General features: G+C 68.6%; 49 protein-coding genes and 2 tRNA genes (1 of these 51 only partly in view). 20 read left to right on the top strand and 31 right to left on the bottom strand.

What is annotated here, in order from left to right; all coding sequences use genetic code 11:
• Positions 1–694: 694 nt before the first annotated feature.
• Both cydC and cydD read right to left on the bottom strand, forming a co-directional pair.
• Positions 695–2,365 carry a thiol reductant ABC exporter subunit CydC gene (cydC, locus tag ACPEH8_RS05925; protein ID WP_287251261.1) on the bottom strand — a complete coding sequence of 557 codons (1,671 nt, stop codon included), beginning with the start codon at positions 2,363–2,365 and terminating at the stop codon, positions 695–697.
• Positions 2,362–4,089, bottom strand: a complete 1,728-nt coding sequence (gene cydD / locus ACPEH8_RS05920) for a thiol reductant ABC exporter subunit CydD (RefSeq protein ID WP_423666251.1) — start codon at positions 4,087–4,089, stop codon at positions 2,362–2,364. Before cydD ends, cydC begins: the two co-directional genes overlap by 4 nt.
• Positions 4,090–4,319: 230 nt before the next feature.
• On the opposite strand from cydD, the gene ACPEH8_RS05915 reads away from it, so the two are divergent.
• The 6 genes from ACPEH8_RS05915 (at position 4,320) to ACPEH8_RS05890 (ending at position 9,059) form a co-directional block, all read left to right on the top strand.
• Positions 4,320–5,909: a cytochrome ubiquinol oxidase subunit I gene (locus ACPEH8_RS05915; protein ID WP_017357476.1), complete on the top strand. Its 1,590-nt coding sequence runs from the start codon at positions 4,320–4,322 to the stop codon at positions 5,907–5,909.
• 15 nt (positions 5,910–5,924) lie between these two features.
• Positions 5,925–7,079 (top strand): cytochrome d ubiquinol oxidase subunit II, encoded by a 1,155-nt coding sequence (gene cydB, locus ACPEH8_RS05910; protein ID WP_017357475.1) that lies wholly within the window; start codon positions 5,925–5,927, stop codon positions 7,077–7,079.
• 31 nt (positions 7,080–7,110) lie between these two features.
• Positions 7,111–7,224: a cytochrome bd-I oxidase subunit CydX gene (cydX, locus tag ACPEH8_RS05905; protein WP_017357474.1), complete on the top strand. Its 114-nt coding sequence runs from the start codon at positions 7,111–7,113 to the stop codon at positions 7,222–7,224.
• 48 nt (positions 7,225–7,272) lie between these two features.
• Positions 7,273–7,349 (top strand) — tRNA-Pro (locus ACPEH8_RS05900).
• Between the two features lie 136 nt (positions 7,350–7,485).
• Positions 7,486–7,562, top strand: a tRNA-Pro gene (locus ACPEH8_RS05895).
• A gap of 285 nt (positions 7,563–7,847) precedes the next feature.
• Positions 7,848–9,059 carry a CynX/NimT family MFS transporter gene (locus ACPEH8_RS05890; RefSeq protein ID WP_017357473.1) on the top strand — a complete coding sequence of 404 codons (1,212 nt, stop codon included), beginning with the start codon at positions 7,848–7,850 and terminating at the stop codon, positions 9,057–9,059.
• 24 nt (positions 9,060–9,083) lie between these two features.
• Here ACPEH8_RS05890 and ACPEH8_RS05885 read toward each other — a convergent pair whose 3' ends face one another.
• The 11 genes from ACPEH8_RS05885 to ACPEH8_RS05835 all read right to left on the bottom strand — a co-directional run bounded on the left by ACPEH8_RS05885 (position 9,084) and on the right by ACPEH8_RS05835 (position 20,421).
• Entirely contained in the window at positions 9,084–10,331 is a 1,248-nt protein-coding gene (locus ACPEH8_RS05885) for a glutamate-5-semialdehyde dehydrogenase (protein WP_136003262.1), read from the bottom strand.
• A gap of 23 nt (positions 10,332–10,354) precedes the next feature.
• On the bottom strand, positions 10,355–11,506 hold the full coding sequence (proB, locus tag ACPEH8_RS05880; RefSeq protein WP_136003261.1) for a glutamate 5-kinase: 1,152 nt from the start codon (positions 11,504–11,506) through the stop codon (positions 10,355–10,357).
• Between the two features lie 13 nt (positions 11,507–11,519).
• Positions 11,520–11,780 carry a YciI family protein gene (locus ACPEH8_RS05875; RefSeq protein WP_423666249.1) on the bottom strand — a complete coding sequence of 87 codons (261 nt, stop codon included), beginning with the start codon at positions 11,778–11,780 and terminating at the stop codon, positions 11,520–11,522.
• A gap of 45 nt (positions 11,781–11,825) precedes the next feature.
• Entirely contained in the window at positions 11,826–13,121 is a 1,296-nt protein-coding gene (gene argH / locus ACPEH8_RS05870; protein WP_153165156.1) for an argininosuccinate lyase, read from the bottom strand.
• A gap of 12 nt (positions 13,122–13,133) precedes the next feature.
• Positions 13,134–14,090, bottom strand: a complete 957-nt coding sequence (gene argC / locus ACPEH8_RS05865) for an N-acetyl-gamma-glutamyl-phosphate reductase (protein ID WP_166473233.1) — start codon at positions 14,088–14,090, stop codon at positions 13,134–13,136.
• The gene (locus tag ACPEH8_RS05860; protein ID WP_017356623.1) at positions 14,087–14,686 is read right to left on the bottom strand and encodes a GNAT family N-acetyltransferase; all 600 of its coding nucleotides are present in this window, start codon (positions 14,684–14,686) and stop codon (positions 14,087–14,089) included. The genes argC and ACPEH8_RS05860 overlap by 4 nt, the downstream gene beginning before the upstream one ends.
• 4 nt (positions 14,687–14,690) lie before the next feature.
• Positions 14,691–16,019 (bottom strand): acetylglutamate kinase, encoded by a 1,329-nt coding sequence (locus tag ACPEH8_RS05855; RefSeq protein ID WP_017356624.1) that lies wholly within the window; start codon positions 16,017–16,019, stop codon positions 14,691–14,693.
• Positions 16,020–16,092: 73 nt separating this feature from the next.
• Positions 16,093–17,181, bottom strand: coding sequence for an acetylornithine deacetylase (locus ACPEH8_RS05850; protein WP_017356625.1), 1,089 nt, complete (start codon positions 17,179–17,181; stop codon positions 16,093–16,095).
• 94 nt (positions 17,182–17,275) lie between these two features.
• Positions 17,276–18,469, bottom strand: a complete 1,194-nt coding sequence (locus tag ACPEH8_RS05845) for an argininosuccinate synthase (RefSeq protein WP_423666247.1) — start codon at positions 18,467–18,469, stop codon at positions 17,276–17,278.
• Between the two features lie 64 nt (positions 18,470–18,533).
• Positions 18,534–19,544: an N-acetylornithine carbamoyltransferase gene (locus ACPEH8_RS05840; protein WP_017356627.1), complete on the bottom strand. Its 1,011-nt coding sequence runs from the start codon at positions 19,542–19,544 to the stop codon at positions 18,534–18,536.
• A 319-nt stretch (positions 19,545–19,863) separates the two neighbouring features.
• Positions 19,864–20,421, bottom strand: a complete 558-nt coding sequence (locus ACPEH8_RS05835) for a hypothetical protein (RefSeq protein ID WP_017356628.1) — start codon at positions 20,419–20,421, stop codon at positions 19,864–19,866.
• A gap of 222 nt (positions 20,422–20,643) precedes the next feature.
• Here ACPEH8_RS05835 and cysS point away from each other — a divergent pair, with 222 nt between their 5' ends.
• The 3 genes from cysS to ACPEH8_RS05820 all read left to right on the top strand — a co-directional run bounded on the left by cysS (position 20,644) and on the right by ACPEH8_RS05820 (position 23,891).
• On the top strand, positions 20,644–22,056 hold the full coding sequence (gene cysS, locus ACPEH8_RS05830; RefSeq protein WP_017356629.1) for a cysteine--tRNA ligase: 1,413 nt from the start codon (positions 20,644–20,646) through the stop codon (positions 22,054–22,056).
• 135 nt (positions 22,057–22,191) lie between these two features.
• Positions 22,192–22,641: a SufE family protein gene (locus ACPEH8_RS05825; RefSeq protein WP_017356630.1), complete on the top strand. Its 450-nt coding sequence runs from the start codon at positions 22,192–22,194 to the stop codon at positions 22,639–22,641.
• Positions 22,638–23,891, top strand: a complete 1,254-nt coding sequence (locus tag ACPEH8_RS05820; protein ID WP_136003256.1) for an MFS transporter — start codon at positions 22,638–22,640, stop codon at positions 23,889–23,891. The genes ACPEH8_RS05825 and ACPEH8_RS05820 overlap by 4 nt, the downstream gene beginning before the upstream one ends.
• A 150-nt stretch (positions 23,892–24,041) precedes the next feature.
• On the opposite strand, the gene dksA is transcribed toward ACPEH8_RS05820, so the two are convergent.
• Entirely contained in the window at positions 24,042–25,292 is a 1,251-nt protein-coding gene (dksA, locus tag ACPEH8_RS05815; protein ID WP_136003255.1) for an RNA polymerase-binding protein DksA, read from the bottom strand.
• A gap of 273 nt (positions 25,293–25,565) precedes the next feature.
• Here dksA and yidD point away from each other — a divergent pair, with 273 nt between their 5' ends.
• The 3 genes from yidD to ACPEH8_RS05800 are packed head-to-tail and all read left to right on the top strand — an operon-like array spanning position 25,566 to position 28,013.
• A complete protein-coding gene (gene yidD, locus ACPEH8_RS05810; RefSeq protein WP_136003254.1) occupies positions 25,566–25,820 on the top strand; it encodes a membrane protein insertion efficiency factor YidD in 255 nt (84 codons plus the stop codon).
• Position 25,821: 1 nt separating this feature from the next.
• Positions 25,822–27,168: a dihydroorotase gene (locus ACPEH8_RS05805; protein WP_313160926.1), complete on the top strand. Its 1,347-nt coding sequence runs from the start codon at positions 25,822–25,824 to the stop codon at positions 27,166–27,168.
• Entirely contained in the window at positions 27,168–28,013 is an 846-nt protein-coding gene (locus tag ACPEH8_RS05800) for a M23 family metallopeptidase (protein ID WP_136003252.1), read from the top strand. The genes ACPEH8_RS05805 and ACPEH8_RS05800 overlap by 1 nt, the downstream gene beginning before the upstream one ends.
• A gap of 45 nt (positions 28,014–28,058) precedes the next feature.
• Here the strand turns inward: ACPEH8_RS05800 and ACPEH8_RS05795 are convergent, their stop codons facing one another.
• The 5 genes from ACPEH8_RS05795 to efp all read right to left on the bottom strand — a co-directional run bounded on the left by ACPEH8_RS05795 (position 28,059) and on the right by efp (position 32,454).
• Positions 28,059–28,766 carry a squalene/phytoene synthase family protein gene (locus ACPEH8_RS05795; protein ID WP_136003251.1) on the bottom strand — a complete coding sequence of 236 codons (708 nt, stop codon included), beginning with the start codon at positions 28,764–28,766 and terminating at the stop codon, positions 28,059–28,061.
• A gap of 108 nt (positions 28,767–28,874) precedes the next feature.
• Positions 28,875–29,543 (bottom strand): phosphoglycolate phosphatase, encoded by a 669-nt coding sequence (locus tag ACPEH8_RS05790; protein ID WP_153165230.1) that lies wholly within the window; start codon positions 29,541–29,543, stop codon positions 28,875–28,877.
• Positions 29,544–29,562: 19 nt separating this feature from the next.
• Positions 29,563–30,294: a bifunctional 2-polyprenyl-6-hydroxyphenol methylase/3-demethylubiquinol 3-O-methyltransferase UbiG gene (ubiG, locus tag ACPEH8_RS05785; RefSeq protein WP_017354965.1), complete on the bottom strand. Its 732-nt coding sequence runs from the start codon at positions 30,292–30,294 to the stop codon at positions 29,563–29,565.
• A 16-nt stretch (positions 30,295–30,310) separates the two neighbouring features.
• Positions 30,311–31,654 carry a TRZ/ATZ family hydrolase gene (locus ACPEH8_RS05780; RefSeq protein WP_017354966.1) on the bottom strand — a complete coding sequence of 448 codons (1,344 nt, stop codon included), beginning with the start codon at positions 31,652–31,654 and terminating at the stop codon, positions 30,311–30,313.
• 230 nt (positions 31,655–31,884) lie between these two features.
• A complete protein-coding gene (gene efp / locus ACPEH8_RS05775; RefSeq protein WP_017354967.1) occupies positions 31,885–32,454 on the bottom strand; it encodes an elongation factor P in 570 nt (189 codons plus the stop codon).
• Positions 32,455–32,578: 124 nt separating this feature from the next.
• Here efp and epmB point away from each other — a divergent pair, with 124 nt between their 5' ends.
• Positions 32,579–33,583 (top strand): EF-P beta-lysylation protein EpmB, encoded by a 1,005-nt coding sequence (gene epmB, locus ACPEH8_RS05770; RefSeq protein WP_136003250.1) that lies wholly within the window; start codon positions 32,579–32,581, stop codon positions 33,581–33,583.
• Between the two features lie 66 nt (positions 33,584–33,649).
• Here the strand turns inward: epmB and ACPEH8_RS05765 are convergent, their stop codons facing one another.
• The 3 genes from ACPEH8_RS05765 to ACPEH8_RS05755 all read right to left on the bottom strand — a co-directional run bounded on the left by ACPEH8_RS05765 (position 33,650) and on the right by ACPEH8_RS05755 (position 37,525).
• Complete coding sequence (locus ACPEH8_RS05765; protein ID WP_136003249.1) at positions 33,650–35,776, bottom strand: putative bifunctional diguanylate cyclase/phosphodiesterase; 2,127 nt, start codon at positions 35,774–35,776, stop codon at positions 33,650–33,652.
• Entirely contained in the window at positions 35,773–36,696 is a 924-nt protein-coding gene (locus tag ACPEH8_RS05760; RefSeq protein ID WP_017354970.1) for a phosphate/phosphite/phosphonate ABC transporter substrate-binding protein, read from the bottom strand. The genes ACPEH8_RS05765 and ACPEH8_RS05760 overlap by 4 nt, the downstream gene beginning before the upstream one ends.
• A gap of 61 nt (positions 36,697–36,757) precedes the next feature.
• Complete coding sequence (locus ACPEH8_RS05755; protein ID WP_017354971.1) at positions 36,758–37,525, bottom strand: RNA methyltransferase; 768 nt, start codon at positions 37,523–37,525, stop codon at positions 36,758–36,760.
• 119 nt (positions 37,526–37,644) lie between these two features.
• Between ACPEH8_RS05755 and ACPEH8_RS05750 the strand changes: the two genes are divergently transcribed.
• Positions 37,645–38,472: an inositol monophosphatase family protein gene (locus ACPEH8_RS05750; RefSeq protein ID WP_017354972.1), complete on the top strand. Its 828-nt coding sequence runs from the start codon at positions 37,645–37,647 to the stop codon at positions 38,470–38,472.
• Positions 38,473–38,712: 240 nt separating this feature from the next.
• Here the strand turns inward: ACPEH8_RS05750 and htpX are convergent, their stop codons facing one another.
• A complete protein-coding gene (htpX, locus tag ACPEH8_RS05745) occupies positions 38,713–39,585 on the bottom strand; it encodes a protease HtpX (protein ID WP_017354973.1) in 873 nt (290 codons plus the stop codon).
• 93 nt (positions 39,586–39,678) lie between these two features.
• Between htpX and gluQRS the strand changes: the two genes are divergently transcribed.
• From gluQRS to phaR, 3 genes are all read left to right on the top strand, one after another.
• Entirely contained in the window at positions 39,679–40,563 is an 885-nt protein-coding gene (gene gluQRS, locus ACPEH8_RS05740) for a tRNA glutamyl-Q(34) synthetase GluQRS (protein ID WP_153165163.1), read from the top strand.
• Between the two features lie 76 nt (positions 40,564–40,639).
• The gene (gene phbB, locus ACPEH8_RS05735; protein WP_017354975.1) at positions 40,640–41,380 is read left to right on the top strand and encodes an acetoacetyl-CoA reductase; all 741 of its coding nucleotides are present in this window, start codon (positions 40,640–40,642) and stop codon (positions 41,378–41,380) included.
• A gap of 168 nt (positions 41,381–41,548) precedes the next feature.
• Complete coding sequence (phaR, locus tag ACPEH8_RS05730) at positions 41,549–42,100, top strand: polyhydroxyalkanoate synthesis repressor PhaR (protein WP_136003247.1); 552 nt, start codon at positions 41,549–41,551, stop codon at positions 42,098–42,100.
• A 79-nt stretch (positions 42,101–42,179) separates the two neighbouring features.
• Here the strand turns inward: phaR and ACPEH8_RS05725 are convergent, their stop codons facing one another.
• The 6 genes from ACPEH8_RS05725 to ACPEH8_RS05700 all read right to left on the bottom strand — a co-directional run bounded on the left by ACPEH8_RS05725 (position 42,180) and on the right by ACPEH8_RS05700 (position 49,758).
• Complete coding sequence (locus ACPEH8_RS05725) at positions 42,180–43,133, bottom strand: TraB/GumN family protein (RefSeq protein ID WP_051008666.1); 954 nt, start codon at positions 43,131–43,133, stop codon at positions 42,180–42,182.
• A gap of 10 nt (positions 43,134–43,143) precedes the next feature.
• Complete coding sequence (locus ACPEH8_RS05720; RefSeq protein WP_017357616.1) at positions 43,144–44,046, bottom strand: DUF1684 domain-containing protein; 903 nt, start codon at positions 44,044–44,046, stop codon at positions 43,144–43,146.
• A gap of 47 nt (positions 44,047–44,093) precedes the next feature.
• Positions 44,094–45,974, bottom strand: a complete 1,881-nt coding sequence (gene mutL, locus ACPEH8_RS05715; protein ID WP_017357615.1) for a DNA mismatch repair endonuclease MutL — start codon at positions 45,972–45,974, stop codon at positions 44,094–44,096.
• 136 nt (positions 45,975–46,110) lie between these two features.
• Positions 46,111–47,712, bottom strand: coding sequence for an N-acetylmuramoyl-L-alanine amidase (locus tag ACPEH8_RS05710; RefSeq protein WP_423666245.1), 1,602 nt, complete (start codon positions 47,710–47,712; stop codon positions 46,111–46,113).
• Positions 47,713–47,794: 82 nt separating this feature from the next.
• A complete protein-coding gene (gene tsaE / locus ACPEH8_RS05705; RefSeq protein WP_136003244.1) occupies positions 47,795–48,277 on the bottom strand; it encodes a tRNA (adenosine(37)-N6)-threonylcarbamoyltransferase complex ATPase subunit type 1 TsaE in 483 nt (160 codons plus the stop codon).
• Complete coding sequence (locus tag ACPEH8_RS05700; protein ID WP_423666243.1) at positions 48,274–49,758, bottom strand: NAD(P)H-hydrate dehydratase; 1,485 nt, start codon at positions 49,756–49,758, stop codon at positions 48,274–48,276. The genes tsaE and ACPEH8_RS05700 overlap by 4 nt, the downstream gene beginning before the upstream one ends.
• 25 nt (positions 49,759–49,783) lie before the next feature.
• Between ACPEH8_RS05700 and queG the strand changes: the two genes are divergently transcribed.
• Both queG and xseA read left to right on the top strand, forming a co-directional pair.
• Positions 49,784–50,872: a tRNA epoxyqueuosine(34) reductase QueG gene (gene queG / locus ACPEH8_RS05695; RefSeq protein ID WP_136003242.1), complete on the top strand. Its 1,089-nt coding sequence runs from the start codon at positions 49,784–49,786 to the stop codon at positions 50,870–50,872.
• Positions 50,873–50,927: 55 nt separating this feature from the next.
• The gene (gene xseA, locus ACPEH8_RS05690) at positions 50,928–52,268 is read left to right on the top strand and encodes an exodeoxyribonuclease VII large subunit (RefSeq protein ID WP_423666241.1); all 1,341 of its coding nucleotides are present in this window, start codon (positions 50,928–50,930) and stop codon (positions 52,266–52,268) included.
• 37 nt (positions 52,269–52,305) lie between these two features.
• Here xseA and ACPEH8_RS05685 read toward each other — a convergent pair whose 3' ends face one another.
• A complete protein-coding gene (locus ACPEH8_RS05685) occupies positions 52,306–53,202 on the bottom strand; it encodes a M48 family metallopeptidase (protein WP_153165166.1) in 897 nt (298 codons plus the stop codon).
• 59 nt (positions 53,203–53,261) lie between these two features.
• Positions 53,262–55,085, bottom strand: a complete 1,824-nt coding sequence (locus ACPEH8_RS05680; protein ID WP_153165231.1) for a formylglycine-generating enzyme family protein — start codon at positions 55,083–55,085, stop codon at positions 53,262–53,264.
• A 164-nt stretch (positions 55,086–55,249) separates the two neighbouring features.
• Between ACPEH8_RS05680 and rnd the strand changes: the two genes are divergently transcribed.
• Positions 55,250–55,848: the 5' portion of a ribonuclease D gene (rnd, locus tag ACPEH8_RS05675; RefSeq protein WP_153165167.1), read on the top strand. 481 nt of this gene lie beyond the right edge of the window; only the first 599 of its 1,080 coding nucleotides appear in the window; it begins with the start codon at positions 55,250–55,252; its stop codon lies off the right edge, out of view.

Below are 55,848 nucleotides of genomic sequence, written 5' to 3'. Positions count from 1 at the left end.
TAGCCCGGATAAAATCCGGAGAGAGCGACGATTCATGCGACTCCTCGATTTGGAGCGCGCCCATCTCATGACCTGACTCGGTCATTGTCGGCCTACTTCGAACCGTCCAAACAGTACCGCCTTCCCAAATAATTTCCAATTGCCAAGTGCATTCGGAAGCCTGCCTTTCGGGCCAACTGACGCACTTAAGCGTCTTGCCGATGGTGCCTCCCAAGCCAGCACGATCGAAATTTACAAGATCGATTGAAAGATGTGTGTTCATTTCTCACGCGGATAGTGAAGAGTCTCATGCGGCTTGTCGCGGTTAGCGGGGATATCGATGCTATGTCCCCCAGAAGAGTTTTCGCGACCAAACACCCCGTTCTCGCCGATTTGCGAACCTGCTGGTGCTGGATCACCAGGCCCCGCTGGACGAGTCTCGCCAGCTAGCGTCCCCAAGTCAGAACCATACTCACCAGTGCCACCGAACTCGGGCTTCAACGTCCCGGAAGTAACACTGTTCCCAGATCCCCGCGGTTCGCGCGGAGGTGGCTGGCGGTACGCTTACAGTGGAAGTAGAACGACGCCCTCTGATTTCCGTTGCAAATTTTGACCAGCAGGTCGCAGGCTGGCCTCCCCAATGGGAGTGAACACTTGATCTCTGGGCCTTTCAGCACGCCCCGCAGCCCATCGCCTGGTCAGCAAACCTTCCGCCCTACCCCAACCCACCCTCACGCAACCGATAACTCCGGTGCACGATGCCCTCCGGCAGTTCGTCGTGGGTGATCATCAACAGGCTGCGCTGCCCCAGCGCGGCCACCATGTCGTGCAGCAGTGCCTGCGCGGTATCCACGTCCAGGCCTTCGGTGGGCTCGTCCAGCAGCAGGATCGGTGCCTCGCGCAGCAGCGCGCGGGCCAGCGCCAGACGGCGTGCCTGGCCGGCCGACATCGTGGCCCCGTTCTCGCCGACCCAGGCGGACAATCCCCCCAGTTGTTCGGCCCATGTCTGCAGGCGCACGTCTGCCAGCACCTGCCACAGCCGCGCGTCGCTGGCCTCGGGGTCGCCCAGACGCAGATTGTCGGCGACGGTGCCGGCGAACACCGGTGCGTTCTGCGGCAGCCAGGCGATCTGGCGGTGCCATTGATCCTGCGCGACGTGGCGGATGTCGATGCCGCCATAGCGCACGTAGCCGCCATCGGGGTCCCACAGCCGCAGCAGCAGTGACGACAGGGTGGTCTTGCCGCTGCCGCTGTCGCCGCGGATGGCGATGCGCTCGCCGGGGCGAAGCTGCAGCTGTACTTCGTCGAGCAGTGCGCGCGACTGGCCCGGCCAACGGAAGCTGACGCGCTCGAATGCCAGGGTGGCCGGCTCAAGCGGAATCGCGACCGGGTCGGCCGGCTCGTCCACGCCCGGCGGCTGGTCGACGATGGTATCCAGGCGCACCGCTGCCACGCGGCCGGACAGCCAGGACTGCCAGGCCAGGCCGATGCCGGCCCAGAGTTCGAGCAGCGCCACCGTGAGAAACACCAGCGCGGCTGCGAGTGCGGCGTCGATGGCGCCGGTCTCGAAGCCGTGCAAGGCCAGCCACAGCATGGCCACCAGGCCGCCGGCCGCGCACAGGCCGTGCAGCGCAGTGCCACTGAGCAGGCGCCAGCGGCGGCGGCGGTCGCGGGAGCGCAGCTGCTTGGCGGCGACCAGCACGCGCAGGTTCCAGTGCTCGCGTGCCTGCAGGGCGGTCAGGTCGGCCGCGCCTTCCAGGCCTTCAAACGCCTGGGTGCGCAGCTGGGCCCGGTGCAGCGCACGATCGCGCTCCTGCCCGGCGGCGCCACGCACGGTCAGCCACGGCACGCCGATGCCGACCAGCAGCGTCAGCACCGCGAGCAGCGCGGCCGCCGGCGGGTAGATGATGCCGGCCGAGAGCACGCCCACCAGCGAGATGCCGCCGAGTGCGAGCAGCGGCCCGATCGCGCGCACCAGCAGGCCGTCGACTTCGCCGATGTCCGACATCAGTCGCGCCAGCAGCTCACCGGTGCGGATGCCGGCCAGACGCGCCGGCGCCAGCGGCAGCGCGCGGCGGAAGAACCACACGCGCAGGTCGCGTGCGATGCGCAGGGTGACGTCGTGGCCGACCAGCTTTTCAAAGTAGCGCGAGACGATGCGCGCCATCGTCAGGCCGCGGATGCCGGCCGAAGGCGAGAAGAAATTGAAGCCGCTGCCCAGCCCGGCGGCACCGGCGAGCGCGGCGGCGGTGAGGAAACCACCGGACAGCCCCAGCAGTGCCGTGCCGGCCAGCATCGTGGTCCACAGCAGCAGGACGGTGAGCAGCAGGCGGGCACGATGGCGGGCGAACACGCCGCGCAGGGTGTCGATGCGGGGCGCGCTCATGCCGGCAGCTCCGAGGCGTGCCGGGCGCCACCGGCGGTCAGGGTCAGCCGCGTGTCGGCCCAGCGCATGGCGGCCTCGCTGTGGGTGGCGATGACCACGCTGCGGCCGCGCGCGAACGCGGCCAGGGTGCGCAGCAGGTCGGCCTCTGTCTCCGGATCGAGGAAGGCGGTGGGCTCATCGAGCAGCAGCAGCTGCGGGTCGCGCAGCAGCAGGCGGGCCAGGCCGATACGCCGTGCCTCGCCACCGGACAGGCCAAAGCCACGCTCGCCGATCACGGTGTCCAGGCCCTGCGGCAGGGCGGCGGCGAAGCGCATCACCTGCGCCGCCTCGGCGACCGCACGCAGGTGCGCATCGGTGGCGCCGGGGTCGGCCAGGCGCAGGTTGTCGGCGATGCTGCCGTGGAACAGGTACGGGCGCTGGCCGGCGTAGCCGATCTCCAGGCCCGGCCGCAGCACGATGCTGCCCGACTGCGGCGGCAGCCAGCCGGCCAGCGCTTCGAGCAGGGTGCTCTTGCCACTGCCACTGGGCCCGACCAGCGCCACGCGCTGGCCCGCCTCGATGTGGAACGACAGGTGCTGCACCACGTCGTGCTGGGCGCCCAGCGGGCGCAGGCTGAGATCGCGCACCACCACCGGCGGCGCCTGCGCTTCCAGCAGCTCCGGCGTGCGCGCGGTGGCGGCCGGCGCGTCGGCCGTGACGTCTTCCGGCAGCTCGCCGAGCAGGCGCTCCACCTCGGCGGCCGCGGCCAGTGCGTTGGCGCGGTCGTGGTAGTGCGCGGCCAGCCGCCGCAGCGGCGCGTAGAACTCCGGCGCCAGCAGCAGGCAGAACACGCCGATGCCCAACGTGGGCACCTGCGCATGCAGCGACATCAGGCCCAGATAACTCAGACCGAGATACAGCGCGACCATCGCCACGCTGACCGACGCGAAGAACTCCAGCACGGTGGAGGACAGGAAGGCGATGCGCAGGACCTTCATGGTGCGTTCGCGCACGCCTTCGGCGGCCGCCTCGACCCCGGCAAGCTCGGCCTCGCCGCGGCCATACAGGCGCAGCAGGCCCAGGCCCTTGATGCGGTCGGCGAAGTGGCCACTCATGCGCGCCAGCTCGCCCAGCTGCGCGCGACCGGCGGCTTCGGCGCCCCACCCCACCAGCATCATGAAGAACGGCACCAGGGGCGCGGTGAACACCAGGATCAGCGCCACCACCCAGTCGGCGCAGGCCACGGCCAGGGCGATCAGCAGCGGTACCACCACCACTTCGATGCGGACCGGCTGATAGCCGGCGTAGTAACTCTCGATGGCATCGGCATGGGCCAGCATCAGCTCGCCCATCTCGCCGGTGCGCTGCTGCCGCAGCCACAACGGGCCGCGCCCGAGCAGCCGCCGGTAGACCCGCTCGCGCAGCGCCAGGCGCGCGGCGTCGGCCACATCGCCGGCGGCCGCCTGGGTGGCGGTGCCGAGCGCGGCCCGTACCGCCAGCAGCCCCAGCAGCCCCAGCAGGACCGGGGTGGCCTCGGCCAGCGGCCGGTGGTCGACCAGTACGGCCTGGATCAGCCAGGCGATGGCGGCGGCCTGGCCGATCAGCAGCGCCCCGGACAGGCAGATGCACAGGGCGGCCAGCCGCTGCTGGCGGCGGGCGGCCCCGCCCAGCCCGCCCAGCCAGCGCAGGCGCTGCCGGCGCAGGGCGGCGGTCTCAACAACGGTGGCGTCAGGGGGTATGCTCAAAACGGTTCACTGGCGGCCACAAGGAGGTTCCGTCGATTGTAGAGGGTGCTGGCACGTCGCTCGTGCGGCAAGCGGTCGCAGGCTCGGCCAGGGTGCATACCATTCCTTCGCGAGATCGTTTGTACATTGATCTAAATCAAGGCTAATTGAAGTTGTCGGTCACAGAATTCACCCCGTAGACCCCCCTTCCCGCCACCTGTAACGGCAAAACCCAACGAGGTAGCCAGGCCATGATTGATCAGACAGTCGTAGAACTGTCGCGGCTGCAATTCGCTCTGACCGCGATGTACCACTTCCTTTTCGTACCGCTCACGCTTGGCCTGTCCTTCATGGTGGCCATCATGGAAAGCGTGTACGTCATGACCCGCAAGCAGGTCTGGCGCCAGATGACCCTGTTCTGGGGCACGCTGTTCGGCATCAACTTCGCCATCGGCGTTGCCACCGGCATCGTGATGGAATTCCAGTTCGGCATGAACTGGTCGTACTACAGCCACTACGTCGGCGATATCTTCGGCGCCCCGCTGGCGATCGAAGGCCTGATGGCGTTCTTCCTGGAAGCGACCTTCATCGGTCTGTTCTTCTTCGGCTGGAAGCGCCTGACCCCGGTCAAGCACCTCACCGTGACCTGGCTGATGGCCCTGGGCACCAACCTGTCGGCGGTGTGGATTCTGATCGCCAACGGCTGGATGCAGAACCCGACGGGCGCGATCTTCAATCCGGAAACCATGCGCATGGAGGTGGTGGATTTCGCCGCCGTGCTGTTCAACCCGGTGGCGCAGGCCAAGTTCGTGCATACGGTCAGCGCCGGCTACGTGACCGGTGCGGTGTTCGTGATGTCGATCAGCGCGCTGTACCTGCTGCGCAACAAGCACAGGGACATGGCGCGCCGCTCCTTCGCAGTGGCCGCGGCCTTCGGCCTGCTGTCCTCGCTGTCGGTGGTGGTGCTGGGTGACGAGAGCGGTTACGCCGCCAGCGAGCACCAGAAGATGAAGCTGGCGGCCATTGAAGCGATGTGGGAAACCGAGCGTGCGCCGGCCGACTTCACTGCCTTCGGCATTCCCAACCAGCAGACCCAGCAGAACGATTACGCGGTGAAGATCCCGTACCTGATGGGCCTGATCGCCACGCGTTCGTTCAACCAGCCGATTCCGGGCATCCTGGAGCTGGTCGAGCGTGCGGAACACCGCGTCCGCGGTGGCCAGCTGGCCTACGGTGCGCTGGAGCGCGTGCGCAAGGACAAGAACGACGTCGAAGCGCGCGAAATGTTCGATCGCCACTGGCAGGATCTTGGCCACGGCCTGCTGCTCAAGCGCTATCGCGAGGACATCCTCAACGCCACCCCCGAGGAAATTTCGAAGGCGGCGATGGACACCGTGCCGCGGGTCGCCCCGCTGTTCTGGACCTTCCGCATCATGGCCGGGCTGGGCTTCTACCTGATCGCGTTCTTCGCGGTGGCCTTCTACTTCTCCTGCCGCCACAACTTCCAGGACAAGCGCTGGTTCCTCAAGCTCGCCCTGTGGACGCTGCCGGCGCCGTGGATTGCAATCGAATGCGGTTGGTTCGTGGCCGAGTACGGCCGCCAGCCGTGGGCGGTGGACGGCGTGCTGCCGACCTTCTATGCCGCCTCGGGCCTGGCCCTGCATGAAATCCTGACCACGCTGGCGGTGTTTACCGCGCTGTACACGGTGCTGCTGGTGATCGAAGTGAAGCTGATGCTGAAGGCGATCCGCAAGGGCCCGGACGACATCCTGCCGTCGCTGCAGGCTGCAGCCACGTCCCTTTCCCCCAATGCCGCTGCGCCGACCCACGGTCAGGCGTAAGGCAGGAGAACCCAGATGGAATTCATTGGACTCGATTACACCACGCTCCGCGTGATCTGGTGGCTGCTGCTCGGCATTCTGCTGATCGCCTGGGCGGTGATGGACGGTTTCGACCTCGGCGTTGGCACCCTGCTCCCGTTCGTGGCCAGGACCGACGACGAACGCCGGCTGGTGATCAACACCGTCGGCCCGGTGTGGGAAGGCAACCAGGTGTGGCTGGTGCTCGGTGGCGGTGCGATCTTCGCCGCGTGGCCGCCGCTGTACGCGGTCAGCTTCTCCGGCTTCTACCTGGCGGTGTTCCTGATGCTGTTCGGGCTGATCCTGCGCCCGGTCGCCTTCAAGTACCGCAGCAAGATGCCCAGCAAGCGCTGGCGTGGGAACTGGGACCGTGCGCTGTTCGTCGGCGGCCTGCTGCCGGCATTGATCGCCGGCGTGGCGGTGGGCAATGTGCTGGTTGGCGTGCCGTTCCACTTCGATGACAGCATGCGCATCTTCTACACCGGCACCCTGATCGGCCTGCTCAACCCGTTCGCGCTGCTGGCCGGTCTGGTGAGCGTGGCGATGGTGGTCGCGCACGGTGCCGCAATGCTGGTGCTCAAGACCGACGGCCCGGTGGCCGAGCGCTCTGCCCGCTACGGCAGCGTCGCGGCGGTGCTGACGTTCGTGCTGTTTGCACTGGCCGGTGTGTGGGTGGCCTTCGGCCTGCCGGGCTACCAGATCACCTCCCAGGTGGTCACCGATGGCCCGACCAACCCGCTGCTCAAGACCGCTGAACTGGGCAGCCTGGCCGGTGGCTGGATGCGCAACTACAGCAGCATGCCCGCCACCGTGCTGTTCCCGATCCTCGGCCTGATCGGTGCACTGGCCAGCGCGGTCCTGCTGCGGGCCCGTCGCGGCGGCCTGGCGTTCATCGCGTCGGGCGCCTCGATCGCCGGCATCATCCTGACCGTGGGCTTTGCGATCTTCCCGTTCCTGCTGCCCTCCTCCAGCCAGCCGGGCTCCAGCCTGACCGTCTGGGACAGCTCCTCCAGCCACCTGACCCTGGGGATCATGCTGATCGCCACGGCCATCTTCCTGCCGATCATCATCGCCTACACCTCCTGGGTCTACCGCGTGATGAAGGGCAAGACCACGACTGAAGAAATGGGCGACAACCCCAACGCTTACTGACGCGCCCCGGTGGCGCTCTAGGAGATCTACAATGTGGTACTTCGCTTGGATTCTTGGTGCAGGGCTGGCTTCGGTCGTGGCCATCCTCAACGGCATGTGGTTCGAAGCCCGCGAGCAGAGCCGTACGGATAACGAAGAAGGCTAAAAAAAGGTTGCCGGCGCGGTCTTCACACCGTATCCTTGTCGGCTCCTTCGGGGTGTAGCTCAGTCTGGTAGAGCGCTACGTTCGGGACGTAGAGGTCGCAGGTTCGAATCCTGTCTCCCCGACCACTCCGGTGGTCGCATTGAAGCCTGGAAGCGTCAATTCCAGGCTTTTCTGTAAGAGCCGTGGCAACACGGCACCGAAGGCGTTTCACGGTCCCCCTTGCCGCCGAAGGGTGGGATCGATACAATAGGCGGCTCCTTACGGGGTGTAGCTCAGTCTGGTAGAGCGCTACGTTCGGGACGTAGAGGTCGCAGGTTCGAATCCTGTCTCCCCGACCAGTTGATGGTCACATTGAAGCCTGGAAGACATCCGTCCTCCGGGCTTTTTTGTGTCCCTCTGTCTGGGGTTGCCGCCCAGCGGCCGCCCCCTCCTTGGCGGCGGTCGGCCCACCGGGTGGGCACGACCGGTTCATGGGTGGCGGGTACAATGCCCGCCACCGGGATGCGCGCACTCTGCCGCATCCCTGCCATCGCACTCCCGCAGTCTCCGGCACTCTGCCGGTGTCTGCGCTTCCGCACATCCGGCCCCCACCGTGATCGCGCCACCTGCAAGAGATCCACGCCATGCCCCATACCCCTTCCCATGACACGTCCCTGCTGCGGGGGCGCGTGCTCGCCTTCACCGCGATCCTGCTGGCCGCGCTGAACCTGCGCACCGCCGTCACCTCGGTCACGCCGCTGCTGGATGTGCTCGGCCAGACCTTTGGCTTCGGCACCACCATGACCGGCGTGCTCGGCATGCTGCCGACCGCCTCGTTCGCGCTGTTCGGCGTCACCACGCCGATGCTGGCACGCCGCATCGGCCTGGAGCGCACCGCGCTGCTGGCGATGGCCCTGGCCGCCGTGGGCCTCCTGCTGCGCTCGCTGGCCGGTGGCGTGGGCAGCCTGCTGTTCGGGTCGGTGGTCGCCCTGGCCGGCATGGGCATCGGCAATGTGGTGGTGCCGCCGCTGGTGAAGCGCTACTTCGCCAACCGCGTCGGCACTGTCAGCACGCTCTACATCACCGTGCTGCAGATCGGCACCATGATGCCGGCGCTGCTCGCCGTGCCCCTGGCCGAACAGGCCGGCTGGCGCGTGTCGCTGGGCATCTGGGCGCTGCTGGCCGTGGCCGCCGCCCTGCCCTGGCTGCTGCTGGCGCGCAGCCGCCCGCACCCGGATCCGCTGGCCCCGACCAGCGAACCCGGTGCCCAGCCGCACGGCAAGGTCTGGAAGACACCGCTGGGCTGGGGCATGACGCTGATGTTCGGCATGACCTCGCTGATGACCTACTCGATGTTCACCTGGCTGCCGCGCATCGTGGTGGAAGCCGGCGCCACGCCGCGTTTCGGCGGCATCATGGTGGCCATCTTCGCCGCACTCGGCCTGCTGCCCTCGCTGACCATGCCGGCGCTGGCCGTGCGCCTGCGCAACCCCTTCCCGCTGGTCCTGATCGGCTTCACCGCCTTCCTGATCGCCTTCGCCGGGCTGCTGTTCGCGCCGATGAAGGCGCCGTGGCTGTGGGCGGTGCTGCTGGGTATTGGTCCGTCCACCTTCCCGCTGGCGCTGACCCTGATCAACCTGCGCACCCGCACGCCGGCCGGCTCGGCCGCGCTGTCCGGGTTCATGCAGGGCGTCGGCTACGCGTTCAGCTGCCTCGGCCCGTTCCTGTTCGGCTGGCTGCATGCGGTCAGCGGTGGCTGGCACCTGCCCTTCGGCTTCCTGGCGCTGTGCGCGCTGGTGCTGCTCACGGCGTCGTGGATTGCCTGCAAGCCGCAGAAGCTGGAAGACCAGTGGTGAGACACCGGGCGCGGTAACCGCGCCCTACGCCCGCGTCTGGCCGTCGCCACGCACCACGAAACGCTCCACTGTCAGCGCCTCCAGCCCCATCGGGCCGTAGGCGTGCAGGCGCGTGGTGGAGATGCCGATCTCCGCGCCGAGGCCGAGTTCGCCGCCATCGGAGAACCGCGACGAAGCGTTGACCATCACCACCGCCGAGCGCAGTGCGTGGACGAAGCGGTCGGCGGCAGCGGGGTCGTCGGTGGCGATCACTTCGGTATGGTCCGAACTGTACTGCTGGATATGCGCCAGCGCCTGGTCGAGATCGTCGACCACGCGCACGGCCAGGATCAGGTCCAGGTACTCGGCGGCGTAATCGTCCTCGGTGGCCGGTGCGGCATCGGCCAGCCACTGGCGGGCGCGGTCGTCGGCACGCAGCGCGACACCGCGCTCGCGCAGCGCCGCATCGGCCAGCGGCAGGAAGGTGCCGGCGACATCGGCATGCACCAGCAGCGTCTCCAGTGAATTGCAGGCCGACGGCCGGCTGCACTTGCCATCCACCAGCAGCGCCACGGCGCGCTGCAGATCGGCGGCACGGTCCACGTACAGATGACAGACGCCCTTGTAGTGCTTGATCACCGGCACCCGCGCATGCTCGGCCACGAAACGGATCAGGCCTTCGCCGCCGCGCGGAATCGCCAGGTCCACCAGGTCGTTGAGCTGCAGCAGCGCCAGCATGGTCTCGCGGCGCAGGTCCTCGACCAGGGTCAGGGCCGCGTCGGGCACCCCCGCCTCGCGCAGCGCGCGCTTGAGGGCGGCGGCAATCGCCGTATTGGAGTGGATCGCCTCGGAACCACCACGCAGAATCACGCCATTGCCCGCCTTGATGCACAGCGCGGCCGCATCGGCGGTGACGTTCGGGCGTGCCTCGTAGATCATCGCGATCACCCCCAGCGGCACGCGCACCTTCTGCACGCGGATACCGTTGGGGCGCACGTCGTCGCGGGTGACCACGCCGACCGGGTCCGGCAGTGCGGCCACCTCGCGCAGTGCGGCGGCGATACCGGCCAGCCGACGCGGGTCCAGCGCGAGGCGGTCCAGCATCGCACTGCCGACGCCCTTCTCCGTCGCCGCCGCGAGGTCGCGCGCATTGGCGGCCAGAATCCCCTCGGCATCGGTTTCCAGCGCTGCCGCCATTGCCTCAAGCAGGGCCGCCTTGGCCGGCGAAGACAACTGCGCCAGCTGCTGCGCGGCATCCCGGCACTGCGTGGCCAGGGATCGGATATCGGTCATGGCAGGGGTCTCGGTCGAAGGCATCACAGCAGCACCAGGTCGTCGCGGTGGATCACGTTGCCACCGTAGTTGTAGCCCAGCACGCGCTCGATGTCGCGCGAGTGGTGGCCGGCCACGCGGCGGATATCACTGGCCGAGTACTGGCTGACGCCGCGCGCCAGGCGCAGCTCGCCGGTCCCGGTGCGCAGCCGCACCTCGACCATGTCGCCGCGGCGGAAGTCGCCCTCGGCACCGAGCACGCCGCCGGGCAGCAGCGATGCGCCCTTGTCGCGCAGCGCGGCGGCGGCGCCGTCATCGACCAGGATCGCGCCCGGCTCCAACGGCGCATGGCGCAGCCAGTACTTGCGTGCGGCAACCCGGGTCTGGCCGGCATGGATGCGCGTGCCGAACAGCCGGCCCTGCGCCAGTGCACGTACCACGTCGCTGTCGCGGCCGTTGAACAGACAGGTCTCGATACCGACACGGCCGGCCTTGGCCGCCGCTTCCAGCTTGGTATGCATGCCGCCGGTGCCAGCCCCGCTGCCGGCGCCGCCGGCCATCGCCAGCACCTGCGGGGTCAGTTCGGGGACGTCGTGGATCGGGTGCGCCTGCGGATCGCGGCGCGGGTCGGCGCTGTACAGGCCGTCGATGTCGGTGGCGATGAACAATACGTCGGCATCGATCAGCGCTGCCACGGTGGCGGCGAGATTGTCGTTGTCGCCCAGCTTGAGCTCGTCCACCGACACGGTGTCGTTCTCGTTCACCACGGGCAAGGCACCCAGGCGCAGCAGTTCGTTGAGGGTGGCGCGTGCATTGAGATAGCGGCGGCGGTTGCGCAGGTCGTCGTGGGTGAGCAGCACCTGCGCCACCGGGCGTTCGAAGAAGCGCTGCCACAGCCCGATCAACTGCGCCTGGCCAAGCGCGGCCAGCGCCTGGCGCGCCGCCATCGCGGCACCGGCTTCCAGTGCGCGCGGCACGATGGCGCGCCCGGCCGCGACCGCGCCGGATGACACGATCACCACTTCGCGCCCGGCCAGCACATGCGCGGACACGAACTGGGCAAGGCCCAGCGCATGGCGCGGCGAAAGGCCACCGCCGTCGGCGGCCAGGAGGCTGCTGCCGACCTTGAGCACCGCGCGCTTCCACGCGGGCACCGGCTGCTCGGGAAACGGTGATTGCACGCGGGTCGGAGTCATCGCGACGTACGCCTCATCGGGTGGACCATTCGTGGACCGTGGCCGTGGCGCTGCCCTCTGCCATCAACGGGTCGGCGTCGACAATGGCCTGCGCGGCGGCGCGATCGGTGAGGTTCTGCAGCACGTAGGCGCCGCCGGTCTTGTCGGTGAAGCCACCGGTAAGCAGCAGCTGGTCATTGGCGCGCAGCGTATCGAGGAAGCGCGCGTGCGCCATGCCCACCTCGTCGCGGAATGCGGGCGTGCGGGTGACCAGCACCAGGTAGCAGATCTTCATGTCAGTCTCCCAAGAAGAACGGCGGCCTCGCGGCCGCCGTCGTGATTACACCAGCGCGGCCCAGCGGGCGCGCAGTTCGTCCAGCCGCAGGTCGGCAGCCGCGCCGGGCGACACGCGCGCGGCCAGGCTGCCTTCGGGCGTGCGGCCCTGGCCAGCGGTATCCGAGGCGGCCGCGGCGGCCTTGTAGGCCTCGCGGAACGGCACGCCGGCAACCGCGGCTTCAACGGCGACATCGGTGGCGTACATGCCCGAGTCGATCGCCGCGCGCAGCTTGTCCTCGCGCCATTCCAGGTTGGCCAGCAGCGCCGGCAGCAGGTCCAGCGCGGCCAGGCCGCGGCCGAAACCGTGGAAGATGGCGCCCTTGCTGCTCTGCAGATCGCGGTGGTAACCGGACGGCAGCGACAGCAGCTGTTCGATCTCGGTGCGTGCGGCCGCCACGCTGGCGTGGGTGGCGCGCATCAGCTCGATCACGTCCGGGTTGCGCTTGTTGGGCATGATCGAACTGCCGGTGGTGTACTGCGCCGGCAGCGCGACGAAACCGAACTCGCCGCTGGTGAACAGCGACAGGTCCCACGCGATGCGGCGCAGGTCCAGGGTGGCCCCGCCGAGCGCTTCCAGTGCGGCCAGTTCAAACTTGCCGCGCGAGAGCTGCGCGTAGATCGGCGACACCTGCATGCGCGCGAAGCCGAGCGCGGCGGTGGTGTGCGCGCGGTCCAGCGGCAGGTTGACGCCGTAGCCGGCGGCGGTGCCGAGCGGGTTGGCGTCGATGAGGGCGAAGGTGTCGTGGGCGCGGATGGCGTTGTCGATGAAGGCTTCGGCCCAGCCGGCCCACCACATGCCCGCCGAGGACACCACGGCGCGCTGGATATGGGTGTAGCCCGGCACCGGCAGGTCCTTCTCGGCCTCGGCACGGTCCAGTGCGACCTTGGCCACTTCGCGGCTCACCGTGGCCACGTGCAGCAGCTTGTCCTTCAACCACAGGCGCGTGGCGACCAGGATCTGGTCGTTGCGGCTGCGCCCGGTGTGGATCTTGCGGCCGGCATCGCCCAGGCGCTCGGTCAGGCGCGCTTCGATCGCCGAGTGGCAGTCCTCGAAGCGCTCGTCGAGCACGAAGGCGCCGCTGCGGAAATCGTCGGCCAGCACGTCCAGTTCGCGCTGCAGGCCGGTGCGCTCATCGCCAGACAGGATGCCGATGTTCTCCAGCCCCTGGGCGTGCGCTTTGCTGGCGGCCACGTCGTACAGGAAAAACTCGCGATCCAGGATCACGTCGTCGCCGGCCAGGAAGGTCTGGATGCTGGCGTCCACCGCCACGCCGGGCTTCTGCCACAGAAGGTCTGCCATGTCTTGCTCCAATCAATGCGGAATTGCGCTGAGTTCGTCCAGGCCAAGCGCGAGGTTGAGGTTCTGCATGGCCTGGGTGGCCGCGCCCTTGAGCAGGTTGTCCAGGGTCGCCACCACCACCACGCGCTTGCCGCCCGGGGCCACATCGAAGCCGCCGATCTGCACGCCATGCCGGCCGGCGATGCGGCTCACCCACGGCGCCTCGTCGATCACCTCGATCAGCGGCTCGTTGGCGTAGTAGGCCTGGTAGGCGGCCACGACCTCCTCACGGGTGTGGACGCGGTCCAGCCACAGGTTGACGGTCATGGTGATGCCACGGAAATGCGGTGCCACGTGCGGCATGAATTCCACCGGCACACGCAGGTGCGCGGACACTTCGCGCTCGTGGATGTGGTTGGTGAGCGAATACGGCATCAGGTTGTCGTGCAGCAGCGCCGGGTTGTTCTTGTCCGACGGCGTGGTGCCCGCGCCGGAGTAACCCGAGACACCAAAGCACTGCGGCGGGCCGGCCAGGTGCTTGAGCAGCGGGCTGATCGCCAGCTGCATCGCGGTGGCGTAGCAGCCGGGGTTGCTGATGTGCTTCTGGCCCAGGTAGTCGCCACGGGTCAGTTCCGGCAGACCGTAGTACCAGTGCTCGTTGAAGCGGTAGTCGGCCGACAGGTCCACGATCACCGTGTCAGGACGCGCAGCGGTGAGGGCGGCCACGAACGGCGCGGACAGGCCGTTGGGCAGCGCCAGGATCACCGCGTCCATGCCCTTGGCAGCGACCGCGTCGGCATCCAGGTTCTCATACAGGAGCGGTGCTCCGTCCTGCTGCGTCAGGTGGGGAACCGGTTGCCCGGCCAGCTCGCGCGAGGACACAAAGCCCAGCTGCAGGTTCGGGTGCGCGGCAATCAGCGTGATCAGCTCGGCACCGGTGTGGCCACGGGCGCCGACGATGCCGACGGTGAAGGGGGTGGAGGTACTCATGCGTGTGCGTCCAGGCGGTGCTGCAGGTGGCGCTTCACGCCCTGCCACTCCGCGTCGATGATGGAGAAGATGACGGTGTCGCGCGGCGTGCCGTCCGCGTGGCGCTTGTGGTTGCGCAACACGCCGTCCTGCTTGGCGCCCAGGCGCGCAATGGCGGTGCGCGAGGCGAAGTTGAACCAGCTGGTCTCAAACACCACGCTCAGGCACTGCAGACGCTCGAAGGCATGGGTGAGCAGCATCAGCTTGGCCTCGGTGTTGACCCCGGTGCGCTGCGCGGCCTGCCCGTACCAGGTGTAGCCGATGCTGAGGCGCGGCACCTCTTCTTCCAAGCCGTAGTAACGGGTGGTACCGACGATCTCGTCGTCCGCGTTGAACACCACGAACGGCAGCACCTTGCCCTCGGCCTGCGCCTGCAGCGCGGCCTGGACGTAGCCGGTCATGGTCCTGGCCGAGGGCACCTGGGTGTACCAGAGCTGCGACAGGGCGCCGTCGCCCAGCGCGCCGCGCAGGCCATCGATGTGGGACATCTGCAGCGGCTCCAGCCGCGCGTGCGTGCCGGCCAGGGTGGGGACCCGGGTCCAATCGGCGTGATTCATCGGTTCAGCCCTCCAGGCTCGGTGTACGCACCGCGCAATGATCGACGTAGGTCTTGATCCGCTCGAAGCCGTCGGCGCCGAACCAGAACACCTTCCAGGCGCCCTGCTTGTAGCACCCGTCGGATTCGGCGTAGTAGAAGTGGTTGATCGGGTTGCCGTGGCGCGAGCGCCAGAACAGCTGCGGGGTTTCTTCCAGCATCACGTTCCATACCGCGCGCCCCAGGCCCTCGCCCTGCGCGTCGTCGAGCACCGCGAACTTGTCCAGGTACACGCCTTCGGCCTCGTCGGTGAGGATCACCGCGGCGCGGTAGTTCTCGCTGACGTACGCGCGCAGCAGGCGGGTCTTGTCGAAGTAGTCCGGCACCAGGGTGCGGCCGAAGCTGGATTCGATCAGGCCCTTCAGGCGCGGCAGGTCCAGTTCGCTCCAGGCGGTGGCGCGCAGCACCTTTTCGCCCTTGCGCACCAGCGTGCCCGAGCCCTTGTGGGTGAACAGTTCCTTGGCCAGGTCCGACGGGCGGGTGATGGACACCGACGACTCCAGCGGCAGGCGGTCCAGCAGGTCCTTGATCTGTTCGATCTTCACGCGCATGCCGCCGTGGATCCACGGCTGCTGCATCAACTGGTCGTATTCGGTGGACAGGTTGATCGAGTCGATCACCCTGCCCTCTTCATCCAGCAGGCCACCGGTACCGGTGAGGAAGATGATCTTGTACGGCTGCAGTTCCTGCACCAGCTCGTTGGCGGCGAAATCGGCGTTGACGTTGAGGATCTGCCCGCAGCGGGTTTCGCCCAGGCTGGTGATGACCGGGATCGACCCGGCACGCAGGCTCGCTTCGATCGGGGCCAGGTTGACCTTCTTCACCTCGCCGACCAGCCCGTAGGTGGCCTGGTCCAGGTACTCGGCCTCGAACACGCCACCGGTGATCGAGGTTGCACGCGCGCCGTTCTGCTGCAGCGCTTCGACCAGCTGCAGGTTGGACGCCTGGAACACCCGGCGCACGATGGCCAGGCCTTCCGGCGAGGTCACGCGCAGGCCGTTGACCGTTTCCTTGACGATCCCGGCGGCCGACAGCTCGGCATCCAGCTGCGGACCGGCGCCGTGCAGCACGATCGGGGTCAGCCCGACTTCCTGCAGGAACGACAGCGAGGAGGTCAACGCGTCCAGGTCGTCGCGCAGCACGGCGCCGCCGACCTTGACCACGGCAAAGCGCTTGGCATCCAGCTGCGAGAAGCGCTTGAGGTACTGGCTGATCTCCTTCGCGCTGGCCATGCTCGAGAGCAGGCGCACGATGGTCTGGCGGGTCTGGCGGTGGGGCTGGAGGGAAGAAGGCATTTCAGTATCGTCACAGGCGGCCGCAGCCGCGATGGAGGGTCCGTCAGTGGCAGGCCACGACGGCGTCGTTCGATCAGGCGCCGTGCGCGATGATCCGGTGCACGGCATCGGTGTAACGCTGCAGCTGCTCCAGCGTCACGAACTCGTCGGCGGTGTGGGCCTGGGCGATGTCGCCCGGACCGTACACCATCGTGGTGTAACCGGCCGCCGAGAACAGCGAGGCTTCGGTCCAGAAGTCCACCGCGTTGCCGATCGGGATATCCAGTGCGTCGGCCACGTCACGCGCGGCCAGGCGGCGGTTTTCCGCTTCGGCGATGTCGCCGGCCGGCAGGCTCGGGCCACGGAAGGTTTCGGTGAACAGCGCCGCGGCCGGTTCGGCGAAACCAGCGAAGGTGGCCAGCAGCGCGTCGATGTCCATCGACGGCAGCGGACGGAAGCCGAACCGCAGTTCAGCCGCCGGCGCGATCATGTTGGCCTTGATGCCGCCGTCGACCCGGCCGATGTTGAAGCGCAGGCCGGTGAGCCCGCCGAAGCGCGCATGCGACAGCGATTCCACGTGGTCCAGCGCGCGGTTGCCCCAGCGCATCGCCTGGTGCAGCGCGCTGGCGGCCGCATCCTGCTTGCCCGAGGCATGCCCGGCGCGTCCGGCGAAGTTCATCAGCACCGAGCTGATGCCGCGATGGGCGAGCACCGCCTCGCTCATGGTCGGCTCGGCCACCAGCACCGCGTCATATGCAATGCCACGGGCCAGGAACGCGGCGATGCAGCGCGGATCGTTGGCTTCCTCGTCGCTGGAGAACAGGAACGCGGCATCGCCATCGCTGGCATTGGCCGCAGCCACCAAGGCTGCCGCCGCGCCCTTGATGTCACACACGCCCAGACCGATGACGCGGTCGTCGGTACGCCGCATCACATGCGGGTCGGCGGTCCAGTGCGGCGAATCGGGCACGGTATCCAGATGCACGTTGAACAGGTACTTCGGGGTGCCCCGCACCGCGTACAGGCTGACCGCACCGTCACCGTGATCGATCACCTCGACGTTGAACCCGGGCAGGTTCGCGCGCAGGTAGTCGAAGATGCCGCCGGTGGTGATCGCACGCGGCGGATTGCGGGTGTCGAAGGACACCAGTGCCTGCAGGTGGTTGAGCGTGTGTTCCAACATCAGTCCGGGAATCCATCAGGGTGGGCAGTGCCGGCCGCGGGCCGCCACTACGGGTGGCGCGGCGCCGGGCAGAGCCCGGCGCTACGTGGATCGCTCAGCGGTTCACCTGCGCGTACAGCGTGGAGCTCATGCCGAACAGCTTGATGAAGCCTTCCGCCTCCTCCACGCCCCAGTCGGCCGACTGGGCGTACGTGGCGCCCTTGGTGTTGAGCAGGTGCGGCGAGCGCACGGCCACCGCATCGACGCGGCCACCGCGGGTTTCCAGCACCACTTCGCCGTTGACCTTGGCCTGCGAGGACTTCAGGAACGCCTCGATATCGGTCTTCAGCGGGTCGTGGTAGAAGCCTTCGTACACCAGCTCCACCCACTTGCGCGCCACGTCCGGCTTGAAGCGGTTCTGCTGCTTGGTCAGCACGGCATCTTCCAGCGCGCGGTGCGCGGCCAGCAGCGAGATCAGGCCCGGCGCTTCGAACACGATGCGGCCCTTCAGGCCGATCACGGTGTCGCCGGTGTACACGCCACGGCCCACGCCGTACGGGGCGAACAGCTTGTTGAGCTTGGCCAGGATCTGCTCGCCCGCCATCGCCTCGCCGTCCAGGGCGACAGCCTCGCCTTCGACGAACTTCAGCGTCACGGTCAGCGCCTCGGCCGGCCACTCGCTGCGCGGTGCGCACCAGCCGCGGGCGCCTTCGCCCGGGGCTTCCCAACGGTCGATCTCGCCACCGGACATGGTCAGGCCGAGCAGGTTTTCGTTGATGGTGTAGGCCTGCTGCTTGGCGCGCACGCCGAAACCGCGCTCTTCCAGGTACTTCTGCTCGTAGGCGCGGGTCTGGGTGTGTTCCTTCTGGATTTCGCGGATCGGCGCGACGATCTGGTAGTCGCCCAGCGCCTTCACGGCCAGGTCGAAGCGAACCTGGTCGTTGCCCATGCCGGTGCAGCCGTGGGCGATGATGTTGGTGCCCAGCTCGGCGGCGCGCTTGAGCGCGGCATCCACGATCAGGTAGCGGTCGGACACCAGCAGCGGGTACTGGCCCTGGTAGCCTTCGCCGGCCCACACGAACGGCTTGACGAAGCCGCTCCAGATTGCCGGACCGCCATCGACGGTGACGTGGCTGGTGACGCCCAGCTCGGCGGCGCGCTTCTCGATGAAATCACGCTCTTCGTCATCCACGCCGCCGGTGTCGGCGAACACGGTGTGCACGTTGTAGCCGCGCTCCTGCAGGTAAGGCACGCAGAAGCTGGTGTCGAGTCCGCCGGAGAAGGCCAGGACGATGTCTTTCTTGCTCATGGGGGTCTGATCTCGTAGCGCCGGACACGGCCCGGCGGTGGGCAAAGGGGGAATCAACAGAATCTCAGCGGCCGATCAGGGCCGACATGATCGCCTTCTGTACGTGCAGGCGGTTCTCGGCCTCGTTGATGGCGATGCACTGCGCCGAGTCCATCACCGCGTCGGTGGCCTTGACGTTGCGGCGCAGCGGCAGGCAGTGACTGAACACGCCGTTGTTGGTCAGGGCCATCTTGGCTTCGTCGACGATGAAGTGCTTGTACTGGTCGCGGATCGGCTTTTCCGGCTCCCAGTTGCCGAAGAACGGCAACGCGCCCCAGCTCTTGGCGTAGACCACGTCGGCACCGGTGTAGGCGCTGGCGATGTCATGGCTGACCTGCAGGGAACCGCCGCTCTCGGCCACGTTCTGCTCGGCCCAGCCCATGTAGCGCTCGTCCAGGATGTAATCCGGGGTCGGGCACAGCAGGGTCACGTCCATGCCCATGCGGGTGGCGATGGTCAGCGCCGAGTTGGCCACCGCGGTGTTGAGCGGCTTGGGGTGGTAGGTCCAGGTCAGCACGAACTTCTTGCCGCGCAGGTCCTGGGTGCCGAAATGTTCCTGCAGCGCCATCACGTGGGCCAGCTCCTGGCACGGGTGGGTGATGGTCTCCATGTTGATCACCGGCACCGGCGAGTATTTCGCGAAGCTCCGGAGCACTTCGTCCTCACGGTCCTTGCTCCAGTCGACGAACTTCGGGAATGCGCGCACGCCGATCAGGTCGACGTAGCGGCCCAGCACCTTGGCCACTTCGGCGATGTGCTCTTCCGTGTCGCCATCCATCACCGAGCCGAGGTTGAACTCGATCGGCCATGCATCCTTGCCCGGCTGCAGCACGATCGCGTGGCCCCCCAGCTGGAAGGCACCCAGCTCGAAGCTGGTGCGGGTGCGCATGGACGGATTGAAGAACACCAGGGCAATCGACTTGCCCTTGAGCTCGTCGCCCAGCTTGTTGCGCTTGAACAACGCGGCCTGGGTCAGCAGGGCATCCAGGTCGGTGCGGCTCCAGTCCTGGGTGTTCAGGAAGTGCTTCAGGGACATCGATCGATCCTTTGCGGCGGGATTCAGGGGGTCGGAAAAACGTACAGATGAAACTCTTCAGATCGCAGAAACGAAAAAACCCAGCACGGGGGCTGGGTTTTCCGAACAGACAGCACGAAGCTCCGGTTACCCAGCGAAAATGTGGGGTTCCGGTCGGCGGGCACGCGACGTCATGCCCGTAGCCATACGGGCGGCGCTGGTGTCGTGCTGGAAGTCGGTGAGTTTCATGGCCGCCCATCTTTGCACGCGCCCGGGGCGGGTGCAAGGCCTGAATGGAACATGCAGATCAGCGTAGCGAACGAGGCGGCTTCCCGGCCGGTCACGGATTGGCCGGCCCGCCCTGCTCGGCCGCCACCCACGGGGTGATGGACACGCGGATCTTCAGGCGGTTGCCGGGATCGTCGGGGAGGCGGGAGCGGTACTTGGTGCCCTTGTAGACGTAATCCACGTCATAGGCGATGGGCCGGCGGAATTCCCGGCCGACCGGGATGATCCGGCAGTCGCGGGTCAGCAGCGGGCCGTTGTTGGCCGGCGGCGCCTCGACCACGGGCATTTCCTCCTCGCTGCCGTCTTCACGGCGGAAGATCGAGCGCACCGAGTCCATGAAGCGGCCAAAGCGGCCCTTTTCTTCCTGCGGTTCTTCGCCGGTCACGTTGACCGGGGCCAGGGTCCGGGTGGACACCGGCTCGCAGTGTTCTTCCGTGCGGGTGGCCCGCAGCGTCTGGAACACGGGCTCGACGTTGAGCACCTGCGCGTAGTCGAACTTCACGTTCTCGACGATCACCACCCGGTTGCGGGCCTCACCGTCCTGGGCGCGCACCCCGAAGGCGGCACTTGCGAGCAGACAGGCCAGCGTCAACAACGAAGCGGATTTCATTGGCAACAGGTAAGAGGACAAGGGGGATAGTTTAGGCAGTGCCAGGCACAAGGGGCTGAACATTACCCTTCCGTAACGTTTCTGCCCATAGGCAGGCCGCGCCCGCCCCCCGGCCAGGGACGCCATGCCGGCCCTGCGGGGCCGCCGGACGGCCCGGCGCTGGGCGCCGTTGTGATCTAAAATCGACCGCTTGCCCCCCACCCATCCCCCACCACGGCCACCATGACCCTGCGACTGCACAACACCCTGACACGCCAGCTCGAAACGTTCCAACCGCTCGATCCGGCCTGTCCGACCCTGTATGTCTGCGGTCCCACGGTCTACAACTATGTCCACATCGGCAACGCCCGTGGCCCGGTGGTGTTCGGGGTGCTGGCCGATCTGCTGCGACGCCGTTTCGGCGCCCTGCGCTACGCGCGGAACATCACCGACGTGGACGACAAGATCAACACGGCCGCGCGGGACCAGAATGTGCCGATTTCGGCAATCACCGATCGTTTCGCCGCCGCGTACCGTGAGGACATGGCCGCACTTGGCGTGGTTCCGCCGGACATCGAGCCGGAAGCCACTGCGCACATCCCGCAGATCATTGAAATGATCGAACAGCTGATCGAGGCCGGGCATGCCTACGCCGCCGAAGGCCATGTGCTGTTCGCCGTGGGCACCTATGCCGATTACGGCAAACTCTCACGGCGCGATCCCGACGAGATGCTCGCCGGCGCGCGCGTGGACGTGGCCCCGTACAAGCGCGACCCGGGCGACTTCGTCCTGTGGAAGCCGTCCTCCGAGGACCTGCCCGGCTGGGCATCCCCCTGGGGCCGCGGCCGTCCGGGCTGGCACATCGAGTGCTCGGCGATGGCCGCCGCGCACCTGGGCCCGACCATCGACATCCACGCCGGCGGCGTCGACCTGCAGTTCCCGCACCACGAGAACGAGATCGCGCAGAGCGAGTGCGCGCACGGCGGGCAGACCTTCGCCCGCTTCTGGCTGCACAACGGCATGCTCAACTTCGGCGGCGCCAAGATGAGCAAGTCGATCGGCAACATCGAACGCGTGCACGATCTGGTCCGCGCGCATGCGCCCGAGGCGCTGCGGTATGCGCTGCTGTCGGCCCACTACCGGCAGCCGCTGGACTGGTCCGATGCGTTGATCGAGCAGTCCGCACGCACGCTGGATGGCCTGTACGGCGCACTTCGCGAGGTCGAGGCGGTAGCGGCCACGGCACGCATTCCCGAGGCGATCGAAGCGGTGCTCGACGAGGATCTCAACACGCCGCGCGCCTTGGCGTTGCTGTCGGAACTGGCCAGGAAGCTGCGCCACGCCTCGGCCTCGGCCGGCGGCCCGGACCATCCGCGCGAGGGCGCCACGCTGGCCGAACTGGTCGACCTGAAGAGCCAGTTGCTCGGCGCCGGCAAGGCGCTGGGGCTGCTGCAGCAGGCCCCGTCCGCGTGGTTCGGCAGCCAGGCCACCGACAGCGACGAGGGCGCGCGCATCCAGGCGCTGATCGATGAGCGCACGGCCGCCAAGCAGGCGCGCGATTTCGCCCGCGCCGATGCGATCCGCGATGCGCTGGCGGCCGAAGGTATCGCCCTGGAAGACACCGCGCAGGGCGTGCGCTGGGTGCGCAAGCGCTGAGGGCCCGCCCAGCCACTGACCTGCCCGGCCCCGGCGTCGGGCGCCCTGACACAGTCCCGGCCACGGATGGCCGGGTGCTTCCCCAGAACCATCACGGCCTGACCACGGAAGGCGCATACCGGCCCGGAGTCCCCCATGACCACCGTTTCCCCGTTCCCGCTCGAACCCACCGCCGCCGACGCGCAGGCGGCCATCGCCGATGAGTTCGCCTTTTTTGGCGACTGGTCCGAACGCTACCAGTACCTGATCGACCTGGGGCGCAAGCTGCCGGCCTTCCCTGAGGAGTGGAAGACCGAGCAGCACCGTCTGCTCGGCTGCCAGTCGATGGTGTGGATCGTGCCGGAAGGCAATGCGCAGTCGCTGCGCTTCCACGCCATCAGCGATTCGGCGATCGTGTCCGGGCTGATCTACCTGGCGCTGCGGGTGTACTCGGGCCGGTCGGCCGAGGAAATCCTGGCCACCGAGCCGACCTACATCCAGGACATCGGCCTGTCGCGCCATCTGTCGCCGACGCGCAGCAACGGCGTGGCGGCCATGCTGGCCTTCATCCGCGATACCGCACAGTCGCAGTCCGCGCAGTCGTGAGTGCCGACGCCCCGTCCGACACAGGCGACAGCGCGCTCAGCCTGTTGTCCCGCCCCGGCTTCTCGCTGCTGCTGGCCTATCGCATCTGCGCGATGCTGTCCTACCAGATCGTGGCGGTCACGGTCGGGTGGCACATCTATGAAGTAACCCGCAATCCGTTCTCGCTGGGATTGGTCGGACTGGCCGAGGTGCTGCCATTCTTCTGCGTGGCACCGTTCGCCGGCTATCTGGTCGATCACCTGCCGCGCCGCCGGCTGGGCATGGTGGCGGCCAGCGGGCTGGTGCTGACGGCGGTGGTGCTGACCGCGGTGGCGCAGGGCTGGCTGCCGTTCCACGGGGTGTGGCCGATCTATGCGGCGATCGCGATGACGGGGATGGTGCGCGCGTTTCTGTCGCCGATCTACAACGCGCTGTTCGCGCGGGTGCTCGAGCGCCAGCAGTACGCGCGCGGCGCGGGTCTGGGGGCGGTAGTGTTCCAGGCCGGCATGGTGGCCGGGCCGGCGCTGGGCGGGCTGCTGGTCGCCTGGGGCGGCAAGGGCGTGGCCTACGGTGTGGCGGTAGGCGTGGCGGCGGTCGCGGTGGGCTGTCTGGCCGTGCTGCGCGTGTCCGAGCCGGTGCACAGCGGTCCGGCCGCACCGATCTTCAAGAGCATCGCCGAGGGCGGCCGCTTCGTGCTGGGCAACCGGATCATGGTCGGGGCGATGGCGCTGGACATGTTCTCGGTGCTGCTCGGGGGCGTGGTGGCGATGCTGCCGGCGTTCCTGCACGAGATCCTGCACCACGGTCCGGAGGGCCTGGGCATCCTGCGCGCGGCGCCGGCACTGGGCTCGGTGTGCGTGGGGCTGTGGCTGGCCCGCCGGCCGCTGCAGCGCAACGCCGGCCGCGTGCTGCTGTTCGCGGTGGCCGGGTTCGGGCTGTGCGTGATCGGGTTCGGGCTGTCGCACAGCTTCTGGCTGTCGGCGGTGATCCTGCTGTTCTACGGTGCCTTCGACGGCGTGTCGGTGGTGATCCGTTCGACCATCCTGCAGTTGGCCACGCCGGAAGAAATGCGTGGACGGGTATCGTCGATCAACGGCATCTTCATCAGTTCGTCCAACGAGCTGGGCGCGTTCTATGCGGGCACGATGGCCAAGCTGCTCGGTCTGGTGCCGGCGGTGGTGCTGGGTGGTTTCGCGGTGCTGAGCGTGGCCGGCATTACTGCCTGGAAGAACCCCACCCTGCGCCGCCTGAACCTGCGCGACCTGCACTGACCGGGAGCGGCCTGCCGGGACGGTCGGCCGCCGGCGGTGGCAGGTACCGACCGTTGGTCGGCTGCCTGTGCAGCAGAGCGCCGAAGTTCCGCGGATCAAAAAAAACCCGGCCGAGGCCGGGTTTTTGATTGCGTCGCGACCGATCGGCGATCAGTCGCCCTGCTGCTTCTGCAGGTGCTCCCAACGCTCCTGGGCGTCGATGGTGCGCTCTGCGGTCAGACGCGCTTCCAGACGATCCAGGCCGATCTCTTCGCCGGTGTCCACGCAGTAGCCGTAGTCACCGTCTTCCAGGCGCTTCAGGGTGCTGTTGATCTTGCCGATCAGCTTGCGGTAACGATCACGGGTACGCAGTTCCAGCGAGTTCTCGGTCTCGCGGGTGGCGCGCTCGGCCTCATCGCCGATATCACGCACTTCCTCCTGCAGATTCGCGATGGTCTGCTTGGATTCCTCGACCAGATCATTGCGCCAGTGCTGCAGGCGCTGGCGGAAATACTCCAGCTGCAGCGGATTCATGTATTCCTCTTCCGCGCTCGGCTTGTAACCGTCGGGCAGGATCGGACGACCGGTGGCTTCGTCAGTCTTGTATTCCACCACCTTCACCTTGGTGCGCGGGGCCGGGGCGGCCGAACGCGCTGCCACGGCAACGGCGACCTTGCCGACCGGACGGGACACGGGCTTGGGGGCGGACTCGGACTTGGCGGGGGTTTTTGCAGGCGATTTCGAAACGGGCACGGGATTCTTGTTTTGCGGGGCTTTCGAGGCGGGGGACGCTGCTACCGGCGCCGGCGCAGGCGCCGGAGGGGTGGCAGGCGTGACCGCGGACTTGGCCGGGACAGACTTGGCCGGCGCCGGCGATGCCGGCTTCGGTGCGGACTTGACTACAGGTGCTGCGGCCGGCTTGGCGGCCGGCTTGGTTGCCACGGGCTTGCTGGCGGTCTTGCTTGCCTTCACCGGCTTGGCCGGCGGCTGTTTGGCCGCGACCTTCTTCACCGGTGCAGGCTTGGCGGCCGGCTTGACAGCCACCGGCTTCACCGTCTTCTTTGCCACGGTCTTGCTGGCGGCGGCCTTCTTCACCGGCGCCTTGGCGACCGGCTTGGCCACAGCCGTCTTCCCGGCCGTGGCCTTCTTGGGCGCCGCCTTGGCGGGCGCGACCTTCTTCGCGGCTGCCTTCTTGACCACGGGCGCCTTGGTGGCGGTCTTCTTGGCCGCCTTGGCCGGGGTCTTGCCGGTGGATTTCGTTGCGGGTGCCGTCCTGGCCGCCGGTTGTTTGGATGCAGGCTTGCCGGCCGGCTTGGCGGCCGGCTTCTTGGCAACGGACTTGGCCGCCAACTTCGTTACAACAGGCTTGGCGGTTTTCTTGGCGGCCTTGACGGCCTTCTTTGCAGTTTTTTTAGCAGCCACGAAACGCTCTTCCTTGGATTCCCCGGGGCCCGGGAAAGCGGGCCTTTATAGCCTACCCGACCAGCAGCAGCAACCACACCGCCTACTCCGTTCAGCCCCGGAGTCGCAAGGGGGTGAAGCCGGCCTGCCCGCTGGGCGGACCGGCTCGCGCAGTTCGGCACCTGACCCGGTGATGCCACCGGGGCGGCCCGCCACGCGCGTGGGCGTGAGCGGGTCCAACGCCCCATCCTGCGACAAATGCGGCCTTCATGCCAACTGCTCTAAGATGGCGGGGTGATCTCGCGCCTGCTCATTGCCCTGCTGCGCTTCTACAAGCGCTTCATCAGCCCGCTGCTGGGGCCGCGCTGCCGCTTCGTGCCCAGTTGTTCTGAATACGCCATGCAAGCCATCGCCCTGCATGGCCCCGCGCGCGGCAGCTGGCTCGCCGCCCGCCGGCTCGGTCGCTGCCATCCCTTCCATCCCGGTGGCGTGGACGAGGTGCCGCCGCGCGCCCCGCACGCCGCTTGCCGCTGCACAGGAAAACACTGAAATGTCCTCCACGCTCATCGTCAACGCCCGCCTGGTCAACGAAGGTCGCATCACCGACGGCGACCTGCGCATCGAAAACGGCCGCATCGCGCAGATCGGCACCGGCCTGGAGGCGCGCCCGGGCGAGACCGTGGTCGACGCCGCCGGGCGCTGGCTGCTGCCGGGCATGATCGATGACCAGGTGCACTTCCGCGAACCGGGCCTGACCCACAAGGGTGATATCGCCACGGAATCGGCGGCGGCCGTGGCCGGTGGCCTGACCAGCTTCATGGACATGCCCAACACCAATCCGCCGACGCTCAATGCAGCGGTCCTGCAGGCCAAATACGACGCTGCCGCCGGCCGCGCACGCGCCAACTACGGCTTCTACATGGGCGCCAGCAACGACAACCTGGCCGACATCAAGGTGGTGGACCCGAAGCAATCGCCGGGCATCAAGGTGTTCATGGGCGCCTCCACCGGGAACATGCTGGTGGACAACCCGGAGACGCTGGACGCGATCTTCAAGTACGCCCCCACGCCGATCATCACGCACTGCGAAGACACCCCGATGATCGACGCCAAGGCGAAGGAATACGCCGAGAAATACGGCGACGCGCTGAGCGCGGAACAGCACCCGGATATCCGCTCGCGCGAGGCCTGCCTGAAGTCGTCGGAGCTGGCGGTGGCGCTGGCGAAGAAGCACGGCACCCGCCTGCACGTGCTGCACATCTCCACCGCCGATGAGCTGAAGCTGTTCGAGAAGGGTCCACTGATCCGCGCCGACGGCAGCCGCAAGCAGATCACGGCCGAAACCTGCATCCACTTCCTGCGCTTCGACCGCAGCGATTACGCGCGGCTGGGCAATCTGATCAAGTGCAACCCGGCAATCAAGGAAGCCAGCGACCGCGAGGCCCTGACCCGCGCGGTGGCCGAGGACGTCATTGACGTACTGGCCACCGACCATGCCCCGCACACCTGGGAAGAGAAGCAGAAGCCGTATGCGCAGGCGCCGTCCGGCCTGCCGCTGGTGCAGTACGCGCTGGTGGCCGCGCTGGAGCTGGTGCACGAAGGCAAGCTGGAGATCACCCAGGTGGTGCAGAAGTTCGCGCACGCCCCGGCGCAGCTGTTCGACGTGAGCCAGCGCGGCTATCTGCGCGAGGGCTATTTCGCCGATCTGGTGCTGGTCGAAGACGTGCCGTTCACGGTGAAGCGCGAGGACGTGCTGTCCAAGTGCGGCTGGTCGCCGTTCGAGGGCATGACCTTCCGCTCGCGCATCGCCTCGACCTGGGTCAACGGCCAGCTTGCGTGGGACGGCGAGCGGCTGGTCGGGTCGCCGAACGGCCAGCGCATGAGCTTCGACCGCTGATGCGGGCGCGTCTGCTGGGCTGGAGCCTGCTTCTGGCGGGCGGGGCGACGCTGGGCGCCCTGCTGTTGCCCGTGGGCGCCCAGGCGCAGGCCGACACCCGCGTGGTGTTCCCGGCCAGCGCCTCGCAGGGTGCGATGGTGATCGGAAAGGTGCCCGCCGGCAGCTCGGTGCAGTACGGCGGCCGCACGCTGCGGGTAAGCGGCTACGGCAGTGTCGTGTTTGGCATCGGCCGCGACGAGAAGGGCCCGCTGCAGGTGCAGGTGCGACGCCCGGACGGCGCCACCGAGACGGCCAGCATCGCGGTGACGCCGCGCGACTGGCCGGTGGAGCGCGTCAACGGCGTCCCTCCCAAGACGGTCAACCCGCCGCCGGCGATTGCCGAGCGGATCAAACGCGAGCAGGCCCAGGTCACTGCTGCCCGCGCCCGCGACGACGACCGGACCGATTTCGCGCAGGCGTTCATCTGGCCGGTGCAGGGACGCATCAGCGGTCGCTTCGGCAACGCACGCGTCTACAACGGGCAACCCGGCGCCGGGCATTCGGGCATGGATATCGCGGTGCCGACCGGCACGCCGGTGAAAGCACCGGCCGCTGGCGTGGTCACGTTCGCCGGGCCGGACCTGTACCTCACCGGTGGCACCCTGCTGCTTGATCACGGCTATGGGGTGAGCTCGAACTTTCTGCACCTGTCGCGCATCGACGTGAAGGTCGGCGACCGGGTCGAACAGGGCCAGGTGATCGCCGCAGTCGGCGCCACCGGTCGTGCGACCGGGCCGCACCTGCACTGGGGCATGAACTGGTTCGATACCCGCATCGATCCGCTGCTGGTGCTGGAGCGGCGCTGACGAAGGCGTACCGACCCACGGTCGGTACCCACCCTGCCCCAGCGATCAGCCGCGGGCTGCCCACCAGGTGCGCAGCAGCGTACGCAGCGGCGTTGCCTTGAGTTCGCGCCCCTGCACCCAGGCCTGCTGGCGCGTGCGTGCCAGCGAGGCATACAGGCGGCGTGGGCGCGGCCCGGCCACGCGCGCGGGCCAGTCGCGCAGCAGTTGCTGCCCCCAGCGCTGCGTCACGTCCTGCTCGCCCTGCGCCAGCAATGCGCGTGGCACGGCGGCGACGCCGGCCTCGTGCAGTCGCTGCGCCAGGGTCTGCAGCACCACCGGCGTGGTGGTGTCACCGCGGACAGCCGCCTCGAAGATCACCGCCTCCACTGCGGCCACCGCAGCGGCGTAGGCGCGCAGCGCGGCGAGCGCCTGCGCCGGGTCCACCGGCACGGCACGCGCGTCGATGAGGTCCGGCAGGGTCTGGGCCAGTTCCGCCCACGGCGCGCGCAACGGTTCCAGTACACGGCCCAGCGGATGCCTGGAGCGCTGGGCGGCCCAGCTGCGCAGCTCTTCGCCCCACCACGCCAGCTTGGCGTCGGCCGGGGTCGGGTCGCCGCCGATATTGAGGATGTCGTCGAACTCCTGCAGCAGCGCGAACCACGCCACCACGCGGAGGCGCTGTGCCTCCGGCACGAAAGGTTCGGCTACCGACCATTCCGGCCAGCGGGTTCGCCACTTGTCCAGGAAGCTGTCCAGGGCGCTGGAAGTTGTCACGGGAAGTCCTTCAAATGCTGTGCGGACCCACGGTCCGCACTTGCCTGGGGAAATGTGCCGACCCACGGTTGGCACCTGCCGGAGTGGGTCATCGGCCGGTCGTCCGGTCTACCCGCGCGCGGGCGGCCAGGCGTCGGGGCGCTGCAGCTGCGCGGGGTGTTCGGCCATGCGTTCGGCGCCCCACGCGTGCGGGTCGTCGGCGTCCAGGCGGTAGCCCCACAGCGCGGCCACCGAGGCCATGCCGGCGGCGTTGGCAGCGACGATATCGCGCTCGTCGTCGCCGACGTAGATGCAGGTGGCCGGGGCCATCGCCATACGTTCGGCCGCCGCCAGCAGCGGCAACGGATGCGGTTTGCGCTGGGCCAGCGTGTCGCCGCCGATCAGCACGGCACAGCGCTGTTCCCACCCCAGCTGCGGCACGATCAGCCGCGCCAGGTATTCCGGCTTGTTGGTGACGATGCCCCAGCGGCAGCCGGCCGCCTCCAGCGCGTCGAGCATGCCGGCCACGCCGTCGAACAGCACGGCATGGCGGCCGATCAGGCCTTCATAGCGCTCCAGGAATTCGGGCACGAGCGCGTCACGCTCGGCCTGCCCCAGCTCCGGGAACGCGACCGATACCATCGCCCGGGAGCCCTTGGACACCACCGGGCGGAGGACGTCCAGGCTGATCGGAGCACGGCCGCGCGCGCCGAGCATCGCATTGGCGGTGGCCAGCATGTCCGGGGCGCTGTCCAGCAGTGTGCCGTCCAGATCGAACAGCACCGCCTGCGGGAACATGCCCGCGTGACCTGCGGACTCAGACACCGGCAGCATCGTCCGGCTTCACGGCATAGGCCAGGTAGTTGATGTCGGTGCGGCTGCTCAGACGCGCGCGGTTGCGCCACGGCTCATAGGCCATGCCGCTGACATCGCGCAGGGTGAAGTCGGCCTCGCGCAGCCACTTGCCGAGTTCGGCCGGCTTGATGAAGTCCTGGTAATGGTGCGTGCCCTTGGGCAGCAGCCGCGCTACGTACTCGGCACCGACGATGGCCACCGCAAACGCGGCCGGGGTGCGGTTGACGGTGGACAGGAACAGCTGGCCGCCGGGCTTGAGCAGGCGGTGGCAGGCGGCGATGATCGCGCCCGGGTCGGGGACGTGCTCCAGCATTTCCATGCAGGTGACCACATCGAAGCTGCCCGGCTGTTCGGCGGCCAGGTCCTCGGCGGCCTGCAGGCGGTAGTCCACCGTGACGCCAGACTCCAGGCTGTGCAGCCGCGCGACCTTGACCAGTTCCGGGGCCAGGTCGATCGCGGTGACCTCGGCGCCTTCCTTGGCCAGTGCTTCGCTGAGCAGGCCACCGCCGCAGCCGATGTCCAGCACCCGTGCGCCACGCAGCGGGACGCGGCTGGCCACGTACTGCAGGCGCACCGGGTTCAGGGCGTGCAGCGGCTTCTGCGGGCCGTCCGCATCCCACCAGCGGTTGGCGAGTGCGGCGAACTTGTCCAGTTCGGCCTGATCGAAATTGGTGGAAGCGTGGGGGGCGTTCATGGGGATCCTTGGTGCATCAAGCACGGATGTGGCGGATGCGCTCGCGCCACTGGCGCGCGTTGGCGACGATCGCCGCCGTGTCCATGCCAACCAGTTCGCGCTGGACCAGCTTGGGCTGGCCGGCAATCCAGACATCACTGACCTGGTGGCGGCCGGCGGCGTAGACAAGCTGCGAGAGCACATGGTGGAGCGGCTGGGTTTCCAGCGCGGACAGGTCCACGCAGACCAGGTCGGCCTGCTTGCCCACCTCGATCGACCCGATGCGGTCGCCAAAGCCCAGCGCGCGTGCACCGCCCAGGGTGGCCGCGCGCAGCGTGGTGGCCGCGTCCAGCGCGGTGGCATCGTTGGCCACGGCCTTGGCGAGGATCGCTGCGGTGCGGTTCTCGCTGAACATGTCCAGATCGTTGTTGCTGGCGCAACCGTCGGTGCCGATCGCCAGGTTCACGCCGGCGCGCTGCAGGGCGCAGGCCGGACAGAACCCGGAGGCCAGCTTGAGGTTGGATTCGGGGCAATGCACCACGCTGACGCCACGCTCGGCGCACAGGTGGATCTCGGCCTCGGTGAGCTGGGTCATGTGCACCGCGATCAGGCGGTCGTTGACCAGGCCCAGGCGGTCCAGGCGCGCCAGCGGGCGCTGGCCGTGCAGCTTGATCGAATCGCTGATTTCCTGCGCGGTTTCATGCGTGTGCAGGTGGACCTGCATGTCCAGCTGGTCGGACAGCATGCGCACGCGCTCGAAATTGGCGTCGTTGACGGTGTACGGCGCGTGCGGCGCGAACGAGGTGCCGATCAGCGGATCGTTGCGCCACTGGTCGTGCAGCTCGCCGGCCTTGGCGAAGTACTCGTCGTCGGTCTTTGCCCAGGCAGTAGGGAAATCGATGATCACCGCGCCAACCAGGGCGCGGAAGCCATGCTGCTTGTAGACGGCCGCCTGGACGTCGGAGAAGAAGTAGTTTTCGTTGGCGCAGGTGGTGCCGCCACGCAGCATCTCGGCGATCGCCAGCGTGGTGCCGTCGGCCACGAACTCCGGCCCGATCACCGCCGCTTCCACCGGCCAGATGTGCTGCTGCAGCCACACCATCAGCGGCAGGTCGTCGGCGACGCCGCGCAGCAGGGTCATCGGGTTGTGGGTGTGCGCGTTGACCAGGCCCGGCATCAGCGCCGCGTCCGGGCGTGACACGGTCTGCATCGGCGCGAAGCGCGCACGCGCCTCGGCACGCGGCAGGATCGCGATGATCTCGCTGCCACGGATGGCCACGGCATGGTCTTCCAGCACCACCGCATGCGGCTCGATCGGGACCACGTAACCGGCTTCGATCAGCAGGTCACAGGCTTCGGGAATGCGTGCGGTGTCGGTCATGCGGGCTCGCTGAGGCAGGGGGGATGCAGCGGAGGGGCGGCGGTGTGCCGGCGACACGCCGGGGACATGCCGTCTGTAGAGCCGGCCGTTGGTCGGCTGCCGTTCGCGACGCGCGTTCAGACCCCGCCACCAGCAGCCGACCAACGGTCGGCTCTACCCGTATCCGATCGTTGGTCGTGGGCAACAGCCGACCAGCGGTCGGCTCTGCCGTCATCCGACCGTGGGTCGGATTACTTGCCGGCGCGTGCGGAGTATTCACCCGAGCGGGTGTCGACCTTGATGATTTCATCCTGGTTGACGAACAGCGGCACGCGGACCACGGCGCCGGTTTCCAGGGTGGCCGGCTTGCCGCCACCGCCCGAGGTGTCGCCACGGACGCCCGGATCGGTTTCAGTGATCTTCAGTTCGACGAAGTTCGGCGGCTGGACGAAGATCGGCTCGCCATTCCACAGGGTGACGATGCAGGATTCCTCACCCTTGAGCCACTTGTCCGCGCCGCCCATGCCGGCCTTGGTGGCCTGGACCTGCTCGAACGACTCCGGGTCCATGAAGTGCCAGTACTCGCCGTCGGTGTACATGTAGTTCATGTTGGTGTCGACGACGTCGGCCTTTTCCACGTCATCGGTGGCCTTCATGGTCATTTCGACCACGCGGCCCGACTTGATGAAGCGGTACTTCATGCGGGTGAAGGCCTGGCCCTTGCCCGGCTTGACGTACTCGGTCTCGGTGATGACCGCCGGTTCATTGTTGACCAGGATCTTCATCCCGTTCTTGACATCGTTCATGCCAACAGTGGCCATGCTGAAACTCCTGAATGGGCAAACGCCGCGCAGGCGCGGCGAGCCGGATAGAATGGAAAACCCACCGGCACCGGTGGGGTGACTCGTTTTTCTGACCGACATGATAACCGCAGGCCCCCATTCCATGCAGCTTTCCGCCACGCCCCTGCCCACCCCCGTGCGCTGGCAACAGCTCTGGCGCGAGGCGGTCCGCGACCCGCGGCAGCTGCTGGCGCAGCTTGACCTCGACCCGGCCGGGCTGCCCCTTTCGGCCGAGGCGGCCAGCCAGTTCGCGCTGCGCGTGCCGCAGGGCTTCATCGCCCGGATGCGCCCGGGCGACCGTCACGACCCGCTGCTGCGGCAGGTGCTGCCGGTCACCGATGAAATGCAGGTAGTACCGGGCTTCAGCCTGGATGCGGTGGGCGACGGGCTGGCCAGAAAGGCCACCGGGGTGATCCAGAAGTACCGCGGCCGGGCCCTGCTGGTGACCACCGGCAGCTGTGCGATCAACTGCCGCTACTGCTTCCGCCGCCACTTCGACTACGGCACCGAGAATGCCGCCAGAGAGGGCTGGCGCGAGGCGGTGGACGCCATCGCGCAGGACCCGGACATCGACGAGGTGATCCTGTCCGGCGGCGACCCGCTGTCACTGGCCACCCACAAGCTGGAAGAGCTGACCCAGGCCCTGGCGCGGATTCCGCACCTGCGCCGTCTGCGCATCCACAGCCGGCTGCCGGTGGTGCTGCCCGAACGGGTGGACGACGCCCTGGTGCAGTGGATCGCCGCCCTGCCCTGGCCGGTGGCATTTGTGATCCATGCCAACCATGCCAACGAGTTCGACGCCGCCGTGGACACGGCGATGGCCCGCCTGCGCGGCGCCGGCGCCACCCTGCTCAACCAGGCGGTGCTGCTGCGCGGGGTCAACGACTCCCTGCAGGCGCTGCAGGACCTGAGCGAACGCAGCTTCGCCGCCGGCGTGCTGCCGTACTACCTGTACCAGGTAGACCGGGTCGAAGGCGTGGCCCACTTCGAGGTACCGGACGACACCGCCAAGGCACTGCACGCCCAGCTCACCGCACGCCTGTCCGGCTACCTGGTCCCCAAACTGGTCCGCGAGATCGCCGGCGATTCCAGCAAACGCCCCGTCTAGGGGCGTGGGCGGGAATAAGGGGCATCGGCGGACAGGTGATGACTACTGGTCATCACGACGTCCACGTTACCGGCCCGCCTCGATCATCTGCACCACCTCGGTCGCGCTGACCGGGTGGCTCAGCCAGTAGCCCTGGCCCAGGTCGCAACCGCGCTGGCACAGCAGGTCGAACTGCACTTCCTGCTCGATGCCTTCGGCCACCACGGTGATGCCCAGCGCATGGGCCATCGCGATGATCGCCGTGGTCAGCGCCAGGTCGTCCGGATCGCGCTGCATGTCGGCAACGAAACTCTTGTCGATCTTGACCCCGTCCACCGGCACCTGGCGCAGGTGGCTGAGCCCGGAGAAGCCGGTGCCGAAGTCGTCCAGCCACACCTTCACGCCGGTGCGGTGGAGCTTGTCCAGCAGTGCGGCGGCCAGCATCTCGTCACCGATCACCGCCGTTTCGGTCAGCTCCAGATGCAGGCGCGAGGCGGGCAGGCCGGTATCGCGCAGGCAGTCGGCGACCAAGGTGGGCAGCTCGCCACCGCGCAGCTGGCGCGGCGACACGTTGACCGACACGAACAGGCCGTCACTGTCGGCACCGTGTGGCCACTGCACCGCCTCCATGCAGGCCGCACGCAGCACCTTGGGACCGATCACTTCGATCAGGCCGCTCTGCTCGGCCACTTCAATGAACACCGACGGCGGGATCGTGCCCAGCGTCGGGTGCTGCCAGCGCAGCAGGACTTCGACGCCCACCATGCGGCGGTCGCGGGTGCGGAAGATCGGCTGGTACACCAGCCGCAGCTCGCCGCGTTCCCAGGCGCCACGCAGCTCCTGCTCCATGTGCACGCGCCGCTCGACCGCGTGGTCCATGGCACGGCTGTAATAGCGATAGCAGTTCTTGCCGGCCATCTTGGCCTGGTACATCGCGATGTCGCCATTCTTCAGCAGCGTGGTCGCGTCGGCGGCATCGTCGGGGAACAGGGTCACACCGATGGAGGTACCCAGGAACAGCTCCCTGCCCTGCACCACCAGCGGCTTGCCCAGCTCGCGCACCAGGATCTCGGCCAGGTGGCGCGCGGTGGCCGCGACGTCGCCATCGCCGATCAGGATCACGAACTCATCGCCACCAAAGCGCGCCAGCAGGGCCTCGTCGCCACCGGCCTGCGTCACCGCCGCGCTGATGCGCTGGGCGAACTGCAGCAGGGCCTCGTCGCCGGCCTCATGACCGAGGGTGTCATTGACGCGCTTGAAGTCGTCGATGTCGGCAAACAGCAGCCCGAGCCGATGACCGGAGGCGCGCGCGGCCATCAGGCGGTGATCCAGCGCTTCGCGGAACGCCAGGCGGTTGGTCAGGCCGGTCAAGGCATCGGTATAGGCCATGTGCCGGACCTCGCGGTCGTGCCGGGCGATGGCCTCGCTCATCCGCCCGAACGCACGCACCAGCTCGCCGACCTCGTCCCTGCGCGAGCTTTCGCGCAGCTGCACCTGGTAGTCGCCCGCTTCGATCTGGCGCGCGGCGGCGGCCAGCCCGCGGATCGGGGTGACCAGGGTGCGCTGCACGTAGATGATCACCACCACGCCGATCCCCACCAGCAGGCCCAGCATCAGCAGCAGCCAGCCGAGGTGCCGCTTGCCCACCTGCTGCAGGCGGTCGCCGAGGGTCTGGTTGGCGCGTTGCTCCATCGCCTGCACGTCGTCCAGCGCCATGCCCACGCGGACACCGCCGATGCGCTGGTTGCCGATCATGATCGGCATCGCGTTGTCCAGCACCTTGGGCGACTCCTGCACCACCAGCTGGCGGGCGCCCTTGGCCCCTTCGGCCAGCGGGTCGGTCATGGCACGGCCGAAGCCCAGCACCTCCACCGATCCGTCATGGATCAGGCGGCCATCGGCGTCGAACACCAGCACATAACGCACCACCTGCTGCCGCGAGGTGTTGCGCACCAGCGCGCCGACCTGCTCCAGGTCGTTGTAGTAAAGCGGATTGGCCAGCGCATCGGAGAGCTCGCGCGCCAGAGCCTCGCCACGACTGCGTACGCTGCGGTCGAACAGACCGTGGATCACGCTGCCGCTGAGGTGCTTGACCTCATCCTGCATGGTGGCCTGGCGCCCCAGCACGACCGCCACGATCGCCACCACCACCAGCATGGCACCGCTCATCGCCAGCACGAAACGTGCCTGCATTCCGGAACCCAACGGCCTCATTCCACTTCCATCCGCACGCGTGCCCAACCCTGTTTCAATTCATCCAGCCGGTGCTGCATCTGCGCATCCACCCGATGGAACCCGGACGTACCAAAGAACTTTTCCAGCGCATCCTGCGCGTGTGGATCCGATGCTGCATCCAGCAGCACCTGCTGCAGGCGGTCACGCACCTGCGGGTCCAGACCGGCGCGCACCATTTCCACGCCGCGCGGATACGGCTCGGTACGGTGGATGACCCGGAAATCGCGCCGGAAGACCGGTGGAACGCGCTTGTCGTCCCCCCAGTCCACGCTGCTGACCGCCCCGGCATCGACCAGCCCCTTGTGCACCAGGGTGGCGATGTTCAGCTCGGACCGCGCGAACACGTAACCCACCGTATCGGGCGCGGCCGTGTCGTTTGCCGAGTGCAGTATCTCCGGGGTCATGCCGTGTTCGAGCAGGGTCATCACCGGGACCAGGTACGCACTGGTGGACGCCACGTTCTGCAGGGCCACGGTGCGCCCGGTCAGGTCTTCCAGGGTGCGGACCGGGCTGTCCCGGCGCACGAAGAACACGGTGTGGTACTCGCGCACCCCGCTGCGCTCGGTCAGCAGCAACGGCTGTGCGCCGCTGCGCATGCCCAGCGCGACGGCGGTGCCGGAGGTCTCTGTCACCCAGTCCACGCGGCCGCGGCGCAGGTAGCTGCCCATGCGCTGCGAGTCGCTGGCCATCAGAATGCGGCCTTCGGTGATGCCCACATCCCGCATGCGCGGCACGACGTAGTCCAGCAGGGGCTGCAGCTGCGCATAGTGTGACTTGGGATCATCGCTTATCCGTCCCAGCACCAGTACGTTGGACGGCCCCGCCGATGCCGGACCGACCGCCAGAGCGATGGCCAGACACAGCAGTCCCCCCTGCAGCAGCCATCGCAGTACTGACACGCGTCATTGCTCCCCCGAGATATCGAAACAGCGTACCCGAAAAAGTGAGAACTGCGTCAGATCATTGAGGCTTGCCTGCGGCCAGGCGTGCCATCCGCTGCGCATCGGACAGGATGCCGCGCAGCAGGCGCACTTCCTGTTCGCTCAGTTCGGTGCGCAGGAACAGCCGGCGCAGTTTGCGCATCGCCGATTCGGGCGCGCGGCCCTTGTGGAAGTCGATGTCGTCCAGGGTGTCGCCGAGCTGGCCGAACAGGCCCTCGACCTGGGCATGGCTGGCCGGCTCCTCGCGGAAGCCCGGCTCGGCCGGCGCGGCGGCGCTGACGCCCCCCAGGCTGGCCATCCTCAGCTCATAGGCCAGCACCTGCACGGCGGCCGCCAGGTTCAGGGAACTGAAGTCGGGGTTGGAGGGAATATGCACGGCCAGGTGGCAGAGCTGCAGCTCTTCGTTGGTCAGGCCGGTACGCTCGCGGCCGAATACAAAGGCCACTTCGGCCGGCTCGGCGGCCTTGGCCAGGGCGCGCTGCGCGGCAACGCCCGGCAGCAGCTCCTCCAACTGGACCCGGCGCGCACGTGCGGTGCAGCCGAGCACCAGCCGGCAATCGGCCACGGCGTCGGCCAGGGTGGCGACCACCGGGGCGTCGCCGAGGACGTCCTCGGCGCCGGCCGAGCGCCGGAAGGCCTCTTCGTTGAGGGGCTTTTCAGGGGCCACCAGCACCAGGCGGCCCAGGCCCATAGTCTTCATGGCGCGCGCGGCGGCCCCCATGTTGCCGGGGTGCTGGGTGCCGACGAGGACGAATCGGATGCGGGACGGAGCGGTTTCAATGGACATGAACAGGCCAGACGCGAGCAGGACAGCCACAAATGGTAAACTGTGCGACCGGCCTCTGCGCCGGGACCGCTCTTTTCCCCCGCCAAACCCCATCTCTGCCTTTACGGGAGCTTTTCGCCATGCAGAAACCCGCCGTCACCGTCATGGTCAAGGCCGCCCGCCTCGCCGGCAACGTCCTGTTGCGCAACATCAACAAGCTCGAGGCGTTGAACGTCGTGCAGAAGGGGCGCATGGACTATGCCAGTGAAGTCGATGCGGACGCGGAAAAGGTCATCGTCAAGGAACTCAAGCGCGCCTATCCCGAGTACGGGATCATGGGCGAGGAAGGTGGCGTGCAGGGCGTCAACCGTTACATGTGGGTCATCGACCCGCTGGACGGCACCAGCAACTACCTGCGCGGCTTCCCGCACTACTGTGTGTCCATCGCCCTGGTCGAGAACGGCGAGCCGATCGACGCGGTGATCTTCGACCCGCTCCGCAATGAACTGTTCACCGCCAGCCGCGGCGCCGGCGCGGTCTTCAACGACCGCCGCATCCGCGTGGCCGACCGCAAGGACCTGGCCGGCGCGATGATCCACACCGGTTTCGCCCCGCGCGAGCGCGCGCGCAGCAGCGCCCAGCTGAAAGCCGTGGATGCGCTGCTGGTGCACGCCGAGGACATCCGCCGCACCGGTTCGGCGGCGCTGGACCTGGCCTACGTGGCCTGTGGCCGTGCCGATGCGTACTTCGAAGCCGGTGTGAAGGCCTGGGACATCGCCGCCGGCGTTCTGCTGGTCCGCGAGGCCGGCGGCCGGGTCTGCGACTTCAAGGGTGCCACCCCGGCCCGCATGGACAGCCGTGGTCCGGAGACCCAGCAGATCGTGGCCGGCAACGTGAAGAACACCGAGATCCTGCAGAAGGTGCTGGTGAACACGGGCTACGCTGCCGAGTTCGACGCGAAGTTCTGATCGACTGCACCGGCACCCGCCCGGAAACGGCGCCCTCTGGGCGCCGTTTCTGTCTGGGCGTACCTGAAAGACGCGACCCGCCCAGCATCCTCGATCCTCGGCTGGGCAGGACGGCGTGGTCAGTGGGTCGGTGGCGGAACACGGGTGGGCCCCGTAGGGACCCGTCGGTCGTCTCCCGCTGCGACGCAAACGAAACGCCCGGCCAGGGCCGGGCGTTTCGGGGGGCAGTGCCGTCCGGGATCAGGCGACGGTGCTGTTGGCGGCCTTCAGGGCAGCGATGCGCTCGTCCAGCGGCGGGTGGCTCATGAACAGCTTGCGGGCCGTGGAGCCGGCGATGCCGAAGGCCGCGATCTGGGTCGGCAGGGTGCTCTGGCCGTGGTTGAGCTTGAGGCGTTCCAGCGCGGCGATCATCTTCTGACGGCCGGCCAGGTTGGCACCGCCGGCGTCGGCGCGGAATTCGCGGTGGCGCGAGAACCACATCGAGATCATCGTGGCGAACAGGCCGAACACCATCTCCAGCACGAACACGATGATGTAGTAGGCGAAGCCACGGCCGCCGCCTTCGCGGTTGCCCGACAGCGCGCTGTCGATGACACCACCGACCACGCGGGCCAGCACGATCACGAAGGTGTTCAGCACGCCCTGCAGCAGCGCCATCGTGATCATGTCGCCGTTGGCCACGTGCGCGATTTCGTGGCCCAGCACGGCCTCGGCCTCGTCTTCGCTCATGTTGTGCAGCAGGCCGGTGGACACCGCCACCAGGGCCTTGTTGCGGTTGGCGCCAGTGGCGAACGCGTTGATCTCCGGGCCGTCGTAGACCGCCACTTCCGGCATGCCGATGCCGGCGGCACGGGCTTGGCGTTCCACCGTGGCCAGCAGCCAGCGCTCGGTCGGGTTGCGCGGCTCGGTGATCACCACCGCGCCGGTGGAGCGCTTGGCCATCCACTTGGAAAGCAGCAGCGAAATGAACGAACCGCCGAAGCCGAAGATGGCCGCCATCACCAGCAGGCCGCTCATCTGGTTGGGGTTGACCCCCAGCACCGACATCACGATACCGGCCAGGATCAGCACCGCGAGGTTGGTCAGAAGAAAGAGGGCAATGCGACTGAACATGGGAAAGGGACGCTTTGAAGAGGGATTTGACTGCAAATCTGCGGTGCCTTCATGTTGAATTCAAGTCGGAAACTGACCGACGATTCATAGTTCATGTCCATGACTCCCTACGTCGGGCGTTTCGCCCCCTCCCCCACCGGCCCGCTGCACCCCGGCTCCGTGCTTGCCGCGCTGGGCAGCTGGCTGCTCGCGCGGCACGCCGGCGGGCAATGGCTGGTACGGGTGGAGGATGTCGACCCGCCGCGCACCGTGCCCGGAGCCGTTGCCGGGCAACTGGCCACGCTGGCCGCCTTCGGACTGCACAGCGATGGCCCGGTCCTGCACCAGAGTCAGCGGGACGCTGCCTACCAGGCCGCGCTCGCGCAGCTGCTGGACGCCGGCCTGGCCTTCGCCTGCCATTGCAGCCGCCGCGATCTGGCCGACCAGGGCGGCATCCACCATCACTGCGTCCCACGTCCTCCGCGCGCCCAGCCGGCCATCCGCCTGCGTGTCGCACCCGGCACGGTGGTGAGCTTCAACGACGGCCTGCGCGGCCCGATCCGCCAGGACGTGCATGCCGACGTCGGCGACGTGGTGCTGCGCCGCGCCGATGGCTACTGGGCCTACCAGCTGGCAGTGGTGGTCGATGACGGCGCGCAGGGCATCACCGATATCGTGCGCGGGGCCGACCTGCTCGATTCCACCCCGCGCCAGATCCTGCTGCAGCAGGCGCTCGGCCTGCCCACCCCGCGCTACCTGCACCTGCCGCTGCTGCTCGATGCCGATGGCCGCAAGCTGTCCAAATCCACGGCCGCCGCGCCGGTGGATGCCGTCAACCCGCTGCCGGCCCTGCGCCAGGCCTGGGCCGCGCTGGGCCAGGACCCGGGAGCGCTGGCGACGGTCGATGAGGCCGGCGACGCCCTGCGCGCCGCCCGCGCAGCGTTCGACCCGCGCCGCCTGTCACCGGTCGACATTCCGCTCCGCCCCGCCGCGCCGTGACCGCCCCCTTTTTTTTGCGGTTGTTGCAGAATCCCCTTCCCCCCTTTGCTGGCCCTGCCGTTCGGAGTAGCTGCTCATGACATCTCGCGTCGCACTGGTCACCGGTGGCACCGGCGGCATCGGCACCGCCATCTGCCAGCGCCTGGCCGACCAGGGCCATCGGGTCGCCACCAACTACCGCGACCAGGCCAAGGCCGACGCCTGGCGGGAGATGATGCTGGCGCGCGGCTGCGACGTGGCGCTCTTCCGTGGCGACGTCTCCAATCCGGACACGGCCGAGGCGATGGTGCAGTCGGTCGAGGCCGCGCTGGGCCCGGTGGAGATCCTCATCAACAACGCCGGCATCACCCGCGACACCACCTTCCACCGCATGCGCGCCGAGCAGTGGCATGACGTCATCAACACCAACCTCAACTCGGTGTTCAACGTCACCCGCCCGGTGATCGAAGGCATGCGTCGCCGGGGCTGGGGCCGGGTCATCCAGATCAGTTCGATCAACGGTCTGAAGGGCCAGTACGGCCAGGCGAACTACGCCGCCGCGAAGGCCGGCATGCACGGGTTCACCATCTCGCTGGCGCGCGAGAATGCCGGCTTCGGCATCACCGTCAACACCATCTCGCCCGGCTATGTGGCCACCGACATGGTGATGGCGGTACCGGACGAAGTGCGCGCCAAGATCATCGCCGACATTCCGACCGGCCGCCTCGGCAAGCCCGAGGAAATCGCCTATGCGGTGGCCTTCCTGGTGGCCGAGGAAGCGGCCTGGATCACCGGTTCGAACCTGGACATCAACGGCGGCCACCATATGGGCTGGTGAGTGCGCCGCCGGGCATCGCCCGGCGCACGCGCCAATGCTGCACCCCTCGAGATTCCATGCTGCGCAACATGAATCGGCCCGGATACCCCGCCGCATGGGCCTTCCGGCGGTTGCATAGGCTGCTGCACTGCGCCATGCTGCGCGCCTACTGTGACGAGTGATTGCTTCATGGCTGCGACCCGCATTATCAAGAAGTATCCCAACCGCCGTCTCTACGACACTGAAATTTCGAGCTACATCACCATCGAAGACGTCCGCCAGCTGATCCTGGATGGCGAGGACTTCGAAGTCCGCGACGCCAAGAGCGGCGACGATCTGACCCGTTCGGTGCTGCTGCAGATCATCGCCGACCAGGAACAGGACGGCGAACCGATGCTGTCCACCCAGCTGCTGAGCCAGTTGATCCGCTTCTACGGCGATTCGCTGCAGGGCTTCATGGGCAATTACCTGGAGCGCAGCATGCAGGTGTTCCTGGACCAGCAGCAGCAGTTCCGCCAGCAGATGGGCAACCTGCTCGGCCAGACGCCGTGGGCGATGATGAACCAGCTGACCGAGCGCAACCTGGAGCTGTGGCAGGACTTCCAGCGCAACATGGGCACCGGCTTCGGCGGGCGTCCGGGTGGCACCGGTACCGGCCCCGCGGCGGGCGGCGGCACCGCCGGCGGCGCACGCAAGCCCGATGCACCGTCCACCCCGGGCACCGGCAAGACGCGCCGCTGATCCACCGCGCGTCCGGCTCCGCAACGACAAACGGCGCAGCCCTCGGGCCGCGCCGTTTTCGCAGGTGCTGCGCGCAGACTCAGCGCTTGGGCTTGGCGCAGCCCGTGCAGATCCGCTCCACCGTGTAGCCTTTGGCGCGCAGCTTCTCGACCACGCCGTCGTTGCCCAGCAGGTGCAGGGTGCCCACCACCACCAGCGTACCGCCCTGCCCGGCCTGCAGGTGCTGCTGCAGCTTGGGCACCCAAGCGTCATTGCGGTCGGTATTGATGCGCTTGTACAACTGCGGGTACTGGCCGCGCATCTGCGTGGCCATCGAATTCCACAGCAGCTTGTCGTCGCCGCGGCGCCAGGCATCGTGCAGCTTGCGCCCGTCCTCGTCACCCTTGTCGGCCTGTTCCAGCGCCTCGGCGACCATCTGCTGCTGCTCCTGCGCCGACATCCCCGACAACACTGCGATCTGGGTGTCGATGTCTTCCAGGCCGGCGGTGGCTTTGCCCGAGGCAGCTGCCTGGGTCATGAAGTGGCGGTCCAGACCGAGCTTCGGGTCCAGGCCCATCTTGGTGAACTGACTGAGGGTGATGGTCAGCCCGACGAACCACGGCTTCATGCCCTGCAGCTGCGCCAGCGGCAGGTTGTTGTCGCGCGCATAGGCCTGCAGCCGCGTCCAGGTGGGCGCATCGAGGTCGCGCTTGAGCTCGCTGCCATCGGTACGCACCGCCGCCTGCACCATCTTCTGTGCCAGCTGCGGCGACTCCATGTCCTGCGGCGACAGCTCGAACACCACGCGCTGCGCGTCGGCGAACGCGCGGTCCACGTCCGCCGAGAGCGGGTAGTCGCCGGGGCGCAGCAGGTGGAAGGAGCCCAGCAGATAGACACGGCTGTCGCCGGGGCCGGTGACCTTCCACAACAGCGGCACCGGGGCGGCCGCCTTTGCCGCCGGTTTTGCAGCCGGGGCGGCAGCGCGGGCCTGCGCGGGCATGCCGAACGACAGGCCGGCGGCGATCAGCAACGGGAACAGGCAACGGGACAACATGCGCATGGGTTCAACCCTCTCCTTCGGGTGCGTGATAAGCCTTCTCACCGGCGTCAACGCGCAGATCGAGGCGGTTTTCAGGGGGTGTCAGCGGACAGGTGGCGAACGGTGTGAACGCGCACGGCGGGTTGTAGGCGTGGTTGAAATCCAGCACGACCCGGCCTTGGGCATCGGGCGCGTCCGTGTCCAGGTAGCGACCCGCCGGGTAACTGCCGTGGCCGCTGGTGCGGTCACCGAAGATCACAAACAGCGGCCCCCCCGGTTCTCCGATGGCCTCCAGCCGGTAGGTGGCGCCATCGCGCTCGAACTCCAACGCGCCGGCGTTGGGCATGGCGGTGGTCAGGCCGGTGATGTCCACGATCGACAGCGTTTTACCCGCCGGGTGCGGAACGAAGCGGGCCTGCACCTTCCATGACGGGCCGCCGGGCCAGTACAGCAGGCCGGTGAAGCCGGTGCGCGAGGCAGCATCGGCATGTTTGACGCGCAGCGCGAAACGCTCGCCCCGATGGATCAGGCTCAGGTGGCCCTTGCCGCCATCGAAGGCGATCACGGTCGGGGTTGCATCACGATCGCTGAAGAAGCGGATGCGCCCGTGCACCGGTGCCCCGTCCACGGTGAGCGCTACGCCACGTTCGGGCGTGAACCAGACCTGGTCCCCCGTTCGCGCCACCATGCCCAGCTTGTCCGGCCCCACGGCAAGGCGGATGCCACTGCCCGGACCACGGCCGATGTAATGCGCCTTGTGCTCCAGCCAGTGCAGGCCGACCAGGGTCGTCCAGCCATCGGCGGCCACCAGGTCGGTGTAACGCTGCTGGCGCCACTGCTGCTGCTCGGCCGCGAAGGCTGGATCGGTCGCCATCGCCACCGGCGCATCCGCCGCCTTGTCCCCGCAGCCTCCGAACACGATCACCATGCAGGCCAGTGCGACCTGCCTTCCCCACTTCCCCATGTCTGTCCCCTTCAACGTCCGCGCAGGAACCAGCGGTCGATTTCCGCCAGCGAAAAACGGGCCCAGGTCGGCCGGCCGTGGTTGCACTGGCCGGAACGCTCGGTGATTTCCATGTCGCGCAGCAGCGCGTTCATTTCCGGCACCGTGAGCCGTCGGTTGGCGCGCACGGCACCGTGACAGGCCATCGTCGACAGCAGTTCGTCGCGTGCGCTGGCGATGCGCCGGCTCTGGCCGTGCTCACGCAGGTCGGTGAGCACATCGCGCAGCAGGCCTTCGGGTTCGGCGTTGGCCAGCAGCGCCGGAATGCTGCGCACATGCAGCGAGCCCGGTCCCGACCGGGTGATCTCAAAGCCCAGCGCCACCAGCGTGTCCGCCTCGCGCTCGGCGGTATCGGCATCGCGCTCGCCCACCGCCAGGGTGATCGGCACCAGCAGCGGTTGCGCGTGCAGCCCGATGCCGTCGTGCGCGGTCTTCAGCCGCTCGTAGCCGATGCGCTCATGGGCGGCGTGCATGTCCACCACGATCAGGCCTTCGGCGTTCTCGGCCAGGATGTAGATGCCGTGCAGCTGCGCGATGGCGTACCCCAACGGCGGCACGCCGCTGTCGGCGGAGGTCGCCGGCAGCCCGGACTGGCCCGGCACCGGCATCGACGCGGGTGCGGCGTCATCGTCGGCGCGCGGCTGCGCATACAGCGCGGCATAGGCCGAGGGCGCGTCGGCCACGCGCAGGCCCAACGGCGACTGTTGCGGCCGCCATTGGCCGCCCCCCATCCCGCCACCACCGCCCGCCCCGCCGGCCAACGCGTAACCGCCGGTCGCTGCAGCGCCGCTCTGTCCTGCCTGCATCTCCATCGGCGCGGCGATGCCTGCACCTGCCTCGATGCCGACGGCGGTCATGCCGGCCCGGGTCTCGGCCAGCGCGTCCTTCAGGGTGCGGTAGACGAAATCGTGGATGAGGCGCGAATCGCGGAAACGCACCTCGTGCTTGGCCGGGTGCACATTGACGTCAACGCGGGTCGGGTCCAGCTCCAGGAACAGCACGTAGGCCGGCTGCCGACCGTGGAACAGCACGTCGCCATAGGCCATCTTCACCGCATGGGCGACGCTGCGGTCACGCACCGACCGGCCATTGACGTACAGGTACTGCTGATCGGTACTGGCCCGCGAGTAATGCGGCTGCGCGATCCAGCCGTGCAGGCGCAGGCCGGCACCGCTGTGGTCCACGCGCAGCGCCTGGGCCGCGAAGTCGTCGCCGAGCGTCTCGCCCAGGCGCGCATCGGAATACAGGTCGCCGGGCTTGTAGCGTCGCGACGGTTTGCCGTTGTGTGAAACACGCAACTCCACGTCCGGGCGGGCCAGCGCCAACGACCGCAACCATTCTTCGATATGGCCCAGTTCGGTGCGTTCGGCGCGCAGGAACTTGCGTCGGGCGGGCACGTTGTAGAACAGCTCACGCACTTCCACCGTGGTACCGGGTGCATGCGCGCGCGGGGTGACCTCCCCGAGTTTGCCGCCCTCGATCTGCAACGCCGAGCCGTGTGCGTCACCGGGGCGTCGCGAGGACAGGGTGAAGCGGCTGACCGAGGCGATCGACGGCAACGCTTCGCCACGGAAACCCAGCGTGGCCACCGCTTCGAGATCGTCCAGGCTGGCGATCTTGCTGGTGGCGTGCCGGGAGACGGCCAGCGGCAGCTCTTCGGGAGCGATGCCACCGCCGTCGTCGCGGATCCGGATCAGGCGCACGCCACCTTCTTCCAGGTCGATGTCCACGCGTGTGGCGCCGGCATCGAGCGCGTTTTCCACCAGTTCCTTGACCACCGAGGCCGGTCGTTCGACGACCTCGCCTGCAGCGATCTGATTGATGAGGATGTCGGGAAGTTGGCGGATGGTCATGCGTGAATGATAGCGGCATCCGTGCAGCCGGCCAGAGGCCGGCTCTACGGGTGAATCGAAACCCGCCTTTGGCGCTGAGGTTAGCCGGCCAGAGGCCGGCTCTACGGGCAAATAAAAACCCGCCTTTGGCGGGTTTTTATTTGCTTCCCCCGGCGACAGTGCCGGCGGCGTCGATTTCGGCCTGGGCGCGTGCGGCGTACAGGGTGCCGGGCGGAGGCTGGCGGCTGAAGAAGGTGTGCACGCCGTCGAGCACGGCCCCGGCGATCTGGCGCTGGTAGGCCGGATCGATCAGGCGCCGTTCCTCGTCCGGGTTGGAGATGAAGGCCGTTTCCACCAGCATCGCCGGCATGTCGGAGGTGCGCAGCACCGCGAAGTTGGCGCGCTCGATGTTCGGCTTGTGGTTCTTGCCGATCCGCTTCAACCCGCCCAGCACGTGCCCGGCCGCGTCTTCGGAGGCTTTCATGTAACCGCTCTGGGCCAGGTCCAGCAACACGTTCGCCAGGGTGCCCTCGGTCTGCTGCAGGCGCACGCCACCGACCAGATCGGCGGCGTTTTCCTTGTCCGCCAGCCAGCGGGCGCGCTGCGAGGACGCGCCTTTGGTGGACAGCACGTACACCGACGACCCGGTGGCCGCGCGGTTCTCGGCCGCGTCGGCATGGATCGAGATGAAGATGTCGGCCTTGGCGGCGCGGGCCTTCTGCGCACGCATCGGCAACGGGATGAACACATCGGTGTCGCGGGTCAGGAACGCCTTCAGGCCCGGCGTGGCATTGACCTGCCGCGCCAGTTCGCGCGCGACGGCCAGGGTGATGTCCTTTTCGCGCTTGCCGGTCGGGCCGACCGCGCCGGGGTCCTGCCCACCGTGACCAGGATCGATGGCGACCACCAGGGTGCGCATGCCCGGACGCATCTTCATCCGCGACGCATCGCTGGGCATCGCCGGACGCGGGGCCTCGGCCGCGGTCGTGGAGGCCGGTACCGGCGCGGGAGCCGGCGCTGCCACCACGGCTGCAGTGGGCTGGCCTGCGAGGATCGCTGCCGGCGAGGCAGAGTTGCTGGCGGCGTTGGCGCTGCCCGCGGCGGCCACGTTGGCCGTAGCCGTGGTCGGGGCGGGGGTCGGCAGCGGCGCAGCCGCAGTAGCGCTGGCCTGCTGTCGCACCGAGGCGGTCAGCAGCGCGGTGGCGCGGGCGGCATCGTTGCGCGCCTGGGCGCTGTCTGCCGGCGTCGGTGCAGGCGTCTGCGCGACTGCCGTCGGCGCAGCCGAGGAGGCCGGCGTGGCGGTCGATGCGGGAACGGTCGCGGTCGGCGCCGCGCTGGCCGGTGTGCTGGCCACGTTCGTGCCGCCATCGCCCGGCCATTCGATCACCAGCGTCGACTCATTGCCCTGCCTGCGCATCTGCGGCCTGGACGGCGCCACCGACTCGGCCAGGTCGAACACCACCCGGAACGTGCCGGGAACCGGCTGGCCAGTGCGCACGGCCGTCACCACGCCCTTCGGCGTGGGCAGCCTGAGGTTGCGGATGGCCGTGGAGTCGGGGAAATCGACCACCAGGCGGTTCGGGCCGGCCAGGGTGAGGGTCTTGTAGCCGCCGCTGCCGGACAGCGCGATTTCCGCGCGGGTGCCGGTGGCGCCCGTGTCCAGCGCCACCTGGCGGATCTCGCCCGCCCACGCCACGGCGCTCGCCAGACAGAGTCCGACGACGGCGCAGAGGGCAGTGAGTGGTTTCCCCATTGGCATGGGTCAGGATTCAATCACCGCGCTGAATGAAATGCAACTCCTTTTCCCTTAATAATCCGTAACCTGCCGGATTTTCCTAGTGTCAGCCGACAGAAAGGGCCTGCAAGTCACCCCCTTGGGGAAGGCGATCGAGCCATTCACGGCCCGCGGCGCTGTCCGCGCGGAGCCGCACGCGACGCCCCTGCCCCTCGATCTCCAGCGCCACCACCAGGTCGGTGGGCGGCAGGGCGCCAGCGCCCCGTTCCGGCCATTCGACCAGCCACAGCGACGCGCTGCCCTCGTCGAGCCCGAGGAAATCCAGCTCTCCGGCGTGGCCGATACGGTAGAGGTCCAGATGCCAGGCCTCGTGCCCATCGGCCAGCGGATACCGCTCCACCAGCGTGTACGTCGGGCTGCGGATCGGGCCCTGTACCCCCAGCGCGCGCAGCAGCGCGCGGGCGAGCGTCGACTTGCCGGCCCCCAGGTCGCCCTGCAGCTGCACCACGGCCTGCGCCGGGCGGGTGGCCGCGAGCCACTGCCCGAGCAGGTCGGTGTCGGCGGGTTCGGCGAGGAAAAACGTGATCATGCGGGGCGGTCCGGATTGACGAAGCGGCGCAGCGGCGCCAGAAGATCGGTGGGCAGCAGGCCACGCTGGCCTTCGGCGGCGGCGGCGTCGCCGGCCAGGGCATGCAGCAGCGCGCCGGTGCTGGCCGCGTCGAACGCCCCCAACCCCTGCGCGCGCAGTGCCGCGATCACGCCGGTCAGCAGGTCTCCCATGCCTCCGACGGCCATGCCGGGATTGCCGGCGGCAATCACCCGCGGGCGGGCGTGCGGCGCGGCGACCAGCGTGCCGGCCCCCTTCAGCACCACCACGGTCTGGTAGCGCTGGGCGAGCGCCTGTACGGCGGCGAAGCGGTCGCCCTGCACCTCGGCGGTGCTGCAGCCGAGCAGCCGCGCGGCTTCGCCCGGGTGCGGGGTCAGCACGGCATCGGGCAGCGGCTGCGGTGACTGCGCCAGCAGATTCAAGGCATCCGCATCGACCACCAGCGGACGGCCGGCGCCAAGCACCTGCCGCCACAGTTCGTGGGCCCAGTCGTCCTGACCCAGTCCCGGGCCGATCGCAATCACGCCGGACTGCGGCAGCAACCCGGACAGATCCTGGGCGTCCTCAACCGCGTGCACCATCGCTTCGGGCAGGCGCGACAGCAGCGCGGTGACATGCGCCTGGCGGGTGGCCACACGGACCAGCCCGGCGCCACTGCGCAGGGCCGCCTCGCTGGACAGCATCACCGCGCCACCGCTGCCAAGGTTGCCGCCCACGCACAGGACCTGCCCGGATTCGCCCTTGTGGGTGTTGGCGCGACGGGGCGCCAGCAGCGCGCGCACGCGTTCGTGGTGCCAGCGCGACGCCGATGCGACCACGTCCCGGGCGCTGCCCTCGGGCAGCTGCAGCGGTGCCAGTCGGCGCTCGCCGACATGTTCCAGCGCATCGCCGGTGTACAGGCCCTGGTGGCACACAATGAACTGCAGGGTCACAGCAGCCCGCACGGCTACGCCCGGCACCGCGCCGGTGCGCGCATCCACGCCGCTGGGCACATCCAGTGCCAGCACCGGGGCCGTCTCCTGGTTGAGTGCGGCGATGCGTGCCGCGGCGGCCGCCTCCGGCGCGCGATCCAGTCCGATCCCGAACAGTGCGTCCACCCAGACATCCATCGAGGGCAGCGGCCCGTCGCCGGCCAGCACATCCCCCCCCTGCGCCAGGAAGGCCGCCTGTGCGCGCTGGGCCAGCGCCGTGGCCGGTGCGTCGCCAGGCAGGTGCAGCACCTGCACGTGGCGGCCGGACTGCCGCGCCAGCGCCGCCAGCACGTAGCCGTCGCCACCGTTGTTGCCGCGCCCGGCCAGCACGCCGATGCGCTGGGCCTGCGGCCAGTGCTCCAGCAGGCATTGCCAGGCGGCCAGCCCGGCCTGGTCCATCAGCGAAGCGCCACCGTCGCCCAGCAGCGCACTGGCCTGGGCATCGATGCGGCGGGCGGCAGGGGTGTCGAAGAGTTCAGCGAGTTCAAGCATGACGGGATTCTATACTTGCCCCCTGATGTCCGCCGTCCCCGCCCCTGTCCCGCTCGACCCCGCCCTGGCCGCCCACCGGCTGCGCGCCCTTGCGCGGGCGCACGGATTCCAGCGCTGCGGGGTGGCCGGCATCGAGCTGGGCGAGGATGAGGCGCACCTCGCCGACTGGCTCGGCAAAGGCCTGTACGGAACCATGCAGTGGATGGCCCGCCACGGCACGCTGCGCGCGCGCCCCGCCGAACTGCTGCCCGGCACCGTGCGGGTGATCTCGGTGGGCATGGACTATGGCCACAAGGACGATGCCCAGGCCTGGGACACCCTGCACGATGGCGACCGCGCCTACGTGGCGCGCTACGCGCTGGGCCGCGACTACCACAAGCTGATGCGCAACCGGCTGCAGAAGTTCGCCGATGCCCTCGCCGCCGAGATCGGTCCGTTCGGCTACCGGGTGTTCGTCGATTCGGCGCCGGTGCTGGAGCGCGCGCTGGCGCGCAATGCCGGGCTGGGCTGGATCGGCAAGCACACCTGCCTGATCGACCGCCAGGGCGGCTCGTGGTTCTTCCTCGGCGAGATCTACGTCGATCTGCCGCTGCCGGTGGACACGCCCGCGACTGCGCACTGCGGCACCTGCACGCGCTGCATCGATGTGTGTCCCACCCAGGCGATCATCGCGCCGCAGCGCCTGGATGCGCGGCGCTGCATCTCCTACCTGACCATCGAGCACGAGGGTGCCATTCCCGAGCCGATGCGCCCGCTGATGGGCAACCGCATCTACGGGTGCGACGACTGCCAGCTGGTGTGCCCCTGGAACAAATTCGCCCGGCGTACCGACGAGCCCGATTTCCGCGCCCGCAACGATCTGGACACCGCCTCGCTGGCGCAGCTGTTCGCCTGGGAGGAAGACGAGTTCCTGCGGCGTACCGAAGGCAGCCCCATCCGCCGCAGCGGCCACGAGCGCTGGCTGCGCAACATCGCCGTGGCGCTCGGCAACGCGCCCACCCATGCCGACACCCTCGCCGCGCTGCACGCGCGTCGCGCGCATCCGTCAGCCATCGTGCGTGAACACGTGGAATGGGCGCTGCAGCAGCACGCCGGGCGCGACGCCGCGGGATGAAGCACGCGCGCCAACGTGCGACCATGCCTCCCCGTTCGTACCGTTCTATCCCCTCATGGACCGCAGCGCGCAGATCCTCACGCCCAGCCAGCTCAACATCCTGGCCCGCGACCTGCTGGAAGGCGCTTTCCCGCTGATCTGGGTGGAAGCCGAACTCGGCAGCGTCACCCGCCCGGCGTCCGGCCACATGTACGTCACGCTCAAGGATGCGCGCGCGCAGATCCGCGCCGCGCTGTTCAAGCCGAAGAGCCAGTGGCTGAAGTTCATCCCGCGCGAAGGCATGCGCGTGCTGGCCCGCGGCCGGTTGACCCTGTACGAAGCGCGTGGCGAGTACCAGCTGGTGCTGGACCACATGGAGGAAGCCGGCGAAGGCGCCCTGCGCCGCGCGTACGAACAGCTCAAGGCGCGCCTGGAAGCCGAAGGCCTGTTCGCGCCCGAGCGCAAGCGCGCCCTGCCCGCCCACGTGCGCCGTCTGGCGGTGATCACCTCGCCCACCGGCGCAGCCGTACGCGACGTGCTGAGCGTGCTGGAACGGCGCTTCCCGCTGCTGGAGGTGGACCTGCTGCCAAGCCTGGTGCAGGGCGACAGTGCCGCCGCGCAGATCACCGCGCTGCTGCGCGGCGCCGACACCAGCGGCCGCTACGACGTGATCCTGCTCACCCGCGGTGGCGGCTCGCTGGAGGATCTGTGGGCGTTCAACGACGAGCAGCTGGCCCGTGCCATCGCCGCCTGCACCACCCCGGTGGTCTCGGCGGTCGGCCACGAAACCGACTTCAGCCTGGCCGATTTCGCCGCCGACCTGCGCGCGCCCACCCCCTCCGTCGCCGCCGAACTGCTGGTGCCCGACCAGCGCGACCTGGCGCTGCACCTGCGCCGCCTGGACGCGCGCCTGGCGCAACTGCAACGCCATGCGCTGGGCCAGGCCATGCAACGCACCGACCGCGCCCTGCTGCGCCTCAACGCGCAGAGCCCGCAGGCCCGCCTGCAGCTGCTGCGGCGGCGCCAGCAGGACGCGGCGCGGCACCTGGCCGCCCTGTGGCAGCAGTTGCATGAGCGCCGCCTGGCGCGGCTTCGCCATGCCGCGGCGGTGCTGCGCAACGGTCACCCGCAGCGTCGCCTGGATGCACTACGGGAACGGCTGCAGCGTCTGCAGCCACGTGCCGATAGCGCCATCGCGCGTCACCTGCAACGTGATGGCCTGCGCCTGCGTGCCCTCGCCCGTTCAATGGAAGCGGTCAGCCCGCTGGCCACGGTGACACGCGGTTACGCCATCCTGACCCGCGAGGACGATGGCAGCCTGGTGCGGTCCCCGCTGCAGGTCCGTCCCGGCGACACGCTCACGGCGCGCTTGCAGGACGGGGCGATCCAGGTCGTGGTGAAAGACCCCGCCCGCTGAGGCAGCGTGCCGGCGATGCGTGCCGGCAGTGGCCAGGTCAGCCCGCGCTCTCGCAGAAGCGCTTGCGGTACTCCATCGCCTTGGGCATCAGCGCCTGCAGGTTCTGGATGCGCGTGCCTGGGTTGGGATGGGTGGAGGAGAACTCCGGCGGTGCCTGCCCGCTGCTCTGGCCCATCCGCTCCCACAGTGGAATCGCTTCGCGCGGGTCGAAGCAGGCGGCGGCCGCCAGCATCAGGCCCACTTCGTCGGCCTGGGTCTCGTGGCTGCGTGCATACGGCAGCAGGTAGCCGTAGCCCATCGCCGACATCACCATCTGTTGCTGCTGCGGGTCCATGCCGCTGGCCGCGCCGGCCATCTGTCCGATCTGGGTCAGCTTCTGCTGGGCCATGCGCTGTGCCCCGTGACGCAGCAGCGCGTGGGCAATCTCGTGCCCCATCACCACCGCCATCGCATCGGTGGTGCGCGCCACCGGGATCAATCCGGTGTACACCGCCATCTTGCCGCCCGGCAGGCAGAACGCATTGGCCTGATCGGACTGGATGACGTTCACCTCCCACTCGAAGTCGCGGGAGAAATGCGCCGGCTTTAGCCCATGCTCCTCGGCAAGCGCGGTTTCCACCACGTCGACCTTGTTGATCAGGCGCTGGGCGATCGCACGCACATCGCGGGACACCTGCAGGTTCGGATCGACCGGGCGCTCCTGCGCCAGGATCTGCTGGTAGGCCTGCAGCCCCAGCGCCTTCTCCTGAGTGGCATCGAGCGAGCTGTCGATCAGCACGCTTTCCCCGGTATAGGGATCCACCGCACGGTTGGAGAACCAGTAGAAGGCGGCGTAGCCGGCGAACGCCAGCAGCACCCACCAGCGGATGTTGCCGAACAATCCCGGTCGCCGGGCCCGGCCCTGCTGCTGACCGCCAAATGGATCGTTGCGCATGCTCGTGGTTCCTGGTGGGTCCGGGGCACGCCGCCCCGCGCCCGCCCATCCTAGATCGCTCAGATGCCGCGCACCAGCCGGAAGCCGATGCGGGCGCTGGTGGTGTCCGAGTCCTGCGACTGCCGCCACGCCGCGCGGGTCTGCTCGGGCGCGTTGGCCCAGTTGCCGCCGCGGATCACGCGCTGGCGGCAGCCCGGGTTGAACCAGGCCACGCCGTCGGACGGCGCGCGCCGATAGCTGGCATGCCAGCAGTCGGCAACCCACTCGCTGAGATTGCCGGCGATGTCGTGAACGCCCCAGGCGTTGGGTTCGAAGGTCGCCACGGGCGCCGGGCCCCAATATCCGTCGCCATAGCCGACAAAGGCGTTGTACCAGCGGCGCCCGGACGGCGAAACGTCCTTGCCACCGGTGAAGTTGCCCGCGCGCGGCGGCGGCGTGCCGGCGTCGCCCCAGGGGTAGCGACCACTGCTGCCCGCGCGCAGCACGTACTCGAACTCGGCTTCGCTCGGCAGCCGGTAGGAACGGCCGGTCTGCTCGGACAGCCAGGCGGCGTAGTGCTCGGCATCACGCACACTCACATGCATCACAGGCAGGGTGGCGATTGCCGGGGCGCCGCTGTAGTCCGACTGCCAGTCCACGCCGCTGCGGCGCATGAAGTTGCCGCTGCGCTCGTCATACACGATCGAATGGCCGCGCCGGGTCGCGCGCGGGCGCGCCTTGGTCGCCTCCACATAGCGGCGGAAGTCGGCGACCGTCACCTCGGTGATCGACAGGGCAAAGCCGCGCTCGAACCGCACATAGTGGGAGGGCTTTTCGGCATCGGTGGCGCCAGGCTCGCTGTCGCCCGCGCCCATCTGGAAGCCGCCATGCGGCACGACGATCATCTGCGGGCCGCGCCCGCCGTCACGCAGCGCATCGCTGAACACCTGGCGCGGCCGGAAGCTGCCGTAATGGGTGACCAGTTCGATCCGCTCACGCAACTGCACCACCACCGGGTCGCCCGGCAGGGCGATCCGCAGCGCATCCTCCAGCTTCTGCCGCGCCGGCTTGAGCCCCTGCGGCGTGGCCAGGTCGCGCAGACCTTCATCGCGCAGGCGGACCAGCGTCTCGGCGCGGATGCGCTCGATCCGTTCAAACGCGTCGGCAATGGTGATCGAGGAATCGCGCACCTTGGCCGCTTCGGCCAGCCAGGTGCCGGCGGTGCTGAAATCGGTGGCGCGCGCGGCGTCCTCGGCGCGCCGGATCAAGGCGCTTTCCGCTGCCGCCAGCCCTTGGCGTGCCCGCGCGTTGTCCGGGTCCAGGGCCAGGGCCTCACGGAAGTTGGGAATCGCGCCATCGCCATCTTCACCGATGCGCCCGGCACGCAGGTCATCCTCGCCGGCCCGGTTGTAGGCGAGCACCCGCTGCGCCTTCTCAACGCGCGTCTGCAACTGGCGCACCTTGGGGTCCTCCGGAGCCAGGGTCAGCAGCACCAGCGCCATGTCACCGGCCTCGGCCAGCGCCTCGCGCTGCTTCAGCGGCCGGGCCAGCAGGGCGGTCGCCTCGTCCAGCAGGCGGTGTCGCGCACGCGTCAGCCCGGCCTGCGCCTGGCGATCGCCGGGATTGTGCTGCAACAGGCCCAGCCAGATCGGAATCGCATCGGCGGACGTGGCGTACAGCCGCCCCTGCTCGAATGCCTGCGTCGCCTCGCGATGCGCCTTGGCCACGCCCTGCGCGTCGATCACGACCGGCGGCGGCTCCCAGCGCTGCACGGTTTCGGCCGCGTCCTCGCCCCCGATGGTGACCTGCGCCGCCACCGGTCCACGCACGGCAGGCGCCGGCCCGGTTCCCGCCGCAGGCGGCGTGGCAGCCGGCGGCGTCGAGGGCGAGCAGCCACTGGCCATCCCCAGCGTCAGGGCCAGCAACAACGGCAATGTGCCGGACGATCGCAAATTCGGTTCCCTGCCGCCTGATGGTTCAGGGCCTCATCATACTGGCGCGGCCGTGCAGGGGTGCATCGCGCTATCCTCCCCACCCTGAGCAGACCCTGCAGTCGATGGAACCCCACGTGGCTTACTGGATCAAAACCCCGGCGGAACTGGACGAGCGCTACCGCCAGCGCCCCACCCGCATCGGCCTGGATACCGAATTCATCCGCGAGCGCACTTACTGGCCGCAACTGGCCCTGGTGCAGATGGCGGTCGGTGATGACATCCTGCTGATCGATCCGCTGATCCCCGGCATGACCGAAGCGCTGGCCCCCTGGCTGACCGACACGTCGATCCTCAAGATCATGCACAGCGCCAGCGAAGATCTGGTCACCTTCAAAGTGGCCTGCGGGGTGCTGCCGCGGCCGCTGTTCGACACCCAGATCGGTGCGGCACTGGCCGGCATCGGCGGCGGAATGGGTTACCAGAAGCTGGTCAACGCGATCACCGGCGTCACCCTGGCCAAGGGCGAGACCCGGTCGGACTGGATGCGGCGCCCGCTCTCCGACGCGCAGCTGGAATACGCCGCCGATGACGTGGAGTACCTGTTCGCGCTGCACGACGCGATCGACGCCCGGCTGGGCGAACTCGATCGTCGCCAGTGGCTGCAGGACGATGCCGAGCGCCTGCTCGCCAGCGTCGAGCACGACGAAGAGCGCTGGCCGCATGTGGCCATGCG

Source organism: Stenotrophomonas sp. NPDC077461 (genome assembly GCF_049545475.1).
GTDB lineage: Bacteria > Pseudomonadota > Gammaproteobacteria > Xanthomonadales > Xanthomonadaceae > Stenotrophomonas > Stenotrophomonas nematodicola.
The sequence above is the reverse complement of the archived record's forward strand: the minus strand, read 5'-3'. Positions and strand labels throughout refer to the sequence as shown.

Excerpts from the sequence above, each read along its gene's own strand:
- tsaE (WP_136003244.1), bottom strand. The coding sequence starts at position 48,277 with ATGATCACGTTTTTCCTCGCCGAACCCGCCGACACCGACCTGCTCGGG.
- ACPEH8_RS05890 (WP_017357473.1), top strand. The coding sequence starts at position 7,848 with ATGCCCCATACCCCTTCCCATGACACGTCCCTGCTGCGGGGGCGCGTG.
- ACPEH8_RS05885 (WP_136003262.1), bottom strand. The coding sequence starts at position 10,331 with ATGACCGATATCCGATCCCTGGCCACGCAGTGCCGGGATGCCGCGCAG.
- ACPEH8_RS05720 (WP_017357616.1), bottom strand. The coding sequence starts at position 44,046 with ATGGTGATCGTGTTCGGAGGCTGCGGGGACAAGGCGGCGGATGCGCCG.
- argC (WP_166473233.1), bottom strand. The coding sequence starts at position 14,090 with ATGAGTACCTCCACCCCCTTCACCGTCGGCATCGTCGGCGCCCGTGGC.
- cydX (WP_017357474.1), top strand. The coding sequence starts at position 7,111 with ATGTGGTACTTCGCTTGGATTCTTGGTGCAGGGCTGGCTTCGGTCGTG.
- ACPEH8_RS05850 (WP_017356625.1), bottom strand. The coding sequence starts at position 17,181 with ATGTTGGAACACACGCTCAACCACCTGCAGGCACTGGTGTCCTTCGAC.
- ACPEH8_RS05700 (WP_423666243.1), bottom strand. The coding sequence starts at position 49,758 with ATGCTTGAACTCGCTGAACTCTTCGACACCCCTGCCGCCCGCCGCATC.
- ACPEH8_RS05875 (WP_423666249.1), bottom strand. The coding sequence starts at position 11,780 with ATGAAGATCTGCTACCTGGTGCTGGTCACCCGCACGCCCGCATTCCGC.
- ACPEH8_RS05680 (WP_153165231.1), bottom strand. The coding sequence starts at position 55,085 with ATGGCCAGTGGCTGCTCGCCCTCGACGCCGCCGGCTGCCACGCCGCCT.
- ACPEH8_RS05915 (WP_017357476.1), top strand. The coding sequence starts at position 4,320 with ATGATTGATCAGACAGTCGTAGAACTGTCGCGGCTGCAATTCGCTCTG.
- ACPEH8_RS05825 (WP_017356630.1), top strand. The coding sequence starts at position 22,192 with ATGACCACCGTTTCCCCGTTCCCGCTCGAACCCACCGCCGCCGACGCG.
- ACPEH8_RS05710 (WP_423666245.1), bottom strand. The coding sequence starts at position 47,712 with ATGCCAATGGGGAAACCACTCACTGCCCTCTGCGCCGTCGTCGGACTC.
- ACPEH8_RS05725 (WP_051008666.1), bottom strand. The coding sequence starts at position 43,133 with ATGTTGTCCCGTTGCCTGTTCCCGTTGCTGATCGCCGCCGGCCTGTCG.
- mutL (WP_017357615.1), bottom strand. The coding sequence starts at position 45,974 with ATGACCATCCGCCAACTTCCCGACATCCTCATCAATCAGATCGCTGCA.
- phbB (WP_017354975.1), top strand. The coding sequence starts at position 40,640 with ATGACATCTCGCGTCGCACTGGTCACCGGTGGCACCGGCGGCATCGGC.
- argH (WP_153165156.1), bottom strand. The coding sequence starts at position 13,121 with ATGGCAGACCTTCTGTGGCAGAAGCCCGGCGTGGCGGTGGACGCCAGC.
- efp (WP_017354967.1), bottom strand. The coding sequence starts at position 32,454 with ATGGCCACTGTTGGCATGAACGATGTCAAGAACGGGATGAAGATCCTG.
- phaR (WP_136003247.1), top strand. The coding sequence starts at position 41,549 with ATGGCTGCGACCCGCATTATCAAGAAGTATCCCAACCGCCGTCTCTAC.
- htpX (WP_017354973.1), bottom strand. The coding sequence starts at position 39,585 with ATGTTCAGTCGCATTGCCCTCTTTCTTCTGACCAACCTCGCGGTGCTG.
- ACPEH8_RS05685 (WP_153165166.1), bottom strand. The coding sequence starts at position 53,202 with ATGCGCAACGATCCATTTGGCGGTCAGCAGCAGGGCCGGGCCCGGCGA.
- queG (WP_136003242.1), top strand. The coding sequence starts at position 49,784 with ATGTCCGCCGTCCCCGCCCCTGTCCCGCTCGACCCCGCCCTGGCCGCC.
- ACPEH8_RS05840 (WP_017356627.1), bottom strand. The coding sequence starts at position 19,544 with ATGTCCCTGAAGCACTTCCTGAACACCCAGGACTGGAGCCGCACCGAC.
- proB (WP_136003261.1), bottom strand. The coding sequence starts at position 11,506 with ATGACTCCGACCCGCGTGCAATCACCGTTTCCCGAGCAGCCGGTGCCC.
- ACPEH8_RS05855 (WP_017356624.1), bottom strand. The coding sequence starts at position 16,019 with ATGCCTTCTTCCCTCCAGCCCCACCGCCAGACCCGCCAGACCATCGTG.
- ACPEH8_RS05800 (WP_136003252.1), top strand. The coding sequence starts at position 27,168 with ATGCGGGCGCGTCTGCTGGGCTGGAGCCTGCTTCTGGCGGGCGGGGCG.
- ACPEH8_RS05805 (WP_313160926.1), top strand. The coding sequence starts at position 25,822 with ATGTCCTCCACGCTCATCGTCAACGCCCGCCTGGTCAACGAAGGTCGC.
- cydC (WP_287251261.1), bottom strand. The coding sequence starts at position 2,365 with ATGAGCGCGCCCCGCATCGACACCCTGCGCGGCGTGTTCGCCCGCCAT.
- gluQRS (WP_153165163.1), top strand. The coding sequence starts at position 39,679 with ATGTCCATGACTCCCTACGTCGGGCGTTTCGCCCCCTCCCCCACCGGC.
- cydB (WP_017357475.1), top strand. The coding sequence starts at position 5,925 with ATGGAATTCATTGGACTCGATTACACCACGCTCCGCGTGATCTGGTGG.
- xseA (WP_423666241.1), top strand. The coding sequence starts at position 50,928 with ATGGACCGCAGCGCGCAGATCCTCACGCCCAGCCAGCTCAACATCCTG.
- ACPEH8_RS05860 (WP_017356623.1), bottom strand. The coding sequence starts at position 14,686 with ATGAATCACGCCGATTGGACCCGGGTCCCCACCCTGGCCGGCACGCAC.
- ACPEH8_RS05755 (WP_017354971.1), bottom strand. The coding sequence starts at position 37,525 with ATGTCCATTGAAACCGCTCCGTCCCGCATCCGATTCGTCCTCGTCGGC.
- ACPEH8_RS05750 (WP_017354972.1), top strand. The coding sequence starts at position 37,645 with ATGCAGAAACCCGCCGTCACCGTCATGGTCAAGGCCGCCCGCCTCGCC.
- ACPEH8_RS05780 (WP_017354966.1), bottom strand. The coding sequence starts at position 31,654 with ATGACCGACACCGCACGCATTCCCGAAGCCTGTGACCTGCTGATCGAA.
- ACPEH8_RS05835 (WP_017356628.1), bottom strand. The coding sequence starts at position 20,421 with ATGAAATCCGCTTCGTTGTTGACGCTGGCCTGTCTGCTCGCAAGTGCC.
- cysS (WP_017356629.1), top strand. The coding sequence starts at position 20,644 with ATGACCCTGCGACTGCACAACACCCTGACACGCCAGCTCGAAACGTTC.
- ACPEH8_RS05845 (WP_423666247.1), bottom strand. The coding sequence starts at position 18,469 with ATGAGCAAGAAAGACATCGTCCTGGCCTTCTCCGGCGGACTCGACACC.
- epmB (WP_136003250.1), top strand. The coding sequence starts at position 32,579 with ATGCAGCTTTCCGCCACGCCCCTGCCCACCCCCGTGCGCTGGCAACAG.
- ACPEH8_RS05790 (WP_153165230.1), bottom strand. The coding sequence starts at position 29,543 with ATGTTCCCGCAGGCGGTGCTGTTCGATCTGGACGGCACACTGCTGGAC.
- ubiG (WP_017354965.1), bottom strand. The coding sequence starts at position 30,294 with ATGAACGCCCCCCACGCTTCCACCAATTTCGATCAGGCCGAACTGGAC.
- ACPEH8_RS05765 (WP_136003249.1), bottom strand. The coding sequence starts at position 35,776 with ATGAGGCCGTTGGGTTCCGGAATGCAGGCACGTTTCGTGCTGGCGATG.